The 57,180-nt window shown below is 55.6% G+C and carries 58 protein-coding genes and 2 tRNA genes (2 of these 60 running past the window's edge); 23 read left to right on the forward strand and 37 right to left on the reverse strand.

All coding sequences use genetic code 11. From position 1 onward, the window contains the following. The 4 genes from nusA to ACH518_RS16650 all read right to left on the reverse strand — a co-directional run. A protein-coding gene (gene nusA / locus ACH518_RS16635) for a transcription termination factor NusA (protein ID WP_140912600.1) crosses the window boundary here: on the reverse strand, positions 1-384 show its 5' end (the start). It extends 1,128 nt beyond the left edge of the window; only the first 384 of its 1,512 coding nucleotides appear in the window; it begins with the start codon at positions 382-384; the stop codon falls past the left edge of the window. Next, positions 374-859 carry a ribosome maturation factor RimP gene (gene rimP, locus ACH518_RS16640; protein ID WP_140912599.1) on the reverse strand — a complete coding sequence of 162 codons (486 nt, stop codon included), beginning with the start codon at positions 857-859 and terminating at the stop codon, positions 374-376. Before rimP ends, nusA begins: the two co-directional genes overlap by 11 nt. Before the next feature lie 147 nt (positions 860-1,006). Beyond that, a tRNA-Phe gene (locus ACH518_RS16645) sits at positions 1,007-1,082 on the reverse strand. 22 nt (positions 1,083-1,104) lie between these two features. Continuing rightward, positions 1,105-1,180 (reverse strand) — tRNA-Phe (locus ACH518_RS16650). Positions 1,181-1,388: 208 nt separating this feature from the next. Between ACH518_RS16650 and ACH518_RS16655 the strand changes: the two genes are divergently transcribed. Together ACH518_RS16655 and dhaK are read left to right on the forward strand one after the other, a co-directional pair. Continuing rightward, positions 1,389-2,210, forward strand: coding sequence for an HAD-IIA family hydrolase (locus ACH518_RS16655; protein ID WP_445370895.1), 822 nt, complete (start codon positions 1,389-1,391; stop codon positions 2,208-2,210). 27 nt (positions 2,211-2,237) lie between these two features. Continuing rightward, complete coding sequence (dhaK, locus tag ACH518_RS16660; RefSeq protein WP_140912597.1) at positions 2,238-3,224, forward strand: dihydroxyacetone kinase subunit DhaK; 987 nt, start codon at positions 2,238-2,240, stop codon at positions 3,222-3,224. A gap of 17 nt (positions 3,225-3,241) precedes the next feature. Here dhaK and dhaL read toward each other — a convergent pair whose 3' ends face one another. Continuing rightward, on the reverse strand, positions 3,242-3,880 hold the full coding sequence (dhaL, locus tag ACH518_RS16665; RefSeq protein WP_445370896.1) for a dihydroxyacetone kinase subunit DhaL: 639 nt from the start codon (positions 3,878-3,880) through the stop codon (positions 3,242-3,244). 171 nt (positions 3,881-4,051) lie between these two features. After that, on the reverse strand, positions 4,052-4,579 hold the full coding sequence (locus ACH518_RS16670; RefSeq protein WP_140912595.1) for a hypothetical protein: 528 nt from the start codon (positions 4,577-4,579) through the stop codon (positions 4,052-4,054). 261 nt (positions 4,580-4,840) lie between these two features. Between ACH518_RS16670 and ACH518_RS16675 the strand changes: the two genes are divergently transcribed. The 9 genes from ACH518_RS16675 (at position 4,841) to cpdA (ending at position 13,698) form a co-directional block, all read left to right on the forward strand. Further along, positions 4,841-6,013 carry an acetylornithine transaminase gene (locus ACH518_RS16675; RefSeq protein WP_445370897.1) on the forward strand — a complete coding sequence of 391 codons (1,173 nt, stop codon included), beginning with the start codon at positions 4,841-4,843 and terminating at the stop codon, positions 6,011-6,013. Between the two features lie 6 nt (positions 6,014-6,019). Next, positions 6,020-6,919, forward strand: a complete 900-nt coding sequence (argF, locus tag ACH518_RS16680; RefSeq protein WP_140912593.1) for an ornithine carbamoyltransferase — start codon at positions 6,020-6,022, stop codon at positions 6,917-6,919. Positions 6,920-6,968: 49 nt separating this feature from the next. Beyond that, complete coding sequence (locus ACH518_RS16685) at positions 6,969-7,607, forward strand: TIGR04211 family SH3 domain-containing protein (RefSeq protein ID WP_445370898.1); 639 nt, start codon at positions 6,969-6,971, stop codon at positions 7,605-7,607. A gap of 96 nt (positions 7,608-7,703) precedes the next feature. Beyond that, positions 7,704-9,554 carry a dihydroxy-acid dehydratase gene (gene ilvD, locus ACH518_RS16690; RefSeq protein ID WP_445370899.1) on the forward strand — a complete coding sequence of 617 codons (1,851 nt, stop codon included), beginning with the start codon at positions 7,704-7,706 and terminating at the stop codon, positions 9,552-9,554. Between the two features lie 126 nt (positions 9,555-9,680). After that, on the forward strand, positions 9,681-10,172 hold the full coding sequence (locus tag ACH518_RS16695) for a rod shape-determining protein (RefSeq protein ID WP_445370900.1): 492 nt from the start codon (positions 9,681-9,683) through the stop codon (positions 10,170-10,172). A 31-nt stretch (positions 10,173-10,203) separates the two neighbouring features. Further along, complete coding sequence (locus ACH518_RS16700) at positions 10,204-11,031, forward strand: AlbA family DNA-binding domain-containing protein (RefSeq protein WP_445370901.1); 828 nt, start codon at positions 10,204-10,206, stop codon at positions 11,029-11,031. A gap of 74 nt (positions 11,032-11,105) precedes the next feature. Further along, complete coding sequence (argA, locus tag ACH518_RS16705) at positions 11,106-12,422, forward strand: amino-acid N-acetyltransferase (RefSeq protein WP_445370902.1); 1,317 nt, start codon at positions 11,106-11,108, stop codon at positions 12,420-12,422. 31 nt (positions 12,423-12,453) lie between these two features. Next, positions 12,454-12,906, forward strand: a complete 453-nt coding sequence (locus ACH518_RS16710) for a GDP-mannose mannosyl hydrolase (protein ID WP_445370903.1) — start codon at positions 12,454-12,456, stop codon at positions 12,904-12,906. Positions 12,907-12,909: 3 nt separating this feature from the next. Next, positions 12,910-13,698, forward strand: a complete 789-nt coding sequence (gene cpdA / locus ACH518_RS16715) for a 3',5'-cyclic-AMP phosphodiesterase (protein WP_445370904.1) — start codon at positions 12,910-12,912, stop codon at positions 13,696-13,698. Here cpdA and rppH read toward each other — a convergent pair. Beyond that, positions 13,695-14,222, reverse strand: coding sequence for an RNA pyrophosphohydrolase (rppH, locus tag ACH518_RS16720; RefSeq protein ID WP_140912585.1), 528 nt, complete (start codon positions 14,220-14,222; stop codon positions 13,695-13,697). The genes cpdA and rppH overlap by 4 nt on opposite strands. A 153-nt stretch (positions 14,223-14,375) precedes the next feature. Here rppH and ACH518_RS16725 point away from each other — a divergent pair, with 153 nt between their 5' ends. Continuing rightward, a complete protein-coding gene (locus ACH518_RS16725; protein ID WP_278211576.1) occupies positions 14,376-15,029 on the forward strand; it encodes a histidinol-phosphatase in 654 nt (217 codons plus the stop codon). Between the two features lie 5 nt (positions 15,030-15,034). Here ACH518_RS16725 and ACH518_RS16730 read toward each other — a convergent pair whose 3' ends face one another. After that, on the reverse strand, positions 15,035-15,265 hold the full coding sequence (locus ACH518_RS16730) for a sulfurtransferase TusA family protein (RefSeq protein WP_140912583.1): 231 nt from the start codon (positions 15,263-15,265) through the stop codon (positions 15,035-15,037). Positions 15,266-15,339: 74 nt separating this feature from the next. Here ACH518_RS16730 and cysG point away from each other — a divergent pair, with 74 nt between their 5' ends. Together cysG and ACH518_RS16740 are read left to right on the forward strand one after the other, a co-directional pair. Beyond that, positions 15,340-16,728, forward strand: a complete 1,389-nt coding sequence (cysG, locus tag ACH518_RS16735; protein ID WP_445370905.1) for a siroheme synthase CysG — start codon at positions 15,340-15,342, stop codon at positions 16,726-16,728. 210 nt (positions 16,729-16,938) lie between these two features. Beyond that, positions 16,939-17,274, forward strand: a complete 336-nt coding sequence (locus ACH518_RS16740) for a c-type cytochrome (RefSeq protein ID WP_140912581.1) — start codon at positions 16,939-16,941, stop codon at positions 17,272-17,274. Positions 17,275-17,352: 78 nt separating this feature from the next. On the opposite strand, the gene ACH518_RS16745 is transcribed toward ACH518_RS16740, so the two are convergent. From ACH518_RS16745 to ACH518_RS16830, 18 genes are all read right to left on the reverse strand, one after another. After that, a complete protein-coding gene (locus ACH518_RS16745; RefSeq protein ID WP_445370906.1) occupies positions 17,353-17,970 on the reverse strand; it encodes a hypothetical protein in 618 nt (205 codons plus the stop codon). 128 nt (positions 17,971-18,098) lie between these two features. Then, entirely contained in the window at positions 18,099-19,310 is a 1,212-nt protein-coding gene (locus ACH518_RS16750) for an argininosuccinate synthase (protein ID WP_140912579.1), read from the reverse strand. An 85-nt stretch (positions 19,311-19,395) separates the two neighbouring features. Next, positions 19,396-20,661 (reverse strand): lipid IV(A) 3-deoxy-D-manno-octulosonic acid transferase, encoded by a 1,266-nt coding sequence (gene waaA / locus ACH518_RS16755; protein WP_445370907.1) that lies wholly within the window; start codon positions 20,659-20,661, stop codon positions 19,396-19,398. Positions 20,662-20,931: 270 nt separating this feature from the next. Next, positions 20,932-23,325: a phosphoenolpyruvate synthase gene (gene ppsA, locus ACH518_RS16760; RefSeq protein ID WP_445370908.1), complete on the reverse strand. Its 2,394-nt coding sequence runs from the start codon at positions 23,323-23,325 to the stop codon at positions 20,932-20,934. A 101-nt stretch (positions 23,326-23,426) separates the two neighbouring features. Then, the gene (gene rfaD / locus ACH518_RS16765; RefSeq protein WP_278211570.1) at positions 23,427-24,368 is read right to left on the reverse strand and encodes an ADP-glyceromanno-heptose 6-epimerase; all 942 of its coding nucleotides are present in this window, start codon (positions 24,366-24,368) and stop codon (positions 23,427-23,429) included. Between the two features lie 4 nt (positions 24,369-24,372). Then, on the reverse strand, positions 24,373-24,819 hold the full coding sequence (gene rplI, locus ACH518_RS16770) for a 50S ribosomal protein L9 (RefSeq protein WP_140912575.1): 447 nt from the start codon (positions 24,817-24,819) through the stop codon (positions 24,373-24,375). Positions 24,820-24,865: 46 nt separating this feature from the next. Next, entirely contained in the window at positions 24,866-25,774 is a 909-nt protein-coding gene (locus tag ACH518_RS16775; protein WP_445370909.1) for a hypothetical protein, read from the reverse strand. Between the two features lie 28 nt (positions 25,775-25,802). Further along, positions 25,803-26,033 (reverse strand): 30S ribosomal protein S18, encoded by a 231-nt coding sequence (gene rpsR / locus ACH518_RS16780; RefSeq protein ID WP_054758676.1) that lies wholly within the window; start codon positions 26,031-26,033, stop codon positions 25,803-25,805. Positions 26,034-26,057: 24 nt separating this feature from the next. Next, positions 26,058-26,483 carry a 30S ribosomal protein S6 gene (gene rpsF / locus ACH518_RS16785; protein WP_140912573.1) on the reverse strand — a complete coding sequence of 142 codons (426 nt, stop codon included), beginning with the start codon at positions 26,481-26,483 and terminating at the stop codon, positions 26,058-26,060. Between the two features lie 142 nt (positions 26,484-26,625). Beyond that, positions 26,626-27,990: a flagellar hook-length control protein FliK gene (locus ACH518_RS16790; RefSeq protein WP_445370910.1), complete on the reverse strand. Its 1,365-nt coding sequence runs from the start codon at positions 27,988-27,990 to the stop codon at positions 26,626-26,628. Positions 27,991-28,017: 27 nt separating this feature from the next. Then, on the reverse strand, positions 28,018-28,470 hold the full coding sequence (gene fliJ, locus ACH518_RS16795) for a flagellar export protein FliJ (protein ID WP_445370911.1): 453 nt from the start codon (positions 28,468-28,470) through the stop codon (positions 28,018-28,020). Beyond that, entirely contained in the window at positions 28,470-29,816 is a 1,347-nt protein-coding gene (gene fliI / locus ACH518_RS16800) for a flagellar protein export ATPase FliI (RefSeq protein WP_140912570.1), read from the reverse strand. Before fliI ends, fliJ begins: the two co-directional genes overlap by 1 nt. Further along, positions 29,813-30,520 (reverse strand): flagellar assembly protein FliH, encoded by a 708-nt coding sequence (locus ACH518_RS16805; protein WP_140912569.1) that lies wholly within the window; start codon positions 30,518-30,520, stop codon positions 29,813-29,815. Before ACH518_RS16805 ends, fliI begins: the two co-directional genes overlap by 4 nt. Next, positions 30,507-31,517 carry a flagellar motor switch protein FliG gene (gene fliG / locus ACH518_RS16810; protein WP_140912568.1) on the reverse strand — a complete coding sequence of 337 codons (1,011 nt, stop codon included), beginning with the start codon at positions 31,515-31,517 and terminating at the stop codon, positions 30,507-30,509. The genes ACH518_RS16805 and fliG overlap by 14 nt, the downstream gene beginning before the upstream one ends. Then, positions 31,510-33,252, reverse strand: a complete 1,743-nt coding sequence (fliF, locus tag ACH518_RS16815) for a flagellar basal-body MS-ring/collar protein FliF (RefSeq protein WP_445370912.1) — start codon at positions 33,250-33,252, stop codon at positions 31,510-31,512. Before fliF ends, fliG begins: the two co-directional genes overlap by 8 nt. 17 nt (positions 33,253-33,269) lie before the next feature. Further along, positions 33,270-33,581 (reverse strand): flagellar hook-basal body complex protein FliE, encoded by a 312-nt coding sequence (gene fliE / locus ACH518_RS16820; protein WP_140912566.1) that lies wholly within the window; start codon positions 33,579-33,581, stop codon positions 33,270-33,272. Positions 33,582-33,639: 58 nt separating this feature from the next. Further along, positions 33,640-35,022, reverse strand: a complete 1,383-nt coding sequence (locus ACH518_RS16825; protein WP_278211565.1) for a sigma-54-dependent transcriptional regulator — start codon at positions 35,020-35,022, stop codon at positions 33,640-33,642. Beyond that, entirely contained in the window at positions 35,009-36,211 is a 1,203-nt protein-coding gene (locus ACH518_RS16830; protein WP_445370913.1) for a sensor histidine kinase, read from the reverse strand. The genes ACH518_RS16825 and ACH518_RS16830 overlap by 14 nt, the downstream gene beginning before the upstream one ends. Positions 36,212-36,467: 256 nt before the next feature. On the opposite strand from ACH518_RS16830, the gene prsT reads away from it, so the two are divergent. Both prsT and xdp1 read left to right on the forward strand, forming a co-directional pair. Further along, positions 36,468-39,281 (forward strand): XrtA/PEP-CTERM system TPR-repeat protein PrsT, encoded by a 2,814-nt coding sequence (prsT, locus tag ACH518_RS16835; protein WP_445370914.1) that lies wholly within the window; start codon positions 36,468-36,470, stop codon positions 39,279-39,281. Positions 39,282-39,507: 226 nt separating this feature from the next. Beyond that, positions 39,508-40,251, forward strand: a complete 744-nt coding sequence (gene xdp1 / locus ACH518_RS16840) for an exosortase-dependent surface protein XDP1 (protein ID WP_186289583.1) — start codon at positions 39,508-39,510, stop codon at positions 40,249-40,251. An 84-nt stretch (positions 40,252-40,335) separates the two neighbouring features. Here xdp1 and argC read toward each other — a convergent pair whose 3' ends face one another. Further along, positions 40,336-41,367 carry an N-acetyl-gamma-glutamyl-phosphate reductase gene (argC, locus tag ACH518_RS16845; RefSeq protein WP_445370915.1) on the reverse strand — a complete coding sequence of 344 codons (1,032 nt, stop codon included), beginning with the start codon at positions 41,365-41,367 and terminating at the stop codon, positions 40,336-40,338. 78 nt (positions 41,368-41,445) lie between these two features. On the opposite strand from argC, the gene ACH518_RS16850 reads away from it, so the two are divergent. Beyond that, the gene (locus ACH518_RS16850) at positions 41,446-42,423 is read left to right on the forward strand and encodes an NAD(P)H-quinone oxidoreductase (protein WP_445370916.1); all 978 of its coding nucleotides are present in this window, start codon (positions 41,446-41,448) and stop codon (positions 42,421-42,423) included. Between the two features lie 2 nt (positions 42,424-42,425). Beyond that, entirely contained in the window at positions 42,426-43,271 is an 846-nt protein-coding gene (locus tag ACH518_RS16855; protein ID WP_445370917.1) for a sulfurtransferase, read from the forward strand. Positions 43,272-43,379: 108 nt separating this feature from the next. Here ACH518_RS16855 and ACH518_RS16860 read toward each other — a convergent pair whose 3' ends face one another. The 7 genes from ACH518_RS16860 to ettA all read right to left on the reverse strand — a co-directional run bounded on the left by ACH518_RS16860 (position 43,380) and on the right by ettA (position 51,552). Next, a complete protein-coding gene (locus ACH518_RS16860) occupies positions 43,380-44,675 on the reverse strand; it encodes an adenylosuccinate synthase (RefSeq protein ID WP_140912558.1) in 1,296 nt (431 codons plus the stop codon). Between the two features lie 12 nt (positions 44,676-44,687). Then, on the reverse strand, positions 44,688-45,878 hold the full coding sequence (locus ACH518_RS16865) for an ATP phosphoribosyltransferase regulatory subunit (RefSeq protein ID WP_445370918.1): 1,191 nt from the start codon (positions 45,876-45,878) through the stop codon (positions 44,688-44,690). 73 nt (positions 45,879-45,951) lie between these two features. After that, positions 45,952-46,806, reverse strand: coding sequence for a protease modulator HflC (hflC, locus tag ACH518_RS16870; protein ID WP_278211557.1), 855 nt, complete (start codon positions 46,804-46,806; stop codon positions 45,952-45,954). 1 nt (position 46,807) lies between these two features. Then, complete coding sequence (gene hflK, locus ACH518_RS16875) at positions 46,808-48,004, reverse strand: FtsH protease activity modulator HflK (RefSeq protein WP_278211556.1); 1,197 nt, start codon at positions 48,002-48,004, stop codon at positions 46,808-46,810. Between the two features lie 166 nt (positions 48,005-48,170). Further along, on the reverse strand, positions 48,171-49,436 hold the full coding sequence (hflX, locus tag ACH518_RS16880; protein WP_445370919.1) for a ribosome rescue GTPase HflX: 1,266 nt from the start codon (positions 49,434-49,436) through the stop codon (positions 48,171-48,173). A gap of 11 nt (positions 49,437-49,447) precedes the next feature. After that, positions 49,448-49,690, reverse strand: a complete 243-nt coding sequence (gene hfq, locus ACH518_RS16885; protein ID WP_054758645.1) for an RNA chaperone Hfq — start codon at positions 49,688-49,690, stop codon at positions 49,448-49,450. Positions 49,691-49,887: 197 nt separating this feature from the next. Further along, positions 49,888-51,552 (reverse strand): energy-dependent translational throttle protein EttA, encoded by a 1,665-nt coding sequence (gene ettA, locus ACH518_RS16890; RefSeq protein WP_445370920.1) that lies wholly within the window; start codon positions 51,550-51,552, stop codon positions 49,888-49,890. Positions 51,553-51,702: 150 nt separating this feature from the next. On the opposite strand from ettA, the gene ACH518_RS16895 reads away from it, so the two are divergent. From ACH518_RS16895 to ACH518_RS16915, 5 genes are read left to right on the forward strand one after another with little or no spacing between them, the layout of a single operon-like run. Next, a complete protein-coding gene (locus ACH518_RS16895) occupies positions 51,703-52,392 on the forward strand; it encodes a TatD family hydrolase (RefSeq protein WP_445370921.1) in 690 nt (229 codons plus the stop codon). Beyond that, positions 52,385-53,134, forward strand: a complete 750-nt coding sequence (locus ACH518_RS16900) for a tRNA threonylcarbamoyladenosine dehydratase (protein WP_445370922.1) — start codon at positions 52,385-52,387, stop codon at positions 53,132-53,134. Before ACH518_RS16895 ends, ACH518_RS16900 begins: the two co-directional genes overlap by 8 nt. Further along, positions 53,131-53,535, forward strand: coding sequence for a hypothetical protein (locus tag ACH518_RS16905; protein WP_445370923.1), 405 nt, complete (start codon positions 53,131-53,133; stop codon positions 53,533-53,535). Before ACH518_RS16900 ends, ACH518_RS16905 begins: the two co-directional genes overlap by 4 nt. A gap of 51 nt (positions 53,536-53,586) precedes the next feature. Beyond that, entirely contained in the window at positions 53,587-54,516 is a 930-nt protein-coding gene (locus ACH518_RS16910) for an SAM-dependent methyltransferase (RefSeq protein WP_445370924.1), read from the forward strand. Positions 54,517-54,527: 11 nt separating this feature from the next. Next, complete coding sequence (locus ACH518_RS16915; RefSeq protein WP_140912547.1) at positions 54,528-54,920, forward strand: hypothetical protein; 393 nt, start codon at positions 54,528-54,530, stop codon at positions 54,918-54,920. 25 nt (positions 54,921-54,945) lie between these two features. Here the strand turns inward: ACH518_RS16915 and ACH518_RS16920 are convergent, their stop codons facing one another. The 3 genes in view from ACH518_RS16920 to miaA are tightly spaced (each overlapping or abutting the next) and all read right to left on the reverse strand, a layout consistent with a single transcriptional unit that may run on beyond the window. Next, complete coding sequence (locus ACH518_RS16920; RefSeq protein ID WP_445370925.1) at positions 54,946-56,073, reverse strand: carboxynorspermidine decarboxylase; 1,128 nt, start codon at positions 56,071-56,073, stop codon at positions 54,946-54,948. Beyond that, complete coding sequence (locus ACH518_RS16925) at positions 56,067-56,666, reverse strand: 5-formyltetrahydrofolate cyclo-ligase (RefSeq protein ID WP_445370926.1); 600 nt, start codon at positions 56,664-56,666, stop codon at positions 56,067-56,069. Before ACH518_RS16925 ends, ACH518_RS16920 begins: the two co-directional genes overlap by 7 nt. Continuing rightward, positions 56,659-57,180, reverse strand: the 3' portion of a protein-coding gene (gene miaA, locus ACH518_RS16930) for a tRNA (adenosine(37)-N6)-dimethylallyltransferase MiaA (RefSeq protein ID WP_445370927.1). 417 nt of this gene lie beyond the right edge of the window; only the last 522 of its 939 coding nucleotides appear in the window; the start codon falls outside the window, past its right edge; it ends in the stop codon at positions 56,659-56,661. Before miaA ends, ACH518_RS16925 begins: the two co-directional genes overlap by 8 nt.

Below are 57,180 nucleotides of genomic sequence, written 5' to 3' on the forward strand. Positions count from 1 at the left end.
TTCGCGCACTTTCTGAATGATCACCTGCTTGGCGGTTTGCGCGGCAATCCGGCAAAATGCAACCGACTCGATCTCTTCTTCGACATAGTCGCCGACTTGCACCTCGGGATTATCCAACTGCGCAGCTTCCAACAGAATTTGCCAGCCGGGATGCTCGACATCGCCGTTGATTTCCGGATTGGCGTCGACAACCTGCCAGCGGCGGTAGGTCAGATAGTCCCCGGTATGGCGGTTAACTGCCACCCGAACTTTGACCGGATTTTCGTAACGTTTGACAGTGGCCGCTTCCAAGGCCGATTCGATCGCCTGAAAGATAATTTCCTTATCGATTTCTTTTTCGTTGGCAAAAACATCCGCCACCAACAGAATTTCTTTATTCGCCACTGCGACCTCCTTTATTAAAATCGTAATCCGGCGCCAAGCGCGCCTTGCTCATTGCCTGAAACGGCACGCTAAATAATTTTTCGCCTTCTTGAATCACAACCGTCTCGCCATCGACGCTTTTGATTTCGCCAGTAAGCTTGCGGCGCTTATCGATGGGTTTAAACAAACTGATATTGACTTTGCTGCCGATAAAACGCTGAAACTGGCTCAGCTTGAAAAACGGCCGGTCGGCACCGGGCGAAGACACTTCCAACTGGTATTCGCCGGGAATCGGATCTTCGACGTCGAGCATCCCGCTCAACTGGTGACTGACTTTGGTACAGTCGTCCAACAAAATACCCTGTTCGTTGTCGATATAAACGCGCAGCATGCCATGCGAGGGATGCGGGTTATATTCGATGCCAACGCATTCGTAACCCAGTCCTTCTACGATGGGCTCGATCAAATCCACCAAGTGTTCCGGAGCCTGTTTCATTGCCGTCTTGCCTTTTCAAACCCAAAAAAAAAGAGCCTCAGGCTCTTCCATAAACGTTAAACACTGCCATGGGATTCCAATTTCGAAAGCCCACAAAACAAAAAACCCCATAAAGGGGCTTTCGGTTTCTCAAACCACGCTTAGGAATGGTGCCCAAGGACAGAATCGAACTGTCGACACGAGGATTTTCAGTCCTCTGCTCTACCGACTGAGCTACCTGGGCTACGGCCTATCCAAAAAATCTGTGGTGCCCAAGGACAGAATCGAACTGTCGACACGAGGATTTTCAGTCCTCTGCTCTACCGACTGAGCTACCTGGGCGGCGCTAAGAGCCGTGCATTAAACTAGGTTATCCGGATTTAGTCAAGCAAAAAACACAGATACCGCCACGAACTGGACAGCAAGCGGTTTTTTATGCAATTCTTCGCCGCCTGTTGGCCGGCCACTGAAAGGTCGGGCTTCGCTCGGTTTCAGCCGATTTTACGACAGGCATTTGCCCATTCGCCAACTTCCACCATCAAATCCAGTTATGCAAGAATTCAATGACGTCCGCGGTTTAATCATCGACATGGACGGCGTGCTGTGGCATGGCGACCGCCCGCAGGCCGGGATTGTCGAATTCTTCCAGACCCTGAGAGACAGGCGCCTGCGGTTCGTACTTGCCACCAATAACGCCAGCATGACCGCCGACCAGTACGTCGCCAAACTGGCCGGCATGAGCGTCGAAGTCGAATTGGACGAAATTCTGACCTCCGGCATGGCCACCGCACTTTATCTGGCACAGCGCTACCCGCCGCAGGCGACCCGCGTATTCGTGATCGGCGGCATCGGCGCCCGCCAACCACTATTGGACTTGGGCTTTACCCTAACCGGACTCTACGAAACCGAACCGGAAACGCGCGCTCAATTGGTAGTTTGCGGCATGGACCGCGAGCTGAGCTGGGACAAACTCGCCACCGCGACCTTGAACCTGCGTGCCGGCGCCCACTTCATCGGCACCAACGGCGACATGTCGCTACCCACCGAGCGCGGCGAAACCCACGGCAACGGTGCGATTCTGGCCGCATTGACCGCCACGACCGGCGTCAAACCGATGATCATCGGCAAACCGGAACCGATCATCTATCGCCAGGCGCTTGGCTTGCTGAACACGCCCCCCGAACAGACCATCGCCATCGGCGACCGCCTGGACACCGACATCCTCGGCGCAGTGCGTACCGGCATCCGCAGCCTGATGGTGCTGAGCGGCGTTTCCAGCCAGGCCGATGTCGACGCCTCCGACTTCGGCCCGACCTGGATTGTGCCGGATATTCGCGACATCACCCAAATGTTACTCGACTTGCCGGCCTGACCCTTTTTCCATTCGCGGGGACACTTCATGAAAAAATTCATCGACGATCCGAATAGCTTGCTGGACACCAGTCTGCAAGGGTTTGCAAAAGCTCACGCCGACATCCTGGAATTGAATCCGGAACCGCGCTTTGTCTACCGCAAGCAACGAAAATCCGGCAAAGTGGCGCTAATCTCCGGCGGCGGCTCCGGCCACGAACCGCTGCACAGCGGCTTCGTCGGCTTCGGCATGCTTGACGCCGCTTGCCCGGGCCAAGTCTTCACCTCGCCAACCCCCGACCAAATGATCGCCGCGGCAGAGACCGTCGACGGCGGAGCCGGCATATTGTTTATCGTCAAAAATTACGCCGGCGACGTGATGAACTTCGAAATGGCCGGCGAAATGCTGGCCTTGCCGAATGCCAGCGTGTTGGTCAACGACGATATTTCGCTGCCGAAATCGCATAGCATCGGCCGGCGCGGCGTCGCCGGCACCACCATTATTGAAAAAATCGTCGGTGCCGCGGCCGAAGCCGGTGCTGACCTCGCTACTTGCAAAGCACTGGGCGAGCGCGTCAATCAAACGACCGCATCGCTCGGGGTAGCGCTGACCAGCTGCACCGTGCCCGCACTGGGCCACCCGACTTTCGCGCTCAATGAAGACGAAATGGAATACGGCGTCGGCATCCACGGCGAACGTGGCCGGGAAACCGTCAAACTAGCCAGGGCTAGCGAAATCGTTGCCCAATTGTCCGAACATATCGCAGACGAACTGCCGATCTCACCCGGTCAAAACGCCTTACTGCATGTGAATGGTTTCGGCGCAACGCCGTTGATAGAGCTACATTCGATTTACGAACTGGCTTGGCAGCAATTCAACCGGCGCGGGATACGGATTCAACGCTCACTCGTCGGCAACTTCACCACTTCGCTGGATATGGCCGGCTGTTCGCTAACCCTGACATTGCTTGACGACGAGTTATTGCGCTACTGGGATGCACCGGTGAATACCGCGGCGTTGCGCTGGGGCTGTTAGCGCGGCCGCGACCGGATTTAAGCGACCACAAAATCCAGCACGTCGGCGATCGCAGAGATCATCAGCTGCGCGGTCTTGGCACCAGCGTCGACATGGCCTTTGCTGCGCTCGCCCAAAAACGACGCCCTGCCCTTGGTTGCGACCATATTCCGCGTCGCTTCAGCCCCTTCCGCCGCGACTTGACGCAAACGCGCCAAAATCGTCGGTAGCGCACTGTTCGCCGCCGCCTCTGCCTGCAAAGCCTGAGCGGCCGGCACCAATACGTCGAGCATGGTTTTCTCGCCGACATCCGCCTTGCCGCGCTGTTTGACCGCTTCCACCGCCAGCAACAAAGCTTCAGAGAATCCCCGGAGATCCAGGGATTTACCCTGACTGCTCTTCGCCAAACCAATAAACAAGGTGGCGTACAAAGATCCGGAGGCGCCGCCGACGGCGGACATTACCGTCATACCTATCTTTTGCCAGGCCGCCGGCCAATCCAAGGTCGCAATGTCATCGGCATGTTGCTGTAAAGCCTGCAAACCGCGCTGCAGATTAAAAACATGGTCGCCGTCGCCTATCGCCTGATCCAATTCGGTAACCGCATCGGCATTGGCGTCGATCGCGGCGATCAACGCCCGGATCAGCTCCGGAAATATTACGGGGGTAATCGGCATACCGCCTCCTGCATATTGATAAAGAGGTCGAGCATAGCCAAAGCAGCGCCAGTCTGTCCAGCAGTTGGAAACCGCCCTATCTTGTTCTGCAGTGCGGAGCAATTAGCGAGGAATAACGTCTTGGTTAAGCCCCGAACAGATTCAGGCAGCAACAGCGAACCAGTATTTCAATCAGCTCTCTTCAGATCCCGCCTCGTTATCTACGGAATCTAAGGACAACAGCAACTCGCTTTCCTCCAACGGAACAGTGAATCGGTATTTCTCCTGCAGATAATCATGCAACCAAGCATCGGTATCGGTCCGTTTTTGCGGCAGAGCTTCGTTCATTTGCAATAACCGTTGCCGCACCGCATGCCGCGGCAACAATAACAGTTCGATATCCGCCATCGACACGAATTTTTCCGGCTCGGGATTGCGGCCGTTGAAGATTTTAAACAACTGGTGTTTTTTTAAGCCCAAATGGGTATTCAGTTCGTTTTTAAACTCGATGAACAGCGGCAACAAATCGCTGCCAACACAAGCGTCGTCATGGAGCTTGTGCAAGCGATTCAATAAATGATAAACGGCAAAGCGATACAACTCCGACTCGCGCACCAATAGTCTGGCGGCAGTCGAACGCACTGCAATCCGGTCGGAATTATTCAGCCTTATCGAAACGATGTGTTTTTTATCGTCTATCAGATGCTCGTTCTCGCTCAACGCAAATCCCTTGAAAGTTAACCCCAAGCCGGCCGAAACGGCTGTAAATGGCGGAACTCTACTGCATCAATATTACAAATTTATAACAATGCCGGCCACTTGCCCGGCAAGAGTTTGTTTTAAAACTGCCGGACCCGAATCTGGCCCAAAAAATGCCCAGGCAACCGAAACTATTGTTTGCTTCGACAGCTATTAAAAAATATAATCGCGCGCTTTTTTCAAGCGAACTGCGTTTTTCAAAACACCTTCAGAGCCTTGCTAATGACCAGCCATATCATGCCCACTTACGCCCGCCAGTCGGTCACTTTTTCGCGCGGAGAAGGCGCGTGGCTGTGGGACAGCGAAGGGCGACGCTATCTGGACGCAGTGGCCGGTATCGCCGTTTGCAGCCTGGGCCACGCCCATCCCGCAGTCCACGAAGCCGTATGCCGGCAAAGCAAGACCCTGTTGCATACGTCCAATTTGTACGGCGTGGAATTACAGGCGCAATTGGCCGACCGTTTGATCGCACTGAGCGGTATGGACAATGTGTTTTTCGCCAACTCCGGCGCCGAGGCCAACGAAGCCGCGATCAAGATTGCCCGCAAGTACGGTCATCAACGCGGCATCGACAATCCGGTAGTGATAACCATGGAAAAGAGCTTCCACGGCCGTACCATGGGCACCTTGAGCGCGACCGGCAACAGCAAGATCAAACAAGGTTTTGCACCGTTATTGGCCGGCTTCAGCCATGTACCTTACAACGATATTCCGGCGCTGGAAGCCGCCATCGCAGCGGACAGCAACATCGTGGCGATCATGGCGGAACCGGTACAAGGCGAAGGCGGTGTCAACATCCCGGCCGCCGACTATCTGAACCGGATTCGCGAGCTGTGCGACCGCCATAACTTGCTGATGATATTGGATGAAATCCAGACCGGCGTCGGCCGTACCGGAAAATTTCTGGCTTATCAACACAACGCTATTTTGCCCGACGTCTGCACCATGGCGAAGGCCTTGGGCAACGGCGTGCCGATCGGCGCCTGCCTGGCACGCGGCCAAGCGGCCGAAGTACTGACAGCCGGCAACCACGGCTCGACCTTCGGCGGCAACCCGTTGGCGTGTAGCGCTGCCCTGGCAGTACTAGAAACCTTGACCGGCTCCGGCTTGATCGAACAAGCGGCCGAGAAAGGCGAAAAAATCCAGGCGGCGTTGAAACTGGCCCTGGCCGGCAATCCGCACATCGTCTCGATCCGCAACAAAGGCTTGATGATTGGCGTCGAACTGGACCGGCCCTGCGGTGAACTGGTCGGCATTGCCTTGACCCGCGGCCTGCTGATCAACGTCACGGCCGACAATACCATCCGTTTATTGCCGCCGTTGATTATCGACGACGCCCAAATTACGACGCTGACCGAAACTTTGGCGGCGCTCATTCAGGACTTTAGCAGGTAAATCGCCATGCAACCCAGACACTTCATCAGCCTGCTGGACTTAACCAGCGCCGAGCTCCACGCTTTGATTCTTCGCGCCATGGAGCTGAAACGCCATCGCGATCCCAACTATCAACCACTGAAAGGCAAAGTGCTGGCGATGATTTTCGAAAAGTCCTCGACCCGGACCCGAATCTCGTTCGAAGCCGGTATGGCCCAGTTCGGCGGCACGGCGCTGTTTTTGTCGCCGCGCGACACCCAACTCGGCCGCGGCGAACCGCTGGAAGACAGCGCTAAAGTGATTTCCAGCATGGTGGACTGCATCATGCTGCGCACCCACAAACACGAGACCGTCACTACTTTCGCCCAGCACTCGCGGGTTCCGGTGATCAACGGCCTCACCGATTTGAAACACCCCTGCCAATTGCTGGCGGATATGCAGACCTATTTCGAGTTTCGCGGCGACATCGCCGGCAAGACGGTAGCCTGGATCGGCGACGGCAACAATATGTGCCACTCTTACATCAACGCCGCCCGCCAGTTCGGCTTTAAACTGAATATCGCCTGCCCGGTCGATTACCGCCCGCTGCAAAGCATCGTCGATCCGGCCGGCGAGCGGGTCGCGTTCTTCAATACGCCGGAACAGGCCGCGCATCAGGCCGACTTGGTCGTCACCGACGTCTGGGCCAGTATGGGCCAGGAAGAGGAGCAAAAGAAACGCGAATTCGTGTTCAAAGACTTCCAGGTCAACGCCGCCACCATGGCTGCCGCCAAACCCGACGCACTGTTCATGCATTGCCTGCCGGCGCACCGCGGCGAAGAAGTCACCGCCGACGTGATCGACGGCCCGCAAAGTGTGGTTTTTCCGGAAGCGGAGAACCGTCTGCACGCTCAGAAAGCGTTGCTGGAATTTCTCATCTGTCGATAATTTCGCTAGAATCGACGCTTTATTCAAAAGCCGACCGACGAGTGATATCGTGAAAAAGTCTTTTATTTACTTCTTTGCCTGTCTGTTTTTCACCAATATCGCGGCAGCCAGAACGGCCTATGTCACGGATAAAGTCGAAGTCCCTTTACGTAGCGGCGAAAGCGAGCGCACCAAAATCGTCAAGATGCTGGAAAACGGCGCGCCGGTTACGGTATTGGGCGACAACACCGAAAACGGTTACACCTATATCCAGACTGGTACTGGCGCCGAAGGCTTTATCCTCAGCCGCTATCTGACCGGCGAACCCAGCGCCCGCAACCAACTCGAAGCCGTGAACAAAAAGCTGGAAGCCTTGTCGGAAGAAAACAAGCAACTGAAAGCTTCTCAGGCCGGCAGCCAGGAAATCGGCAAGGAACGCGACAAGCTCAGTGCCGAACTCAGCGAATTGCAGCAAACCGCCGCTAACGCGATCCAATTGAAGCAGCAACGCGACCAGTTGCAGGAACGCGTCATCGCAGTCGAACGCGAACTGCAGCAATTGAAACGGGAAAATCTGGCCTTGACCGACAACACCAACCAGGACTGGTTTCTGTACGGCGGCGGCCTGTCTCTGTTCGGCGTGTTGCTCGGCTTCATCCTGCCCAAATTGAGCTGGCGCCGCCGCTCCAGCGGTTGGGATACCTTCTAGTTTTTTATTACTTAGCCGTGCGATAAACTCGCGGCTGATACACCTTCCCCGGCGGCCGTTTACATTGGCCGCTTTCCGCTTTCAGAAGGAATCACCATGCCTGCATACCGCTCATACACCACTACCCAAGGCCGCAACATGGCAGGCGCCCGCGCATTGTGGCGCGCCACCGGCATGAAAGAAGGCGACTTCAACAAACCGATCATTGCCGTCGCCAACTCCTTCACCCAATTCGTGCCGGGCCACGTACACTTGAAAGACTTGGGACAATTAGTCGCCCGCGAGATCGAACAAGCCGGCGGCGTCGCCAAGGAATTCAACACCATCGCCGTTGACGACGGCATCGCGATGGGCCACGACGGCATGCTCTACAGCCTGCCCAGTCGAGATTTGATCGCCGACAGCGTCGAATACATGGTCAACGCCCATTGCGCCGATGCACTGGTCTGCATTTCCAACTGCGACAAAATCACCCCCGGCATGTTGATGGCGGCGATGCGCCTGAACATTCCGGTAATCTTCGTCTCCGGCGGCCCGATGGAAGCCGGCAAAGTCCGCTTGGCCGAAGGCGCGGACATCAAAAAACTGGATTTGATCGACGCGATGGTAATGGCAGCCGACAGCAAAGTCTCCGACAGCGATTTGGCAGCGGTCGAGCGCTCGGCCTGCCCGACCTGCGGCTCCTGCTCCGGCATGTTCACCGCGAACTCGATGAACTGCCTGACCGAAGCGCTGGGCCTGTCCTTGCCGGGCAATGGCACCGTGGTCGCCACCCATGCCGACCGCGAGCAACTATTCAAACAGGCCGGCCGCCGCATCGTCGAACTGGCTAAGCAATATTACGAACAAAACGACGAATCGGTGCTGCCGCGCGCGGTCGGCTTCAAAGCCTTCGAAAACGCCATCGCATTGGACATTGCAATGGGCGGTTCGACCAACACCATTTTGCACTTACTGGCGATTGCCCTGGAAGCCGGTATCGATTTCACGATGGCCGACATCGACCGTATGTCGCGCGTGGTGCCGCAGCTGTGCAAAGTCGCGCCGAATACCAACAAATACCACATCGAAGACGTCCATCGCGCCGGTGGCATCATGGCGATTCTGGCCGAGCTGAACCGGGCCGGCAAACTGCACACCGACGTACCGACCGTACATGCCAGAACCTTGGGCGAGGCCCTGGCTGAATGGGACGTGATGAACAACCCCAGCGATGCGGTAAAAACCTTTTACATGGCCGGCCCCGGCGGCATCCCAACGCAAGTTGCTTTCAGCCAAAACGCGCGCTGGCCCAGCCTGGACCTGGACCGTGCCGAGGGCTGCATTCGCTCGTTTGAACATGCTTTCAGCCAGGAAGGCGGTCTGGCAGTACTGCACGGCAACATCGCGTTGGACGGCTGCGTGGTCAAAACCGCCGGTGTCGACGACAGCCTGCTGGTATTCGAAGGCAGCGCCCATGTGGTCGAGTCGCAGGACGAAGCCGTGGAAAACATCCTGGCCGATAAAGTCAAAGCCGGCGACGTGGTCGTCGTCCGCTACGAAGGTCCGCGCGGCGGCCCGGGTATGCAGGAAATGTTGTATCCGACCAGCTACATCAAATCCAAGGGCTTGGGTAAAGCCTGCGCACTGCTGACCGACGGCCGTTTCTCCGGCGGCACTTCGGGTCTGTCGATCGGCCATTGTTCGCCGGAGGCAGCGGCCGGGGGCGCGATCGGCTTGCTGAAAAACGGCGACCGGATCAGGATCGATATTCCCAACCGCTCGATCAACGTGTTGCTGTCCGACGAGGAGCTGGCGCAACGCCGGGCCGAACAGGACAAGCTGGGCTGGAAACCGGCAAAGCCGCGCCCGCGCAAAGTATCCGTCGCCTTGAAAGCCTACGCCGCCTTCGCTACCTCGGCCGATAAAGGTGCGGTCAGGGATTTGTCGAAGCTCGCAGCAGATTGAGCTCGCCAGACCGGGCCGGTACTGGCGATGGCCGGGTTTGAGACAGCTTACAGTTTCAAACCCGCGGTCGGCTTTCAGCAGGATTCCAGATAGCGGCACCAGATCAAACCACGTTTGGACGATTCAATGCTCGCCTATTTTCGCAACACGCTTTATATCGCTATAACGCCCGAGTTAATCGAAATCACCCATGCCGAAACCGGACTTAAACTGGCCGAACCGCCGTTACTGGCATTAGAGATCAAGCGGGGCCGAGATACAATTGTTGCAGTGGGATCAATGGCAAAACAGCTAGCCGGTAGGCCCAATGTCCGCATCGAAAACGGCTTCGCTCATCCCCGCACCCTGCTGGCGGATTTCGCCGTCGCCGAACACACCCTGCGTTATTTGATTAAACAAGCCTTACCGAAGCGCTTCTTCGTCGCCAAACCCCTTGTAGTGCTGCATCCCTTAGCCATGCTGGAAGGCGGCTTGACTCAAATCGAAATTCGCGCTTTTGCAGAGTTGGTCAGCGTGGCCGGCGCATCCCAAGCCTACGTGTGGCAGGGGCCAAGGTTGACCACAGAACAATTAGGCAAACGCAGCTTTCCTGAAGATGGCCGGCTATTGTTTCCCTAACATACCCCCCATTCGAAATCGCCATTCCGACGTGAAACGTTTCTTACTGCTACTCCTGAACATCTGGAAACAAAAACTGAAAATCTACTTTCTGGCCGCCTGGATCGGCGCCGGAATGGGGATTTTTCTGCTGGCGCCCAGTTACGATTACATCAGTTCGCGCGAGCGCAACGCCGACCCGATTTCGTCGATAGAATTCGTCATCGGCCAGTTTACCGAGGTGATGACGGGGCAGATCAACCAGAATAATTTGATCCTGTTCTACGCCGAAATCGGCGCGCTCCTGGGTTTGCTGTCGCTCGGCTTTTACCAGATGCTGCATAAACGCCTGGTCGACCTGGATGCCTTGAAAGCCGAGCTGGAAAAAGACCTACCGACCATCATCCGCCAGGGCGAGGGGCCGTTGCTGGAATTCAAATCGACGTTGCGTTGGGATTTGCAGGAGCAGCGCGTCAATCGGGCCCTGGAAGGCGTCGTATTGAAAACGCTGGCCGGATTTTTCAACAGCCACATCGGCGGCACTTTATTGATCGGCGTCGCAGACAATGGCGAAATCGTGGGCCTGGAACCGGACTTTCAGACTTTGAAAAAATGCGATCAGGACGGTTTCGAACAAACCCTGATCACTGCGATCGCCGAGAATTTGGGAGCGGACCTGTGTCGCTTTGTGCATATCTTGTTTCACAAGATCGACCACAAAGACGTGTGCCGGGTCATCGTCTCGCCGGCCTTGCGGCCGGTGTTCCTCAGCATCGGCAACACACCTAAGTTTTTCGTCCGTACCGGCGGTGGCACCCGCGACCTGAACATCCAGGAAGCGCTGGAATATGTCGCCGGCCGCTGGAAATCTCTTAAGTAAAGGGGATTCCGCGCCGGTAGCGGTATCGTCGGCCGCCGGTTAAACTAGCCCAATACGAATCAACACTCTTGCCAATGGAACAACAGCCCTCCTTCGTCACCTGGTTTAGAAATTCGTCGCCTTATATCCATGCCCACCGCAATCGCACCTTTGTGATTTTCTTCGGCGGCAATGCGGTCGGCGAAGCCGATTTCGACAATCTGATTCACGATTTCGCGTTGCTGAAAAGCCTGGGCGTCAGGCTGGTGCTGGTCTACGGTATCAGGGCCCAGATCGACGAACAATTGGCGGAACACGGCGATACGCCGAAATTCCACCACCACTTGCGCATCACCGACGCCACCACCTTGCAGTACGTCAAACAGGCGGCCGGCCTGGTTCGGGTCGAAATCGAAGCCTTGCTGTCGATGGGCGTTTCCGGTTCGCCGATGGCCGGCGCCCAAATCCGGGTCGCCTCCGGCAACTTCGTTACCGCAAAACCGCTCGGCGTGCTGGACGGCATCGACTACTGCTACACCGGCACGGTGCGCAAGATCGACGCCCAGGCCATTCATCAGCAACTGGACCAAAACAATGTGGTGCTGATTTCGCCGGTCGGCTATTCGCCCAGCGGCGAGGTGTTCAATTTATCTGCCGAAGAAGTCGCCACCGAAGTAGCGATTGCGCTGCAGGCGGAGAAACTGATTTTATTGACCGAGCAAACCTGCGTCGACCCGGCTTCCGGCGCTGCACTGTTACAACTGACTACCGACCAGGCCGCGCAATTGCTGAATAAAACTCCGGCACTGCCGGACGCCGTCGCCCGACCGTTAACGGCGGCTATGCAAAGCTGCCGCCGTGGCGTGCAGCGCGCCCATCTGATCAACCGCCATGTCGACGGCGCCTTGCTGCTGGAACTGTTTACCCGCGACGGCGTCGGCACCCTGGTTAGTTCCACCGCCTTCGAAACCATCCGCTCGGCGACGCTGGACGATATCGGCGGCATCATGGAACTGATCAAACCGCTGGAAGCCCAGGGCATTCTGGTCAAACGTTCGCGGGAAAAACTGGAGATGGAAATCGGCGACTATATAGTTATTGAGCGCGACGGCCTGATTATCGGCTGCACCGCATTCCACGTCATGACCGATGCCGGCAGCGCCGAACTGGCCTGTCTGGCGGTGCATGGCGACTATCGCCAGGGTGGGCGTGGCGATAGCTTGCTGAATTACCTGGTCAGTCAGGCTCGAGCCCGCAACATTCGCCGCCTGTTCGTCCGTACCACCCAGACTTTGCATTGGTTCGTCGAACGCGGCTTCGTAGCCTGTGCGATCGAAGATTTGCCGGCGCCGATGCAGAGCGCCTACAACTACCAACGCAACTCCAAGCTGCTATATAAAGACGTAATTTAATTCAATCCGCTCATCTACCGAGGGACTCGCCATGCTCGCCAAACAGGACTTTCTCAACGTGGTCGATTTAACGCCGCTGGTATCGATCGATTTGATCGTCAGCTCCGCCGACGGCAAGATTCTGATGGGTCAACGCCTCAACCAGCCGGCCCAAGGTTATTGGTTCGTGCCGGGCGGTAGAATTTACAAATCGGAAACGCTGGAACAAGCGTTCCGGCGGATCACCGAAACCGAACTGGGCCAAATTTACGAAATTGGCGACGGCCGCTTGCTTGGCGCCTTTACCCATTTATACGACACCAATTTTGCCGACGCACCGGGAATCAGTACCCACTACGTGGTGCTGGGCTACCAACTGAATATGGGGCCCGAGTCTGCGCAGCTGCCGCAGCAGCAACACAGCGCGTATCGCTGGATCGGCGCCGACGACGATTTAAGTCAAGTCCACCCGAACAGCCAGGCTTATCTGCCTTATCTGCGCTAAGCGATGTCGACGCTGAAAATTCTACAGCTGACCGACCTGCACATTCTGCCGCATGCCGGCGCTACTTTGCTGGGCATAGACCCCGAATATTATTTCGCCCAAGTGCTGGATGCGGCTCATACGAGACACGGCAGCTTCGACCTGATCGTATTGACCGGCGACCTGGGCCAAGATCCGGGCCCGGACAGTTACCGGCGTATCGCCGACCGCTTGCAACGCTACGCCAGCCCCTGTCTGTTTCTGCCTGGCAATCACGACGATTGGCCGTTAATGCAAACCGAATTAAATCGGAGCCAACTAAGTTGCGGCAAACACCGGCTATTTCCGCATTGGCAAATTATCGGATTGAACAGCCAAAAGCCCGGTTATCCTGGCGGTTATCTGGCTGACGCCGAATTGCTGTTTTTAAACGCGACCTTGGAAACTTGCAATTTGCCGGCCGTACTGGCGGTGCACCATCATTGCGTTGCCAGCGGCAGTCCGTGGATGGACACCATGATGATCGAGAACGGTGAGGAATTGCTGCAGATTGCGACAAGATTCCCGCAGGTCAAAGCGATCACCTGCGGCCATTTGCACCAGGAAATGGCAAAGCACTATAGAGGTATTCAAATAGTGTCCGCACCGGCAACTTGCGTGCAGTTCAAGCCCGGCGCCACCGAATTCGAATTGGATGTTAAACCACCCGGCTACCGGGTGTTCGAATTGTACGACGACGGGACGCTAAAAACCGTCTGCTATAGAATCGATGCCGAACAGCCCGAGCTCCGGCTGGATTTGAAGAGCTACTAGCCGGCTTCCAATCTGCCAGACAGATAACTTTCGGCATTGACGCCGACATCGTTGGTAATTAGCAAAGCGCCCAACTCGTCCATCGCCTTACGATAAACGCGGCGTTTAAAGTAAACCACGTCCTTCAACGGATACCAGTACTCGACCCATTTCCAGCTATCGAATTCCTGTTTATGGCCGCAATCGAAACGTACCATCGACTCGTCCGTGTTTAAGCGCAAAATGAACCAAATTTGCTTTTGGCCTATACATAGCGGCGTGGAGTTCTTACGGATATAGCGGTCCGGTAACTTATAACGCAACCAGTATCGGGTCCTACCCAACAGTTGCACGTGTTCGGCGCGCAAACCGGTCTCCTCCCACAATTCCCGGTACATCGCGGTTTCCGGGTCCTCGTCGCCATCAATTCCGCCTTGCGGAAACTGCCACGAATTCGCGCCCTTGCGCTTGGCCCAAAACACACGACCCTCGTCATTGCAAAGGATAATCCCGACATTCGGCCGGTATCCTTTCGAGTCTATCATGTAAAAAACCTGTATCATTTGCCGCCCGATTGCTAATGCCGGAATGTTAAAATTAGCAGCGGTACGGCCATTAAAGTTAATGCCGCAATTGTTCCACAAATACTTGGCCGACGCTACCGGCCTTATCTTTTTCTTTACGACGACGGGTTTGCCGTGAGCTTAGCCATTTTCGATTTGGATAACACGCTGATCGCAGACGACAGCGACTTTTTATGGGGCCAGTTTTTGGTCGATCGCGGCATCGTCGACAAAGACCATTACGAACAAGCCAATAAAAAGTTTTACGAGGATTACAAACAAGGCACGCTGGACATCGTCGAATTTCTGCATTTCTCGTTGGCGCCGCTGGCGCAGCACGAGGCCAACCAGCTTTACCGTTGGCGGGAGGAGTTCGTCGATAGCCTGATCAGGCCGATCATGTTGGATGCGGCACGGGAGTTAATCGACCGGCATCGCCAAGCCGGCGACACGCTGCTGGTGATTACCGCGACCAACCGTTTCGTGACCGAACCGATCGTGAAACTCTACGGCATCGACAACTTGCTGGCGACGACGCCCGAATTCAAAGACGGCCGCTACACCGGCAAATTCCAGGGCACGCCCTGCTTTCAACAAGGCAAAGTCGATCTGTTGCGGGATTGGTTGGCCGAATCGGCGGAAACGTTGGAGGGTTCATGCTTTTACAGCGATTCGCATAACGATCTGCCGCTGTTGAACTTGGTAGACCGTCCGGTCGCCGTCGATCCGGACGAAAAACTGAGGCAGGCTGCGGAGTTAGCGAATTGGCCTATCATCAGCCTGCGCTAAGCCCATTATTTTTTTTGGATGTAAAAGATCTGCCGGTCGGCATCCCGTAAATTGTGAACCAATTGGTGTCCTGCCTGATCGATATACACGCCGAAATCCAAATGGGCGGCCGGATCGGTGGCTATGACCTTGACCACCGAGCCGCTGTTGATTTCCATAATGGCTTTTTTCAGGCGCAACAGCGGCAGCGGACACTGTAAACCGCTGGCATCGACTTCCAAATCAAATTCAATCATATCGGTATTCGCTCAATCGCTAATTGACGGCACGTATCATAACATCAACCCCCAGACCCCGAAAATCAAGGACCATGGATTACTTTCCGCTATTTTTAAAACTCAAGGGCCAATCCTGCCTGATTGTTGGTGCCGGCGAAATCGCCAGCCGAAAAATTGAGCTATTGGCAAAAGCCGGAGCCAAAATTAGCGTAGTCGCGCCGGAAGTTAGCGACAGCGTCGCCGACATGGCAAACGCTGGCCTCGTAATGCTGACCCAAAAACCTTTCGCCGATAGCGACCTGGACGGCATGTGCCTAGTGGTTTCGGCCACCGACACCAGAAGCGTCAACGAAGCAGTGGCCCAAGCGGCAAATGCGCGTAACATACCGGTCAATGTAGTCGATAACCCGGACTTATGCAGCTTCATCTTTCCCGCTATCGTCGACCGCTCGCCGTTGACGATCGCGGTCTCTTCCGGCGGCGTATCGCCGGTGTTGGCACGTTTGCTGCGATCCAAGGTGGAAACAGCTATTCCTGGCGCGTTCGGCCTGCTAGGGCAATTTGCCGAGGAGTTCCGGGCATTGGTCAAACAACGCCTACCGGATGCAGCTCGACGCCGAGTATTCTGGGAAGACGCATTACAGGGCAATATTGCCGAGCTGGTGTTCTCCGGGCGCCGCGACCAAGCCGCCGCCGAACTGCAAGCCAAACTGGATGCGGCCGAACAAGCGCAAAGCCGCGGCGAAGTGTATCTGATCGGTGCCGGACCGGGCGATCCTGACTTGCTAACCTTTCGCGCCTTAAGGCTGATGCAGCAGGCGGATGTGGTCGTCTACGACCGGCTGGTATCGAAAGAGATTCTGGAAATGGCCCGCCGCGACGCCGAAAAAATCTACGTCGGCAAGCAACGCAGCAACCACAGCCTGCCACAGGAATCGATCAACGAACTGCTCGCCAATCTGGCCCTATCCGGCAAACGCGTGGCCCGCTTGAAAGGCGGCGACCCGTTTATTTTCGGCCGCGGCGGCGAGGAAATCGAAACGCTAATGCAACAGGGCATTCAGTTTCAAGTGGTACCGGGCATTACCGCCGCGGCCGGCTGTGCCAGCTATGCCGGCATCCCGTTGACCCATCGCGACCACGCCCAATCCTGCACCTTTGTCACCGGCCACTTGAAAGACGGCAATATCAATCTGAACTGGAGCCAACTGGCGGCTCCCAATCAAACCATCGTGATCTATATGGGCTTGGTTGGACTGGAAACGATTTGCCAATCCCTGATCGAACACGGCTGCCCGGCCGACCAACCCATTGCGCTGATTCAGCAAGGTACCACCCGCCACCAACGGGTGATTACCGGGACTTTGAGCGATATGCCGAAAAAAGTGGAGAATGCCGATATCAAGCCGCCGACCTTAATTATTGTCGGTACCGTTGTACGTTTACGCGAACAACTGGAGTGGTTTCTACCCATCTGCTAGGCGATTGCGGGACAATTTCCCGATTTCAGCCAAATTTAAGCTTTGGTTGGAAAAATCAGGCCGCAAGCGGGCTAACGGCAGTGGTGCAACAGAAAATCGATTGAATTTTTTGCCAAAGTTCCCTATCCTTTACCCGCTTAACTTCCCTGTGAGCTGCTTATTCAAAACAACAATACGCAGTTCTTTTTTTAAACACAACGAGAGAAGAAAATGAAAAAATCATTCGGTTTATTAGTAGGCGCAGCTCTTATCGCGATCAGCGGCCAAGTTGCAGCTAACGAAGCGGAAGAAATCGGCGCAAAAATTTACGAGCGTGCTTTCGGCCGTGGTTGCGGCGCTTGCCATGACATCTCTTCTAACCCACAACTGAAAGAACTGATCAAAGCGGGTAAACTGCCGAAAGACCAGTTCGCCAGCGTCCTGAAAAACGGCAAAAACGGCATGCCTAAAGCCACCGCAGCGATCATGGAAGTGGGTCCTGTCAAAAAAGCTGGTTATACCGAAGACCAAGCCATCGACGCAGTCTACGAATATTTGAAAAAATAATCGCAGTTCGACAGGCAAATAAAAAGCCGCTATCCGTAACGGATAGCGGCTTTTTTATTCGCTAAATAAAATAGCGGGCTAATCGCCTCTGCCAAGATAGGCTTGGCGACTTCGCTGATGCGTTAGACGGTAACGACCACGCAGCCAGACCCCGGCAATCGCCGCGATCATCAAACCGCAAGAAACGAAGGTCAGATAAACCAAATCCTTTACATCGTTCAATTCCTTGATCAAGGCCTGATTCACTGCCGCGCCATCGGCTCTGGCCGGCGAATCGATCGAATAGGTCGTCAGGATTTTTACATCCCCTTTCAAATCGCGAATCGTATCCAAGGAATCGGCAACGCTGCCTTTTTTAATATTCTCTTCCAATGTCCGCAATTTGCTTTCGATTGAACCACTCAACAAACCGAATAACTGCCCTTTCAAAGCACTAATTTCTGCAGATAGCGCCGGGTTCTGAGTCGCATAAACCGCAGACAAGGTCTGATGTTTTTGGATCTCGGTCAGCAAATTTTGTCTGGGCAACAACACAAACCCCAACACAAACACAACCGCCATCAACCCCATCACCAACAGCAGCAGCACGCGGTTGGCTTTTACCAATGCCCGATGCTGGTTTGCGGTCCGCAAATAGACAATCTCGCGCGTGTCGCTTATGACTTCATCCGGATTAATCTCAGGCATGTCGCTCATTATTGTTTTAATCTTGCTAATCGGGAAGCGTCTCTGCCCGCCGACGTAGCCAAGTACTACGATCGGCGGACAGTTATCGGCGCATTATACAAGCTTGCGGAAAAATGTCCTGTTTTCTGCTTTCGGGCTTAACGGCCTTTTTTTGCCGCAATCCGCATCCGCAGGGCGTTCAATTTAATAAAGCCTTCGGCGTCTTTTTGGTTATAGGCGCCGCCGTCTTCTTCGAAGGTCGCGATGTTTTCGTCGAACAAACTGTTGGTTTCGGATTGGCGACCGACGACGATCACGTTGCCTTTGTACAACTTAACGCGGACTTTACCGTTCACGTTCACTTGCGACTCGTCGATCATGGTTTGCAGCATTTTGCGTTCCGGACTCCACCAATAACCGTTGTAAATCAGAGAGGCGTAACGCGGCATCAACTCGTCTTTCAAATGCGCCACCTCGCGGTCCAGAGTCAGAGATTCGATCGCGCGATGGGCCTTCAACATCACGGTGCCGGCCGGCGTTTCGTAGCAACCGCGCGATTTCATACCCACGTAACGGTTCTCGACGATATCCAGGCGACCGACACCATTGGCGCCAGCGATTTTGTTCAGTTTTTCCATGACCTGATGCGGCGTATGCGGTTCACCGTCGATGGCGACGATATCGCCTTTTTCATAGGTCAATTCGACATAAGTGGCTTGGTCCGGCGCATTTTCCGGCGACACACTCCAGCGCCACATGTCTTCTTCCGGCTCGGTCCACGGATTTTCCAGAATCCGGCCTTCGTAGGAAATATGCAACGAGTTGGCATCCATTGAGTAGGGCGAGGTTTTACCTTTCTTCATCTCCACCGAGATGCCATGCTGCTCGGCGTAATCCAGCAGTTTTTGCCGTGAATTCAAATCCCATTCCCGCCAGGGCGCAATAACCTTAATGTCCGGCCGCAACGCATAAGCACCCAACTCGAAGCGGACTTGGTCGTTGCCCTTGCCGGTAGCACCGTGGGAAATCGCGTCGGCGCCGGTTTCGTTGGCAATTTCGATCAGACGCTTGGCGATCAGCGGCCGGGCGATGGAGGTACCCAGCAGATATTCGCCCTCGTAAATGGTATTGGCGCGGAACATCGGAAATACGAAATCGCGGGCAAATTCCTCGCGCAAATCGTCGATATAGATTTCCTTGATGCCGGCTGCCTTAGCCTTGGCCCGTGCCGGCTCCAGCTCTTCGCCCTGGCCGATGTCGGCGGTAAATGTTACGACCTCACATTGGTAAACATCTTGCAGCCATTTCAAGATCACTGAAGTATCCAGACCGCCCGAATAGGCCAGCACCACTTTTTTAATATCCGACATAATCCGCTATTAACCTAAAAAATTAAAAACCGACGAATTATAACGGAAAACACCGAGCCCTTTTCGCCAAACCGTCAGGACCGCTTCAAACATCCAAGCTTTCAGCCAATAATGCAGCAGTCCGCTCAGCCGCTCCTTGATTGTCGGCAACAAACTGCCGAGCGTTGCCAACCAGACGATTTTTAAAGTCGATATCTTGATAAAGGCGTAACACCGCAGCTGGCAAGGCCTGAGCCCCGGCACACTGAACGGCCGCTTCGGCGGCGAGCATGCGCTCGGCTATTTCCTGAAAATTAAACATTTCCGGACCGAAGATTACCGGTACGCCGGCAGCCGCCGGTTCCAACACATTGTGGCCGCCAACCGGAACCAAACTCCCGCCGACGAACGCAGCATCGGCCGCGGCATACAGCATTTTCAATTCGCCCATGCTGTCGCCGATATAAACGTCGGTCTGTGCGCTGCAAGCCCGCTGTTCGCTGCGCATCACCACTTGCAACCCACGTTGCTCGCAGAGCGCTCTCACCGTTAGAAAGCGCTCGGGATGCCGCGGCACGATCAGCAATAAAAATTCGGGCAGCGCGGCTTTTAGCTGCGGATAAAGTGCGAGGAACACCTCTTCTTCACCGTGATGACTACTCGCAAGCACCAGAACCCAACGCCCGGCAAATGCCTGGGCCTTTAGAGTTTGTCCTCGCCCCTGCACCTCGGGCGCTACGGTCACGTCGAATTTGATATTGCCGAGCACCCGCACGCGATCGGGTTGAGCTCCGATCTGGATAAACCGAGTCCGGTCATCAACGGTTTGCACTGCAATCGCCGCCACACCGGCCAGTGCCTGCCGCACCAAGGCCGGGATTCTTTGATAAGACTGCGCCGAACGCTCCGACAACCGGGCATTGACGATATACAGCGGTAGAGAAGCCTCGGCGCAGGCGGCAAACAGGTTCGGCCAGATCTCTTTCTCCATGATTACCGCCAGGCGGGGCCGAAAATGCGCGATAAAGCGGCCCACCACCAGTGGCAAATCGTATGGCAAGTACACATGCTCGACCCTATCGGCCAACACTGCCCGCACGCGGGCCGAACCGGTCGGCGTGGTCGTCGTCACCAGCACCGGCAATTCGGGATATTGAGATTGCATCCATTTTATTAGCGGAAACGCCGCTTCGGCCTCGCCGACCGAGACCGCGTGAAACCAGAGCACGCCTTGGCGGGATTGAAATGAGTAAACTCCCAAGCGTTCGCGCCAGCGTCGCCGGTATTCCGGCGCTTTGGCCCCGCGCCAATACAAGCGCAGCAACACCATCGGCAATGCCAAATGGAACAGCAAGGTGTAGACGAATCGCATAAGCCGATTAACCACCGCGCAACGGCGAACAAAATTCAGAACTCGCAGAACGAGGCCGCAAATCTGGCATGAAATTCTCCATGGGAATGAGCGAAAATTGGAACAACACGGTTGGAAAGCATCGGTATTGGAAAAACTTTAAGCCAGCGCTCGACGCGGGCAACTAGCCGAAAGCGATGCTTGACAGACTGACTGATCCGCAAGCCCCGGCAAAAAACCAGCCCATAATAACGGTCCGGCGTCATGATCGCTCAGGACATCTCCGCTTGGCTATCGCCCCAAGCACTGTTCCAATTCCAACACCCGCTGCGTTGTGGGTAACACAGTGTCAGGATTCAAGCTCATCGAATCGATCCCGATTTCCACTAGATATTCGGCCATTTCCGGATAATCCGACGGCGCCTGGCCGCACAAACCGGAATGGCGGCCGTTGCGCCGGGCGCCTTCCACCGCCAGCCGAATCATCGTTTTGACGCCGGGATCGCGCTCGTCGAAGTCGTTGGCAACAATCTCCGAATCGCGATCGACACCCAGCGTCAATTGGGTCAAGTCGTTGGAGCCGATCGAAAAACCGTCGAAAAGTTTGGCAAATTCGTCGATCAGAATCACGTTATTCGGAATCTCGCACATCACGTAGATTTCCAGGCCGTTATCACCACGCTGCAAGCCGTGGCCGGCCATCGCCGCCAACACCCGCTCCGCCTCGTCGATGCGCCGGCAAAACGGGATCATCAATATCAGATTGGTCAAACCCATCGTCTCGCGCACCCGCTTCATAGCCGCGCATTCCAAGGCGAAGCCCTCGGCGTAAGCCGGATGCACGTAGCGCGACGCGCCGCGAAAACCGATCATCGGATTGGCCTCGTCCTGCTCGAACCAGCGCCCGCCCAACAACGTGGCGTATTCGTTGGTCTTGAAGTCCGACATCCGCACCACCACCGGCTTGGGATAAAACGCGGCGGCAATCGTCGCCACGCCTTCGGCCAGCCGCTGGATAAAAAACTCTTCCGGGCTTTCGTAACCCTCGGTCAAACGCTTGAGTTGTTCCAACTCGGCGGCATCCTGAACCCGCTCCGGATGAATCAAGGCCAGCGGATGCGCCTTGATGTATTCGGTAATGATGAATTCCATCCGCGCCAAGCCGACGCCGTCATTCGGCAAAAAGCTGTGCTTGAAGGCCAATTCCGGATTGCCCAGATTCAGCATGATTTTGGTCTTCGGCCGCTGCATTTGGGCCAGATCGGTCCGCAGCACCTCGAATTCGACCTGCCCCTGATAAACCTTGCCGACGTCGCCCTCGGCGCAACTGACCGTAATCTCGCTACCACTGGCGATTGCCGTCGTCGCGTTCTCGCAGCCGATTACCGCGGGCACGCCCAGTTCGCGGGCGATGATCGCCGCATGGCAGGTACGGCCGCCGCGATTGGTGACGATGGCGGCGGCGGTTTTCATCACCGGTTCCCAGTCCGGCGTGGTCATATCGGCGATCAACACTTCGCCGGGCTTAAAACTGGATAACTGCGCCACGCTGGCAATCACCCGCGCCTTGCCGGCGGCTATTTTACTGCCGACCGCGTGACCGCGGGCGATGACCACACCCTGCGCCAACAAGCGGTATTGTTCCAACACGTTGCCGCTACGCTGCGAAGCCACCGTCTCCGGCCGGGCCTGCACGAGGTAAAGTTTGCCGTCCAGCCCGTCCTTGGCCCATTCCATGTCCATTGGCCGGCCATAATGGCGTTCGATTTTGGTCGCATAGTCGGCCAGTTCCAGCACTTCGGCGTCGGCGATGCAAAAGCGGCGCCGTTCGTCGTTGGCAGTGGCGATGTTGCGTACCGGCTCGCGGGTAGTACCGTCGCTATAGACCATCTTGATCTTTTTCGCCCCCAGGTTGCGGCGCAGCACCGCGCGGTAACCTTGGGCAAAGGTAGGCTTGTGCACATAAAACTCGTCCGGATCGACCGCACCCTGCACCACGTTTTCGCCCAGGCCGTAAGCCCCGGTAATGAACACCGCATCCTGGAAGCCGGACTCGGTATCGAGTGAGAACATCACTCCGCTGGCGGCCAAATCGGAGCGTACCATTTTCATTACGCCAATCGACAGCGCCACCTTGAAATGGTCGAAACCCTGGTCGATGCGGTAATGGATGGCGCGGTCGGTGAACAGACTGGCAAAGCAGCGCTTGCAGGCATCCAGCAAGCTGTGACCGCCGCGAATATTCAGATAGGTATCCTGTTGCCCGGCAAAACTGGCGTTGGGCAGATCCTCCGCGGTGGCGGAACTGCGTACCGCGACAGTCAAGTCAGCGCCGTATTCGCGCTGCAACTCGGCAAATGCGGCATGGATCTCGGCCTGCAAATCAGCGGGCAGCGGCGCGGCGTAGACCAAATCGCGGGCTTGCTGGGCGCGACGGGCCAGATCGGCAACGTCGTCGGCATCGACATCGTCCAATAATTCGTGCAAGCGGGGCCAAGCGTCGGCTTGATCCAACAGACAACGATAGGCGTCTGCGGTGATCGCGAAACCGTTCGGCACCCGGATACCCTCTACGGCCAAGGCTTGGTACATTTCGCCCAACGACGCATTCTTACCGCCGACTAAAGGAATATCCTGGATGCTGAGTTGGTTAAACCAACGGATGTATCGGTAGGCTAGGGACATTGGGGGAACTCCTTGGCTGTAATTCTGCTTATCGTTATAAGCATACGCGCTTGAAACGCGGCCGCAACCAGGATTTTCGGCATCAGCGAGCGCGGTTAACGCTAACGGTTAAGCCACTCCATGTAGAGCTGAACACCTTCTTCCACCGACTTAAACCGATGCTGGCAACCGACGGCGCGCAGTTTTTCCAGATTGGCTTCGGTAAAACTCTGATAACAGCCTTTCAGATGCTCCGGAAACGGGATGTATTTGATATAGCCGCGTTGATGATAACGAATCACCGCATTGGCAACGTCGTTAAAGGTCTGGCTGCGGCCGGTACCGCAGTTGAAGATGCCGCTGACTTCGGGATGGTCCAAAAACCACAAATTCACGTCGACAACATCGCCAACGTAAACAAAATCCCGGCGTTGCTCGCCGTCGGCATAACCGTCGCAACCTTCGAATAATTTCAATTCGTCCGATTGCTGAATCTGCTTATGCAAATGAAACGCGACGCTGGCCATGCTGCCCTTGTGCGCCTCGCGCGGGCCGTAGACGTTGAAGTAGCGCAGCCCGACTACTGGCGCCGTCAACTTGGTTTGCCGGCGCAGATACTGGTCGAATTGGAACTTGGAGTAACCGTAAACATTCAGCGGACCTTCGTAGGCCAATTCTTCCTTGAAAGTCAGATCGGCGCCGTAAGTGGCTGCGCTGGATGCGTAAATAAATGGAATTTTGTGGCTTTGGCAATAATGAAACAGGGTTTTGCTGTATTCATAATTGTTGTCCATCATGTAACGGCCGTCCCATTCCGTGGTACTGGAACAGGCGCCCTGATGGAATATCGCGGCTATCGATTCGGCTTGGAATCGGCCTTGTTGCAGGCGTTCGAGAAACGTGGCTCGGTCGAGATAATCGGCAATCCGGCAATCGACCAGATTCCGAAATTTGATACCGTTGCTTAAATGGTCGACCACCAAAATATCATCGTAACCGCGGGCGTTCAGCCCCAACACCAGATTACTGCCGATGAAGCCGGCACCACCGGTTACGATGATCAAGCGCTTACTCCGCTACGACTTTAATCGTCAGCGTCGCGACGACGTCGGTGTGCAGGTTGATGGCGATGTCGTAATCGCCGATATTGCGGATCACGCCGTTCGGCAAACGTACCTCGTGCTTTTCGACTTTGACGCCGGCAGCGCTGATCGCGTCGGCAATGTTCAGCGTACCGACCGAACCGAACAGACGGCCTTCGTCGCCGGTTTTATGAGCGATCGTAATCGCCAGTTTGCTCAGAGCTTCGGCACGGGCGTTGGCAGCCGCCAATTTTTCGGCCGCTTGCTTTTCCAGCTCGGCGCGACGCTCTTCGAATTCCTTGATTTTAGCCGGGGTCGCCTGAACGGCTTTACCTTGCGGGATCAGGTAGTTTCTGCCATAACCCGGTTTGATGGTGACTTTGTCGCCCAGGTTGCCCAGGTTGGCGGTTTTTTCCAGAAGAATGACTTCCATCGTTTATACCTCTTGGTTCGACTCGTATGTCGAAAAATCGGGAGCGTTACGCTCCATTGGGTTTAAATTTGTTTCGCAAATCCAGCCAAGTATCGCTTAGCCCGCAAAGGACGACCACGGCGGTCACGTGCGGCACCAACATCAACGTGATGTACAGAAAAGGCACCATGAACCGACCGCCCTTGCTGGTCGCAAAGGCCGCGTGCAGCACTGCAGTACCGACAAAGACATACAGCACGAACATGACCAGCAAGACGTTCCAGCAGAACTCTGCGATGTCTGCAGGACTCAACCAAGCCACTGCAACCAGCGCCAGTGTCGCCAATGTGAACGGCAAATGCGCCCGCAAAGCCAGAAACTCGCTTCTGAAACCGCCGGGATTGTAGAGCGCGGCCTGCCAAAACCGGGCCAAAAACAGGCCCAGCAACAAGCCGCAAACGCTACCCGCCGCGGCGACACCAGTCATGTAATGCGCCAACGTATCCGCCGATTGGCGAATCTGTTCGACGGCAACATCGGTTTGCCCGCTCAACATCGGCTGAATCATGAACTCCAGGATTTGCCGCCAAAACAATGCCGGCTGCTCCTGGAATACATAAATGCTGAATACCGCAGCCAAACCTAGCAACACGGCGATTTCGATCGCCACGACCAAGTGTCTGCCCTCGCGCAAGACGATCGAGATCAACCAGACCGGCAGCCAGAACGCCAGACCGTACATCAATGCGTACTGATAATTGCCCAGCAACATCAGGCTCAACACCGCGGCCGCCAAGCAGGAACACAGCAGGACGTACATGCCCTCGCCGGCTCCGCGCCGCAAAGTGACCAAGGCTAGCGAGGCCGAACTTACGATACTAATCGGAGGAAACAACAGGGAAAGCAACGCCAAGCTGGATGCAACGGTCATCGCTTGCACCCTCCCCTTCATGATGAAAGCGGCTAGAAATTGCACGCCTGCCTTCCTCCGGATTGCGAATCAGTTACTTATGCGCGTCGCAAAACGGCAACAAAGCCAGAAAACGGGCTTGTTTGATCGCCGCAGTCAACTGTCTTTGGTATTTCGCGCTAGTCCCGGTAATCCGGCTCGGAATGATTTTGCCGGTTTCGGTGATGTATTCGCTGAGCAGATCCAGATCTTTGTAGTCGATCACGATCGCATCTTCGCCGCTGAAACGGCAACCTTTTTTACGTCTGATATTGTTACGTGCCATGAAAATTCTCTACGTTAATTTGGGTTACTCTGAATCGGCAGCTACTTCAGCTTCGTCGCTGGTTTCGACTTCGGCTTCGACTTCTTCTTCGGCGTCACCTTTGGCACGGCTGGCGGATTTTTGGCCGTCGCTGCCGCTGGTTGCAATCACGGAAGGACCGGTGATGGCTTCTTTTTTCGCCAGGGTCTGGCTGCGCAAAATGGCGTCGTTAAAGCGAAAACCGGCTTCCAGTTCTTCCAGAGTGGCTTGGTCGCATTCGATATTCATCAGCACGTAATGCGCTTTGTGAATTTTTTTGATCGGATAGGCCAGATGTCTACGGCCCCAGTCTTCCAGCCGGTGAATTTTGCCTGAGGCTTCTTCAACGGTGGATTTGTAACGTTCAATCATAGCCGGCACCTGAGCACTTTGGTCAGGATGGACTAAGAAGACGATTTCATAATGTCGCATGATTTCTCCTTACGGGTTGAAAGCTTCCCGCCGGCAGGCGGTGAAGCAAGGATTCGGAGCCGGAAGACTCCAAAAAGCTGGGCATTATAGAAACCGGCGTTGTTTTTGCAAAGCAATTTTTGTTACAACGCCGGCTCGGGGACTAGGCGAACAGACTGAGCAAGCCGTTGCTGGCGATAGCACGCCCGGCTTCGATTTCGTCAAGGATATTGGTTGCGGAGGTGTTGTTTGCACCGCCGTCGGTGAAATCAGGGTCTTGATTGCCGCTCCGGCGCTGGTCTCCAGCCATTTGATAGGATTCTCGGCCTTGTTTTTGTTCGGAATGTTGCTGGGACACATTAACGTCCGCCAAATCCAGCTTTTGCTCGCCCAACATTTCCCGCAGCTTCGGTAACGCGGCTTCTATCGCTTCTTTGACTCCCGCATGCTGCGTTGTGAAAGAAACACTGGTCTGGTCTTGGTTGACGTCGATCTTAATCGAAATAGGCCCCATGTGTTCGGGGTTCAACCGAATTTCGGCCGACGGAATATCCTGTTTGTGCATCCAAAGCAATTTTTCGCCAAGCTCCACGTTCCAGCCCGGCTGAGCCAAATGCTTGGATATTTCAGCCGTTGCCGGACTATGGCCGGCAGAGTTGACCGACTTCGACAATTGGGCAATATCGGCCGCCATCGCCGCAAAATGTTTGCCATTGTCAACCGAACCCGTTTGGTTTTTTGCGGCAATCGCGTCCGCCTCGTTGCCGAAAGCGTTAGCGGAATCTTCCGGGCTATCTTGCCGCAGATCGGCTTGGTCCTGGCCGGACAGCGCCTTCGCCAAGCCGGCATCGGCCGGCTGACCCGGCGACTCGCTTTTTGCCGAGACTGACGCCGCCTCCAGTTTGGTCTTCACACCGGTTTCGGCCGAGTTGTTGCCGACTATCGCCAGTGCCTGACCTACCGGATCGGCACTGCTTAACAGATCGCTCGCTCCGGAAACTTGCGTGGCCGAGGTGTCGCTGGCGCTCGCAGAATTGGCCTGTATCTGCGCCAGCGCCGCCGCGGCCTGCGCTGCCGCCAGAACGGCATCGGCTTCTTCCGAATTCTGATCGTCTTGAACGGCGCCAGCTATTGCCGGAGTGGGAGGCGGGGTTGCCGGCACGCTGTCCAGGCTCTGTAAATACTGTAGCACGTCGGCTAACGCCGCCATCGTATCGTCCAGATCGATATCCTGGTCAAGTTTGGCCGCCGTCGGCACGCTATTGCCGAACATAGCGGCAACTTTTTGCAGGTCGCGGCCGGTCAAATTCTCGGCATTTATACCGCTGAATTGCTGCAAATTCGCCAATTCTCCGCCGCTGCCGCCCGCACTATTCGCCAGACTAGTCTGCAACTGGGCCAATTGTTCCAGGAATGTCGCGGAAAACAGCCCCGGGTTGACGCCGTCGCCCAGCATTCCAGCACCAAGGCCGGCCGTCGGGTCGGCGCCAGACAACAAAGACAGCGGATTCGAGCTTTGTATATTCATAACCATTCTCCTGTCAGTTTGTTACGGTTAAGCAGTTCCCGTGCCATTACCGTTTACCGTGCGTGCAGCCCGATCGTCTTGCTCGGCCTGTTCGCGCTTTTGTTCGTTTTTTATCTCTTCCGCCAAGGCCAATTCACTGACTTTCCGCAGGCTTTTGGTCCGCTGCCGGGAATCCTCCCAGTGTTTGCGCGCGCGCTGGACTTCACGTTCTTGCTGCGCAACCGCTTGCCTTTGGCTATCGATTGCACTGTCCAATTTTTCCGAAAAGGCTCTGAATTCCATGAGTTGGCTGACCGGTATTCCACTTTGTTGACGGACGGCGAAATTGTGCAAATACTCCACCCGATAATTTAGCAGGCTGTCCAGCTGGGCTTGCTGCTCGCGCAAACGTTGCTGAACACCCCCCAATGCCGCCAACGCATCCTGCTCCTGACGGGCGTGCAATTCGATCACCACATTCAAGCGCTGCGACTTTTTCATCAGCTTGCCAACAATTGCGCCAGCTCGCTGATGCTGCGGCTGAGGTCGACCGATTCGTCCATGCTTTGTTGCAGAAAATCCATGATCGCCGCGTTCTTCGCCACCGCCTGATCGATCCGCGGATCGGAACCGGAACGGTAAGCGCCGACGCTGATCAAATCCTTGTTCTGCTGATATATGGAATACAGGCGTCGCAAATCCCGCGCCATCTGCATATGTTCTGCCTCGACGATGTCCGGCATTACCCGGCTGATCGATGCTTCGATATCGATGGCCGGATAATGGCCGGATTCCGCCAGACTACGCGACAACACAACGTGGCCGTCCAGAACGCCGCGCGCGGCGTCGGATATCGGGTCGTTGGTATCGTCGCCCTCGGCCAGTACCGTGTAAAAGGCGGTAATAGAGCCGCCGCCCACGTCACCGTTACCGGCCCGTTCCACCAATTGCGGTAATTTGGCAAATACCGACGGCGGATAACCCTTGGTGGCCGGCGGCTCGTTGATTGCCAATGCGATTTCCCGATACGCTTGAGCGTACCGGGTCAGAGAATCCATCAACAGCAAGACGTCCAGACCCTGGTCGCGAAAATACTCCGCAATACTGGTGGCCAGCATCGCGCCGTGCATCCGCATCAATGGCGAATCGTCGGCCGGCGACGCCACCACCACAGCCCGGCGCAGACCTTCCTCGCCCAGAATTTTCAGAACGAATTCGTTGACCTCGCGACCGCGTTCACCGATCAGGCCGACCACAACGACATCGGCGTTGGTAAACTTGGTCATCATCCCCAACAACACGCTCTTACCGACCCCGGTACCGGCGAACAAGCCCATGCGCTGGCCTCGGCCAACGCTGAGAACGGCATTGATGGCTCTGACGCCGACATCCAATGCTTCGCGAATCGGTTTTCGGGTTAACGGATTAATCGGCGTACCGGCTAACGACACCTTGGCGTCGGTATCCAACGCGCCTTTGCTGTCGAGCGGATTTCCGGCCCCGTCCAATACCCGCCCCAGCAAACCGAAGCCAACCCGCGCCAGACTATTTTTGCCCATTGGGATTACCCGGCAACCGGGCTCGAGGCCATGCGTATCGCCGGTCGGCATCAGGTAAATATGCGCGCCGCTGAAACCGACCACCTCGGCAGCGATGATTTTGCCGGACTTGGTGACGACTTGACACAACGAGCCTATCGCCGCACGGCAACCCTCCGCCTCCAGGGTCAAACCCACCATGCGCGACAATTTACCCTCGACCACCATTTCCAGCGGCTCATGCAGACGTTGCCGGTAAGGCCGCAGCCGGGCCAACCACAGTTCGGCACGGTCGGCGCTGACTATCATTTCTCGGCGTCCTCGCGCCGGTCCCCGCCCAGCACATTCGCAATAACGGCCGCCATCCGGCTCTCGACGCTGGCATCGACCCTGGAGACTTCGGTTTCGACGACACAGCCACCCCGACTCAGCAACGGATCTTCCTGCAACCGCCAGGGCGGCATGCTTTCGTCGAGTTTCAAGGCGCTACGGACCAAAGCCGCGTCCTCCGGGTGCAAATTGACGGTGACCTTCTGCGAAGCCAAGGGCAAGACCTTAATTGCCTCCCTGACCACGGCAACGATTTCGCCCGGCTCTGACTTCAACTCACGGCGGATCAGCTGGCTGGCAATCGCAATCGCCAGTCTGACCAACTCTTGCTCTATCGCCTCGTCGAGCTGTTTGAACGGTTCGCTCAAGGCATCCAGCAATCCGGCCAATTCGGCTGCCTGTTTTTGCAGCAAGTGCAAACTTTCTTCATAACCTTGCTTACGGCCGATCTCCAGGCCTTCGGCCCTGCCCTCGGCAAAACCTTGCTGCCGGCCTTGCTCGAAGGCTTCATCGTAGGCCTGCTTCTGAATCTCCTCGATCTGTTCCACCGTCAGGATTTCGGTCGCCTGCTCCAGTTCCACCGGTTCCGAATGAGGCGGCGCCTTAAAATCCTGCAGCCCGGTCCAGGGATTCAAGGCCTGCAGTTCGTCTTCGGAAAACCGCGGCGTCTTAGACGAATTCATCACCGCCGCCACCGCCGCCCAGACTCAATTCGCCGGCATCCGACAGACGTTTGGCGATAGCCAAAATATCTTTTTGGGCGGCTTCGACTTCGCTGAGCCGAGCCGGCGGCGCAGCTTCCAAATCGTCGCGCAACATTTCCGCCGCGCGCCGCGACATGTTGGCGAAAACTTTGTCGCGCAGTGCGGCGTCGACACCGCGCAAGGCCAACAACAGTTGATCGGTGGATACTTCGCGCAACAAGGTTTGTATACCGCGGTCGTCGACGTTGATCAGATCGCCGAACACGAACATCTTGTCTTGGATGCGTTGCCCCAAGTCGGCATTGACTTCGTTGATGTTCTGCATCATCGGATCGCTGATAGCGCTTTCGATGAAGTTGAGGATATTGGCCGCAGCGTCGATACCGCCGATTTGCGATGACTTGACGCCGTCGCTGCCGGTCAATTGTTTTTCCATGATATCGTCCAACTCGCGCAAGGCGGCCGGCTGCACGCCTTCCAGCGTGGCGATCCGCATCAGCAGGTCGGAACGCATGTTCTCCGGCAGCAGCGTCAACACGTCGGCGGCCTGGTCGGGGTCCAATAAGGACAGGATGATGGAAATGATCTGCGGATGCTCCAGCCGGATCAAATCGGCGATCGCCCGGGTGTCCATCCACTTCAACTGCTCGATACCCTTGCTGTTGGCGCCGAGCAGGATACGATCGATGATACTGCCGGCCTTGTCCGCGCCCAAAGCATTGGTCAGCATATTGCGAATGTACTCGTCCGAGTCCAAGCCCAAACCGGTTTCGTTCTTGATTTCGATAATGAATTCTTCCAGCACTTGATCGATCACGCCGGAGGTAATAGAACCCAGTTGCGCCATGGTCGAGCCGACCAGCTGCACTTCCTTCGGCCCCATGTGGCGCAATACCGCCGCCGCCCGGTCCTGGCCGACTGCCAGTAGCAGCAACGAAGCGCGTTGCGCCTTGCTATATCTGTCGTCCTCAGCCATCGTCTTTCAACCAGGTTTTGATGACCTGCGCGACCAGTTTCGGGTCTTCGTCGATCATTTTTTGTACATACTCCAGACGTTTTTCGTAGCTTTGCGGCGCTTCCAGCAGCAGCAAATCTTCCATCGCACTCGGCAAGGCGTGAATTTCGCCGGTTTCCCGATCGACTTCCACCGGAACCGCTACCGGCCGCCCTTCTTCATCAAAGCGCACGACGCCACCGGTCGCTTCGGCAATCGCCCGCGCCTCTTCCAAGGCCAGCAACTGTTCTTCCTTGGTGATCAAACCTTTGAATACCGGCCGCAACACGCCCATGATCAACAGTAACACCACCAACACCGCCCCCAATTGTTTCATCGCGCTGGCGAACCACGGCTGATCCCAAATCGGCTCCGAAGGTAGTTCTTCCAATGCGTCCGGCAATTTAAAGGCCACGTTCGTCACGGTGACTTGGTCGCCGCGGCTGTTGTCGTAGCCCACCGCCTGCTTGACCAAATCGCGGAGCTGATTCAAATCTTCCTGCGAATAGGGTTGTTGCGTGACCTTGCCGTCGGTTTGTACCAATTTTTTGTCGTCGACCACCACCGCGACCGACAGCCGGCGTAGCGCGCCGGTCGCCAAACGGGTATGGGTAATGGTTTTATCCAGCTCGTAATTCCGTGTAGCCGACTTGCTGGCCGCACCGGATTCGCCGGCTGCGGTTTTTTCCTGGCCGCTCGCCACCTCCGGAGCCACGCCGGTCGGCGGCGGCTGGTTGGAAAGCGCGCCGGGCACACCTTGAACTTTAGACGAAGAATTGGTTTCTTCCTGAGTTTGTTCGCTGCGCAAGGCCGGCAGATCGGGGTTGAACATTTCCTGGGTTTTTTCGGTGACGGTAAAATCCACGTCGGCCGAGATTTGCGCACGCATGCCGTCTCCGCCCACCAAAGGCGTCAGGATGTTTTCGATGCGTTCGCGCAAGTGTTCTTCGATATTTTTCTTGTACTCGAATTGCTTACCGGACAGCGTGATATCTTCCCCGGCCTCTTTGCTGTTCAGCAGGCGACCCTTCTGATCCACCACCGTGACTTGACTGGCTTCCATCAGCGGCACGCTGGACGCGACCAAGTGGATGATTGATTCGATCTGTTCTTTTTCCAGCGTCCGGCCTTGGTAAAGTTCCACGACCACCGATGCGCTGGGTTTTTTCCGCTCGCGGACAAACACCGATTGCACGGGGATTGCCAATAACACTTTAGCGGCCTTGACGTTTTGAATGGTTTGAATGGTCAGGGCAATCTCGCCTTCCAAGGCGCGTTGAAAGCGCATTTGTTCGACGCTTTTGCTGGCACCGAAACCGTTGTCCTTGTCCAGCAGTTCGTAACCCAGGCTGGCGCTGCGCGGCAGGCCTTGCGCCGCCAGTTTCAATTTCATTTCCCTGACTTTGTCGGCCGGCACCATGATGGCTCCGGAACCGGTCTCGACTTTGTAGTCGACGCCCATCTTCGTCAGCGTATCGAGTATTTCCGCCGAGTCCTTCTCCGCAACGCTGGCGAACAGCAAATCGAAAGCCGGCGCTTGCGACCACAGCACCACCGCAACGCCGATGGCCACGCTCAGAGCCAATCCCAGCATCAAACCGACTTGGCGCGATACCGGCAACTTGCTCAGGCCGGTCAGCGCCTGTTGCATTTTACTGGTCTCGGCGGTCTCTTGAGACCGCGAATCCATCGGTAGATTTCTGTCCAACTCGCTCATGGCCGACTTCCGTTAACCTAAATCGACATGCCCATGACGTCTTTATAAGCGTCGACCAGCTTATTGCGGACTTGCAACATGGCTTGAAATGAGACGCTGGCTTTTTGGGATGCAATCATCACCTCGGCCAAGCTGACATCGCTCTGGCCCATTTCGAACGACTTCGCCAAATTATTGGCGGTCTGCTGGGTCTGGCTTACCGAATCGATGGATTGTTTCAACATCGCGGCGAAATCGCCGCTGGTATCGGCCGGTTGCGCTTTGCCGCCGGCCTCGATAGACATGGCCCGCATTTGGGCCAGGACTTGGTTGACGTTGATGTCTGACATGATATTGACTCTTTATAAGTTGCCTACCGGTTGGCAAGCATTTTTCAGGCCAACATGACTAACCAGGCACTGCTACCCCGGCTTCTTTCATTCGCGCAATTTTGTAACGTAAGGTGCGCGGACTGATACCGAGCTTGGCCGCCGTGGCCTTCCGGCTGCCGCTGACATCCCGCAACATTTGTAAAATAATCTTTTCTTCGGCGGAGCGGACGCCATCGTTCAGACTGCCGGCTTCGTTGATATCGATAGCCGCATCGTAGGGCCAGGATTCTATGGCAATAGTTTGCCCGGCGGCAGGCTGGGCCGGCAAAACTGCAGCCTCGTCATCCAAAATTAGCTCATCGGCGCCGATGACACCGTTATTTTGCAAAATCAAGGCACGTTGCACGACGTTTTCCAACTCGCGCACGTTGCCGGGCCAAGCGTATCGGCATAACTTGTCCAGCGCGGCCTCGTCGAAACGACACAGCGGCCGCCCCGGTGCGGTATGTTTTTGGACCAATTGCTGCGCCAACGGCACGATATCTTGCCTGCGCTCGCGCAGCGCGGGAATCTTCAACGGAAACACGCTGAGACGGAAATACAAATCCTCGCGAAACCGGCCCTCCCGCACGTATTCCTTCAATTTGCGGTTGGTCGTCGCCAAAATTCTGACGTTCAGCGCAATCTTGCGTTGGCCGCCCAGACGTTCCACTTCTTTCTCCTGCAACACCCGCAATAACTTGGCCTGCAGAGCGATGTCCATTTCGGAAATCTCGTCCAGTAACAGCGTACCGCCCTGCGCCTGTTCGAACTTTCCAGGCGCGGATTGGATCGCGCCGGTGAAAGCCCCCTTCTCGTAGCCGAACAGCATTGCTTCCAGCATGTTTTCCGGAATCGCCGCACAGTTGATCGCGTCGAAAGGCCCGGCATGGTAGTGGGAATTCTTATGGATGTAGCGCGCCAAAACCTCTTTACCGACACCACTCTCGCCTTCCAACAGCATGGTCACATTGGTTTTCGCCACCTTGCCGGCCAGCGCGTACAGCTTTTTCATCGCATCGTCGGCGACCACACGCTCGATCGGCACTTGCGGCATCGGCGCAACCAAGGCGGCAACCTTGTCGACCAAGGTCGTGGCCTCGAACGGTTTGATCAAATAATCGGCCGCACCGGCTTGCATGGCTTCGACCGCTTTAGGGATGGTGCCATAAGCCGTCATCAACAAGACCGGGGTTTCAGCGAATTTTTGCTGAATATTCTGCAGCAACTGAATACCGTCCATGACCGGCATCTGCACGTCGCTAACCACCAAACGCACGGCATGTTTAGCCAATTGGCTGAGCGCTTCAGTGCCGTTTTTGGCGGAAACCACGCGGTAACCTTCTATTTCCAGAGTGTCGCACAAGGCTTCGCAGAGCGCGACGTCGTCTTCTACGACCAGAACATCATACTGCTTCATGGTTGATCTCCATATTATTGGCGTCCGCTGAAAGGCTTAACTCATAGTGGTTGTGACACGGCAAGGTCAACGTAAAACAGGTGCCGTTTCCATGCTCGGAACGGCAACACACGCTTCCGCCGTGGGCCCTGGCAACACTATCCACGACCGCCAGGCCCAGGCCGGTGCCGTTGGATTTGGTGGTAAAAAAAGGCTCGAATAATTTGGCCCGCTGGTCGGGAGGAATACCGGGGCCGTCATCGCTGACACTGATGTCGATGCCGCCGACACCGGCCATCGCCCGCAGCCGGATTTTTTGAGCGCCCGCCTCCGCAGCGTTGTTGATCAAATTCAACAGCGCGCCGCGCAAGGCATCCTGATTTCCCAACAACTCCAGGTCGCCGGCCATGTTAGCGATCTCCAATTGGCCGGCATAGCCATCGCCCGCTTCGCTCAAATGCGCCAACAACGTGGTTAACGAGAAACCCTGCATCGCCATCCGCCCCTGTTTGGCGAAAATCAACATGTCGTTGACCTGCCGCTCCAGATAGTGCAAACGTTCCAGGATCTTTGCCGAAAATTGCCGACGTTTGTCCTCGGCGATTTCAGGCCGGCTCATTTGCGAGGCATACAAGATCGCGGTCGCCAACGGGGTACGGACCTGATGCGCCAGACCGGCCACCATTTCCCCCATCGCACTGAGATGCTTCTGCTGAACCAAGGTCTCCTGCAACGAGCGGATTTCGCTGACGTCGGACAATAGGATGACTTGCTCGGCGTGGTTCCCCAGCACGTTGTGGGTGATATTGACTTTACGGCCGTCGCGCAATTGCCGCTCGTGTGGCGATTCGAAGACCGGCTGCAAACTTCTGCCGACCACCTCGGACCAGAATTGGCCTATCACCGGTTCACCGAGAAAATCGATTGCATGATTGTTGCAGTCGATCACCATGCCCTGGGCGTTCAACACGACCACCGCGGCCGGCAATGCCGCCAGAATTTGCTGCAAGCGGCTAGCCAACTTCTCTTTCTCGACCAAGGTATGCAGCCGCTCGTTGCGGGCGGCGGCCAACTCCCGGTTCAACTGGGCGATCTGCTCTTCCAGCCCCTGGTAAGAATGGGTCAAATTCGCGGAAAGTTCGTTGAATAGCCGAAAAGCGTCGGTCAAACGCTCGGCTTTTTGTTGTTGCTGAAAGCTTAAAGTGTCCATTGCAATTCCGCCAGATTACTCTAACGGCCAAAAAGCAAAAACCAGACCACAATAAAAATTAATTTAAAAACAAAGCGCTACAGACACAAGCCAAGATTTTGACGGCCCCACCACAAGTAAGCGCCCAGCGCCCGCCGGTTTGGTCATCCCCAGTCCCAAAGCCTGCAGGCAATCGAATCGACAATCCGGCGCAACTGGAGACAAATCCGCTTTGCGGCTATTCTATGCGGACTCAATGAACGGAAACGGTCTTCTCATGCGCAAATCCCAATTACCTTACCGTCTTACCCTGGGCACATGGCTGCTGGTTGCAGGATTGACCCCGGAAAAAGTTGCCCTGGCCGACGACATTCTGGCCGGACAGTATTACGAGCAGGCCTTACAGGCCTACAGGGAACACAAAAACGACGAAGCGGTAATCCATTTGAAGAACGCCTTGCAGCAAAACGACCGCTACGTCGCGGCCCATATATTGCTCGGCGATATCTATTTGCAGCAGAAATCCTTATCGGCTGCGGAAGTGCAACTGAATCTCGCCAAACAACACGGCGTCGACCCGGCGTTAATCGTCGAAAATCTGGCAAAACTCTACACCTATCAAATCCGCTACAACGATTTAATTAAGGAGATCGATCCGGTACGCTTTAGCACCGAGTTGCGTCCCGCATTACATGTATTCCGCGGAAACGCTTATTTGCAGCTCAATCAGATCAGCGAAGCCTTGAACGAATTCGACAGTGCGGCGCAAATCGATGCGAACTACGTGGCGGCGACGGTCGGCCGTGCCAATGCGCTATTGAAACGCGGCGACCGGAAAGGTGCCGAAGCGGCGGCGGATAAAGCCATGCAAATCCAGGCAAACGACCACGGAGCCTGGTTCGCGAAGGGTTCGATCAAACACGCCAATATGGAGTTGGAGGAGGCGCTCAAGTTTTACGACAAAGCGGTCGAACTCAATCCGGACCATATCGACACGCGCCTGGCCCGCGCCGGCCTGCTAATGGATTTAAAACGCGACGAACCAGCCAAGCAGGATTTGCAGTATGTCCGCGAAAAGTACCCGTTCGAACCCAAAGCCGCCTACCTGAACGCGGTAATATTGGATCGGAACAACCAAAAAGACGCAGCCGCTAAGGAGTTGGTCATCGCGGCCGACACCCTTTCATCGATCAAACCGGAATACCTGTCGGCGCATAGCTCGACCTTGATGCTGTCCGGCTTGGTGAACTACAGCCTGCAGCGCTTCGACCTTGCTGCGGAATACCTTCGACTCTACGTGAAGCAATTCCCCGAGCAATCCGGCCCGTATAAATTGCTGGCGAACGTTCTGCTGAAAAAAAACGAGCCTGAACAAGCTATTGAATTGCTCCGCCCCATCCAAATGCGCAACCCGCAAGACCAGCGACTCGCATACTTGTTGGGGAACGCCTTCATGCAGGCCGGCAAGCACGACATGGCTAACATCATGTTCGGCAAAGCCACCGCGATGAGCGACGGTAACGGCGACTTGCAAACCGAAATCGGCCTTAACCGGCTGGCAATGGGCCACGAGCAAGCGGCAATCCAAGATTTGGAGACGGCGTATAAGCACAATCCCGACTCCTTGGACGCCGGCATTCCGCTGGTGGCACTGAAAATGAGCCAAGGGGACGCTGAAAGCGCCTTACAAATCGCACAGACACTCTACAAACGAGCGTCAACAAATTTAACACTGCTGAACTTGCTAGGCACCACCCAAGTCGCCAACGGCCAATACAAGCAGGCCAGACAGAGCTTCGAAAAGGCCATCGATTCGGAGCCGAATTTTCTCGCCGCTCAAATTAACTTGAGCAAACTCGACGTTGGCGAACGTAAATTCGATCAAGCCAGACAACGTCTGCAAGCCTTGAGTCAAAAAGACCCGAATAATCTGGACATTTTAGTGGAACTGGCCAAAGTCGAGCAAAGCGCCGGACGTCTCGATGCTGCCAACGATTGGCTGGAACGCGCCAAAAAGCTCGATTCAAAATCGCTCCCCGTGCTGCTGGCATCGGTCGATTTGTTTTTGAAGATGGGCAAAACATCTGAAGCCAGTGCCGCGGCTCAAGCAGCCGAAGTGATCGATAAGAATAATCTGCAGGTGATCGATGCGCTGGCGCGCAGTTACTTGGCCAACAATAATCGAGAAAAGGCCTTGGGCGTTTTTATCCGCATGGCCGACCAAGCCCGCTTCAACGTCAAACAGCTTTACAAAGCGGCTCGTTACCAAATCGATGCCGGCGACTATTTCGAAGCCATCAAGACCTTAAAAAAAGCGGTATTGGTCGATGAAGATCATATTCCATCGCAGATTGCCCTGGTCGAAATGGAACTCAACCACGGCAAGCCGGTATTTGCCGCAAGCCGGGCCGAGAGCCTACTGAAACGCTACCCCAAACGGGCCTTTCCACACCAATTATTGGGCGACATTGCAGTCCACGACAGCAATTTCAGCGTGGCCAACAGCCACTATCAAACGGCGTTCGAACTGGAACCCGATACCACGTCGTTGATGCAGCTTTTCGAAAGCATGCAGAAAACCAACCAGCCGGATAAAGCCTTCAATTTATTGGAACAATGGGTGAAAAAGCATCCCCAAGACTACCCACCGATGGCAGCCTTGGCCAGCGAATTATTAAAAAACGGGAATTTCAAAGAAGCCGAAAAATATTACGATCTGTTGCTCAAGCAGTTCCCGAGCGAACCGCAATTCTTAAACAACCTCGCCTATGTTTATTTGAATGTCGGCAACAACAAAGCACTTTCTTTAGCCGAGCAAGCCCATAAACTGGCTCCCGACCAGGCGGCGACCAACGATACTTTGGGTTGGATTCTAGTCAACGCAGGCCAAGCCGAACAAGGCTTGCACTACCTGCGCAACGCACATTCGCTGCAATCGCACGACCCCGAGATCCGTTATCACATCGCTGTCGCATTAAATCAAATGCAGCGCCGGGAAGAAGCCAGACAAGAACTGGAAGAAGCACTGAAAACCAATACGGCGTTCAACGGGCACGAGCAAGCCAAGGCTTTATTGGACAAGCTGCGCTGAAATTCGGACGGGTAAGGTCTGTCGTGTTTTTTTACAATACCTATACCCACTCAGCGAGCCTTAACCGTAACAATATGAATTTAAACAAAATTAAATAATGGCCCAATAAATGCTTATCAAATTTCGACAAAAGCGTTTTGCTCTATGGCCGATAGTACAATTGTTATTTCCAGACCGGCACAGACAATAACGGAAGAAAATGAATTCAAAAAATTGCGAGGACTCTATGATCCGGAAATATTTGGCTATCACAACACTGCTGTTAACACCGTTTGCGGCAAACGCCACAACATGGACCCTCGGGGGGGCGACACCCGCAGGTATTACAAGCATCAACGCGTATTCAGTAGGAACCAGTGCGACTTCGACTTTTGCTTCCGCGACCGTGGGAAAATATTCCGGTGGACTAGGTGTAACAACCAGCGGCGAAAGCACAACCTCGCCTGAGCACGCAACCGACAACGTAGGCAATATCGAAGCGCTGCTTTTTCGGTTCGACTCCGACACAATTTTAGATAAATTAACGATAGGCTGGCCATCGGTGACTTCCGGCTACGATTCAGACATCTCGGTCCTGAGATACACTGGAACGCTGACAAACAATGCACTGCCAACCGATAGAGACATTAGCAACGAAAAAATTTCAGATTTGCTCGCTCGCGGCTGGGAATTTGTCGGTAGCTACAATACGGCTCAAAATGTTGTGGAAGACATCAACCCTAACAACCTGTCATCCAGTTTCTGGTTGATTAGCGCTTATAGCAGCACTTGGGGTACCGGCAAAGGCGATCCATCGACCGAGCTCACCAATAGCAACGACTATTTCAAATTAGCGTCTTTGGTCGGCACTACTGCCAGCACCTCCCCAGGCCCTGGCGCCAGCGTTCCGGAACCTACCAGCTTGTTACTGTTGGCAAGCGGCATATTTGGCTGGCGGATCAACAGCAAAAAGCGAACCCTCACCGCTTAAGCAGCTGCAGGCTCTCAATTAAAAACAAACCGCCTGTCCGGATTGTCCGGCAGGCGGTTTTTTATTGCTCAACTTTATCTAAACTCAAGGATAAAGCGCAACCGTTTCAAGACCAGCTGCTTCAGCCAAACCAAACATTAGATTCATGTTTTGCACCGCTTGACCTGAAGCGCCTTTAACCAAATTGTCGATCACCGACAAAACCACCACCGTATCGCCGCCCTGCGGCTGATGTACTGCAATCTGACAGCGGTTGCTGCCGCGGACATTACGGGTGTCGGCATGACTACCGGCGGGTAACACATCGACGAAGCGCTCTTCCCGAAAACGTGATTCGAACAGCCCCTGTAAATCGGCACTGCGACCATGCAAACGCGCATAAAGCGTGGCGTGAATCCCGCGGATCATCGGCGTCAAATGCGGCACGAAGGTCAATCCCACCGCATTGCCTGCGACACGCGCCAATCCTTGCCTGATTTCCGGCAAATGGCGATGGCCGGCAACCGCATAGGCTTTGAAACTTTCGCCGGCTTCGCTCATTAACGACGATATTTCCGCCTTGCGCCCGGCACCGCTGACGCCGGATTTGACATCCGCCACCAATCCGTTCGCATCTACAATCCCAGCTTCCAGCAAAGGCAAAAAACCCAATTGCACAGCAGTCGGGTAACAGCCGGGACAGGCAATCAAGCGCGCCTGCTTGATCTGCTCCCGGTTTACCTCCGGCAAACCGTACACGGCCTCATCGATCAAACTCGGACTGGCGTGTTGCATGCCGTACCATTTCTCCCATTCGGCTGGGTCTTTAATCCGGAAATCGGCGGACAGATCGATGACTTTGATCCCCCGCTCCAGCAACGCTGCCGCCATCAACATGGCCGTGCCGTTCGGGGTCGCGAAGAATACCACATCGCATTCCTGCAAATACTTCAGTTCCGGCGGACTGAATTGCAAATCGCAATACCCTCGCAAACTGGGATACAACTGGTCCACTCTCGACCCGGCATCGGCGCGGGAGGTGACGACTGTGACATCCACCTGCGGATGCAACACCAAAATTCTTAATAACTCGACGCCGGTGTATCCCGTACCGCCGACAATACCTGCTCGTACCATGGGTTCTCTCGTGGAAACTATACTTCTGCTAAATTGGGCCGCATATAATACGACACTCCTCCAGCAATCCTTAACATCATGCGCGCCGTTCAGCTTCAAACCAACGCCGATACCACAGAACTCGTCGTCAAGGACTGGCCGCAACCGTCTCCGCGCGAGAATCAAATTCTGATCCACACCAAAGCCGCCGGCATCAACCGGCCGGACCTGGTGCAGCGCCAGGGCCTATATCCGCCGCCGCCGGACGCCTCCCCCATCCTGGGTCTGGAAGTTGCCGGCACTGTAGCCGAAATCGGCAGCGCGGTAACCGGGTTTAGTGTCGGCGATCCAGTCTGCGCTCTGGTCACCGGCGGCGGTTATGCCGAATATTGCCTGGCCAGTGCCTGCTGTAGCCTGCCGATACCGCGCGAATTCAGCTTCATCGAGGCCGCCGCACTGCCGGAAACGTTTTTCACGGTTTGGAGCAACGTTTTCGACCGGGCCGGATTGCGAGCCGGCGAATCGCTATTGGTACATGGCGGCAGCAGCGGCATCGGCACCACGGCGATCCAGCTGGCAAAAGCCTTCGGTAGCCGCGTCGTCACGACGGCGGGCAGCGACGAAAAATGCCGGCGCTGCCTGGAATTGGGTGCCGACCTTGCCGTGAATTACCGGCAACAGGATTTCGTCGAAGCCGTGCTGGATTTCACCGGCGGTAAAGGCGTCGACGTGATTCTGGACATGGTGGGCGGCGATTATCTGCCGCGTAATTTGAAGAGCTTGGCGATTGACGGCCGCTTGTTGCAAATCGGGATTCAGCGCGGCGGCAAGGCTGAAATCAATTTGGCCGCGCTGTTGATGAAACGTCTGACGCTGGCCGGTTCGACCTTACGCTCCCGTAGCGACGAGTTCAAAGCCAACATTGCCGGGCAATTGCGCGATAAAGTCTGGCCATTACTGGAATCCGGCCAAATCAAACCCGTGATAGATTCAGTCTTTCCGCTAGCCGAGGCCGACCGCGCCCACCGGCTGATGGAAAGCAGCCAACACATCGGAAAAATCATTTTGGAGCTATGAGCATGACTTACACCACGCTGGTTTCCGCCGCCACTTTGGCGGCCAATCTCGACAATCCGAATTGGCGGATATTCGACTGCCGTTTCTCGCTGGCCGATAGCGCCGCCGGCTTTAAATCCTACCGGTCAGATCATATTCCCGGCGCAGTCTACGCCGACTTGAACAAGGACTTGTCGTCCCCGGTGCGAGCTTACACCGGCCGCCACCCGCTACCGAACTTCGATTCGCTCGCCGAAAAACTGGGCAAATGGGGAGTTAACAACCGCAGCCAAGTCGTGGTCTACGACGATGCCGGCGGCGCCTTTGCCGGCCGCATGTGGTGGCTGCTGCGCAGCATGGGCCATACTCAGGTCGCTGTGCTCGACGGTGGCTACGGCCACTGGCGCAAACAAGGTCTGCCAACGGCGACAGCGCTGCCGAAAATCAGCGCCAGCGCGTTCCGCGCCTATCTCGATAACCGGCAATGGCTTAGCGCAAGCCAGGTCGAAACCGGCCTGGCGAGCCGCAGCATAATCTTGGTCGACGCCAGAACTCCGGAGCGCTTCCTCGGCAAAGTCGAACCGATCGACCCGGTAGCCGGCCACGTGCCGGGAGCGATTAACCGGCCGTTGCAATCCAATCTGGATCGAAACGGACTGTTTCTGGCCCCTGACCAATTGCGCCGACAAATTAACCATTTGATTTCGCCTTTTCCGGCAGAGCGAGTGGTGCATATGTGCGGCTCCGGCGTAACCGCCTGCCATAACCTGTTGGCGATGGAAATCGCCGGACTCGGCGGATCGAAATTGTACGCCGGCTCCTGGAGCGAATGGATCCGTAACCGGAATCGGAGAGTTAGCAGCCGTTAAGCAGTGGCCGGGCCAGCGCTAACGCGTTAGTTCGTATTGAGAAATGCGCCGGTGGGCTTCGCAGCAGCCCAGCCGGCGACTTTCGGAGCAGGGTCGTATCCGCCAGGATCAAGCGGCGAACGGATTTTCCAGGACGATGGTTTCATTGCGATCAGGACCGGTGGACAATATCGTGACTTTGACGCCGACCAATTGTTCGATCCGGGCGATGTAAGCCTTGGCATTTTCCGGTAATTGCGCGAAATCGGTAATCCCGGCGGTACTACCGCTCCAACCCGGCATTTCCTCAATCACCGCCTCGCAAACGGCGTATTGGTCGGCGCCCAACGGCGCCGTTTCGGTGATTTGGCCGTCAATTTTATAGGCGGTACAAATCCCGATTTTGTCCAGACCGTCCAACACGTCCAGCTTGGTCAAACAGATGCCGGTCAAGCTGTTCAATTGGGCTGATTTACGCATCGAGACCGCATCGAACCAGCCGCAACGGCGTTTACGCCCGGTGGTGGCGCCGAATTCGTGACCCTTCACGCCCAAATGTTCGCCATAACTGTCCATCAATTCGGTCGGAAACGGGCCGTTGCCGACCCGAGTCGAATAGGCTTTGGTAATGCCCAGAACGTAATCCAACGCTAACGGCCCAACGCCGCTGCCGGTCGCCGCGCCACCCGCGGTAGTATTGGAAGAGGTTACGTACGGATAAGTGCCGTGGTCAATATCCAATAGCGCACCCTGCGCGCCTTCGAATAATACGTTGTTTCCTTGCTGTTGGTGGCTATACAGCGCCTCGCCGACATCGGTCAGCATCGGCTTGATGATTTCTCCCAAACGTAAGGTGTTATCCAGAATTTCTGCATAGTTGACCGGTTCGGCCTGGTAATAATTGACCAACATGAAATTATGGTATTCGACCAGCTCCTTCAGCCGGGCGGAAAATTCCTCGCGATTGCGCAAATCGCCGGCACGCAAGCCGCGACGGGCCACTTTGTCTTCGTAGGCCGGACCGATGCCGCGGCCGGTCGTACCGATCGCTTTGCTGCCGCGCGCCTTTTCCCGGGCCTGATCGACAGCCACATGGACCGGCAGAATCAAGGCACAGGCTTCGCTAACTTGTAACCGGTTCCTGACCGGTACGCCCGATTTTTCCAGAATCTCGATTTCCTTGAGCAAGGCTTCCGGACAAAGCACAACACCGTTGCCGATCATGCATTGCACTCCGTCGCGCAAAACGCCGGACGGAATCAGGTGCAACACGGTTTTTTCGCCGTTAATCACCAAGGTGTGGCCGGCGTTATGGCCGCCCTGAAAGCGCACGACGGCCGCTGCCTGCTCGGTTAAAAGATCGACCAGCTTGCCCTTACCTTCATCGCCCCATTGCGTGCCGATAACAACTACATTTTTTCCCATACTTTTCCAACCTTAAACTAATGGTTTAACGACCCAGCGTTGATTCTGATTTTGTAAAACTGCGTTGCAGCCCAGTTGAGCGGCCGCATCGGTTTGCCCCGGCAATTGCTGTATGACGACCTCGCCCTGAGCACGTAAATCTCTGATGGTTTGCAGCAGATCGACATCCTCGCCGAACGGCGCATAAACCACTTGTCTGGCACTATCGATATCCTGGAACATGGCTGCCAATACCTTAAGATCGGCACTAAACCCGGTAGCGGCCCGAGCCCGGCCGAAACGTGCCCCGATATTGTCGTAGCGGCCGCCGCGGGCGATCTCCTTACCCAAAGCCGGCACGAAGGCGGCGAACACCATACCGGTGTGGTAATGGTAACCGCGCAATTCCGCCAGATCGAAACTGACGCTCAAGCTGGGAAAATCGCGCCGCAGTTTGTCGGCTATGCCGCGCAAGTCGGTCAAGGCATCTCCAATGATTCCGCTACAGGGCAAGCCGGCGAACAAACCGTCGGCCTTGTCCAATACTTCTCTACCGCCGTTCAATTTAGGCAACGCATTGAAAATGGCCAGGAAGCGTTCGTCGAGCGCAAAGTCGGCCAACAATTCCACCAATTCCGTTCTGGCTTTACGCTGCAACACGTCGAACAATTTCGACTCCTGTTGCTGGTTCAAACCGGCGTGCTCGGCCAGCGCCCGATAGATCGCGACGTGGCCCAAATCCAAATGTACGTTTTGCAGCCCGCTGATCGCCAACATTTCCAGCATCAAGCGGATCACTTCGTAATCGCTTTCCAGTCCGGCGTGGCCGTATAGTTCGGCGCCGATTTGCATCGGGCTGCGGCTTTTTTCCAACGGGTCGCCTACGGCGTGCAACACGGTTCCGGCATAACACAAGCGGGTAGGACCGTCGTGCTGTAGATGGTGAGCGTCGATGCGGGCAACCTGCGGCGTCATATCGGCGCGTACGCCGAGCATTTCACCGCTAAGCTGGTCGGTCAGCTTGAAAGTCTGCAGATCCAAATCGTGGCCGGAACCGGTCAGCAGCGAGTCCAGGAAATCCACGAAGGGCGGTATCACCAGCTGATAACCCCAACAGGCAAAAGTATCGAGCAGAGTTCTGCGCAATTTCTCCAAATGCGCGGCTTGCTCCGGCAGTACCTCGCCGATGCCTTCGGGCAACAGCCAGTTGTCTTTTCTTTGCATTTTTTGTCTATCCCAATCACAGCAAACGCCCCGCAGAGCGGGGCGTCTGATCATGCAGCTTCAGATTGATGGTTTATTTCTGATTTTTGAAATATTTGAAGAAGTCCGAGTTCGGCTCCAACACCATGATGTTGCCGGACTTGCCGAGGGTTTCCTTGTAAGCGATCAGGCTACGGTAAAAGGCGAAAAACTCGCTGTCTTCGCCGTAGGCCTTGGCAAAAATATCTGCCGCTTTGGCGTCGCCTTCGCCTCGCAATACTTCAGAGTCCCGGTAAGCGTTGGCCAGAATGATTTCGCGTTGTTTATCGGCGTCAGCACGAATCCGCTCTGCAGCCTCGGAGCCTTGAGAACGAAACTCCCGAGCCACCCGCGCCCGCTCGGCTTCCATCCGTTGATAAACCGAGGTACTGACCTCGTTCGGCAAATCGATGCGCTTGACCTGCACGTCGATAATATTGATACCCAAGCGGGAAGCATGCGGCGATACGTTGGTGATCAGCGAATCGCGGATCGCGCTACGGTCGGTCGAAACCAGCTGCCTGATTTCGCGTTTGCTGAATTCGCTACGCGCCGCGTCCTTGATGATTTGATCCAAGCGGATGTTGGCTTGGCCTACGTCGCCACCGACTGTGGTGTAGAAAGTTTTGACATCGCCGATTCGCCATTTGACGAAGGAGTCGACGATGACGTTTTTCTTTTCCGCGGTCAGGAAACGCTCCGGCGTCGCATCCATGGTCAGGATCCGGGCGTCGAATTTCTTGACGTTATTGATAAACGGTATCTTCAGGTGCATGCCGGGCTGAAAATCCGCCCCGACGATTTCACCCAATTGGAATTTGATGACTCTCTCGGTTTCGCCGACGGTAAACACCGACATCGACAAAATGACAGCCAGCGCGGCGACGGCTACTAATATCTTGTTTCCCATGTTAGCGTCCTCTCACATCGCGTTCGCGGCTCGATGCGCGTATATCGTTTCTGATCTCTTTAGCCTGAGGCGCAGGAGCCGCAACCGGTTCGTGCGTCGCAACCGGCGCCGAAACCGCGTCATCGGCGGCCTTGTTCACCAATTTTTCCAATGGCAGATACATGATGTTGCTGCCGGACTTGACATCCACCACCACATTGCTGGATTTGCCCAGCACCTGTTCCATGGTTTCGATGTACATACGCTGTTTGGTCACACCCGGCGCTTTTTTATACTCGGTTAATAACTGCGAAAAGCGGCTGACGTCACCATCAGCTTGGGCGATGGATTTTTCTTTATAGGCTTCGGCTTCCTGCACGATACGCGATGCAGCACCGCGTGCTTTAGGCACCACGTCGTTGGAATAGGCCTCGGCTTCGTTGATCAGGCGCTGCTTGTCTTCGCGCGCCTTGATGGCGTCTTCAAAGGAACCTTGCACCTGCTCCGGCGGCTGTGCATCCTGCAAGTTGACGCTGGTGATCAATATGCCGGTCTTATAGGCATCCATTACCGATTGAATTTCAGTTTTGATTGCGGCAACGATTTCGCTACGACCTTCGGTCAGCACAAAATCCATATCGCTACGGCCGATCACGCCGCGTTGCACGCTTTCGGTAACTTGCTTCAAGGTCGAAGCCGGATCTAGAACGTTAAAGGCATAATCCTTGGCGTCTTTGACTTGGTATTGCACAGCCAAACGCACATCGACAATGTTCTCGTCTTTGGTCAGCATCATCGCCTCTTTCGGCACTGAGCCCATGGCCTGCCCACCGCCGGAACGGTAACCGACCTCGATGAAGCGTTGCTGTTCGACGTTGATAACTTGCACTTGCTCGATCGGTGACGGGATATGCCAGTTCAAACCGGGCTGAGTGGTAGCAACGTAAGCACCGAAACGGGTGACGATACCGCGGGTACCCTCATCGACGGTATAAAGCCCGCTCAAACCCCATAATGCCAGCGCGCCGGCAGCCAAGAAACCGATGCTTTGCATCGACGGGCCATTTGAAGAACTGTCGCCACGTTTGCCGCCGCCGAAAATACCGCCCAGTTTGTCCTGCAGGGACCGGATTACTTCGTCCAGATCGGGAGGATTATCCTTTTCGTTACGACCACTCCAGGGGTCTTTTTTATCACCGCCGGGCTCATTCCAAGACATACCAAACGCTCCAAAATTGGATTTGCAAACTCAAAATTCGGCTCACCGAGTAACGCAAAGCCGGAATTATGTTTCGAGAACGGTGCACCGCTTCCGAAAGCGGGCCATTCTATCTCAAATTACCATTAACCGAGAAAATAACTAGGTATCGAAAACGGTTTCCGGATCAGGCTAGCGCTTCGACCCGGATATGTTTCAACAGGCCCAAATGCTTTTTATCGATTTCTATTGTCAACTCGCAGTCGCCGTGGTCGTCGGTGACATCGTTTATTATTCTGACAAACGCAAACAGCTTGGCTTTTAAGCCGGCCTGCCCTGCCGGCAGATAGCATTTGCGGATCACTTTGCTGCTGGCGAACAGTTCACTCAATGCCTGTTGCAGCAAATCGCTGCCGACACCGCTCTGCGCCGATATCCAGACGCTGACCGGCCGACCGTCGGCGTCGTAATCGATATGCGGTTCGAGATCGTCGAGTAAATCGATCTTATTGAACACCTTCAGCTGCGGTATCTTGCCGGCACCGATATCCTCCAACACCTGGTTGACCTGGATAATGGTGTCGTCGCGATCTTCCGCCGCCGCATCGATCACGTGTAGCAATAAATCGGCCTCGGCCGCCTCCTGCAACGTGGAACGGAACGCCGCAACCAATTCGTGGGGCAAATGGCGGATGAAACCTACCGTATCGGCCAGGATGATCTCGCTACCGTTTTCCAACGGCAACTGCCGCAGAGTCGGATCCAAGGTCGCGAACAACTGGTCGGCCGCATAAATCCCGGCTCCGGTCAATGTGTTGAACAAGGTCGATTTGCCCGCGTTGGTATAACCAACCAACGACACAGTGGGAATTTCCGCCTTTTTCCGCTTACTGCGGCTTTGATGGCGCTGCTTTTCGACTTTCTCCAGACGCTGCTGGATTTGCTTGATCCTGACCGCCAGCAAACGCCGGTCGGTTTCCAACTGGGTTTCGCCGGGACCGCGCAAGCCGATACCGCCTTTTTGCCGCTCCAGGTGGGTCCAACCGCGAATCAATCGAGTAGACAGATGCTTCAACTGCGCCAGCTCGACTTGCAACTTGCCTTCGAAGGTCTGCGCGCGTTGCGCAAAAATATCCAGAATCAAGCCGTTACGGTCGACCACCCGCACTTCCAGTGCCTTTTCCAGATTGCGCTCCTGGCTGGGCGACAAAGGATGATTGACGATGATAATGTCGGCCTGGAGTTCGGCTACGGCGACCTTGATTTCGTCGAGCTTGCCGATGCCGACGAAATATTTGGGGTCCGGCCGGTGGCGGCTGCCCGTGACCACATGAATCGGTTGCGCACCGGCGGATTTGGTGAGTTCTTTCAGCTCGTCGAGATCTTCTTGTCCGACTTGCAAATTCAGGTGAACGAGTATCGCCCGCTCGCCCGCATCGGGACGTTCAAACAAAAATAAACCTCTTAGCTCTCGTCGCTAGGCTCGGCATCACGGTGCATATTGACGTTCTTGCCGGGGACGATGGTGGAAATGGCGTGCTTGTAAACCATTTGGTTGACGGTGTTTTTCAGCATCACCACATACTGATCGAAAGAATCGACGCGACCTTGCAGCTTGATGCCATTCACCAAGAAAATCGACACTGGGGTATGCTCTTTTCTCAGGGCGTTCAAAAAATTGTCCTGCAAGTTTTGTGCTTTCGACATCCTATTTCTCCTTATTATTGTTCGGTGCGCTATTAATACATTAACCGCTACAACCACCGATTTCAACCGGACGGCAGCGGCTTAAGAAAAAACTAAAATCAAGTTTGGGACAAACCAGCGCTATTTCAAGTTCAAGGCCCACATTAATTGGCTATCGGGTCCGCCGCCATTGTCGGCAACGAACCCTTAACCCCGACTTAGCCGATTTTTTTGTATTTGATCCGGCGCGGATTATCGGCGTCGGTTCCCAACCGGCGATGGCGGTCGGCTTCGTAATCGGCGTAATTGCCTTCGAACCAGACCACCTCGCTGTCGCCTTCGAACGCCAGCATATGGGTGGCAATCCGATCCAGGAACCAGCGATCGTGCGAGATCACCACAGCGCAACCCGGAAAGCCCAGCAACGCCTCTTCCAGTGCTCGCAAAGTTTCGACGTCCAAATCGTTGGTCGGCTCGTCGAGCAGCAAGACGTTACCGCCACTTTTCAACAGCTTGGCCAGATGTACGCGGTTGCGTTCGCCGCCGGACAAGTCGCCGATGCGTTTTTGCTGATCCGCCCCCTTAAAGTTGAAGCGCCCGCAGTAAGCGCGCGACGGCGTTTCGTACTTGCCGACCGTAATCATGTCCAGACCGTCGGAAATCTCTTCCCAAACAGTTTTGTTGTTATCCATATCGTCGCGGAACTGCTCGACGTAGGACAACTGCACGGTTTGGCCGAAATTAAACGCACCTGAATCCGGCTGCTCCATGCCGGCCATCATTTTAAACAGCGTGGTTTTACCGGCGCCGTTCGGGCCGATAATCCCGACGATGCCGCCCGGCGGCAATTTGAAGCTCAAGTTGTTGATCAACAAGCGATCGCCGAAGCCTTTGCTGATATTGTCTGCCTCAATCACCACGTCGCCCAGGCGCGGTCCGGGCGGAATATAAATTTCCTGAGTTTCGTTGCGCTGTTGCACTTCCACCGACGACAACTCTTCAAAGCGGGCCAGACGCGCCTTGCTTTTGGCGTGACGGCCTTTCGGATTCTGCCTTACCCATTCCAATTCGGCCTTCATAGCTTTCTGGCGAGACGATTCCTGCTTCTCCTCCAGCTCCAGACGTTTCTCCTTCTGTTCCAGCCAGGACGAATAATTGCCTTCCCAAGGAATACCCATGCCACGGTCCAGTTCCAGAATCCAGCCGGCGACGTTATCCAGAAAGTAACGGTCGTGGGTTACCGCAACGACGGTACCGGTGTAATCGTGCAGGAAGCGCTCCAGCCAGGCAACCGATTCGGCGTCCAAGTGGTTGGTCGGCTCGTCCAGCAACAGCATATCGGGTTTGGACAGCAACAAGCGGCACAACGCGACGCGACGCTTTTCGCCACCGGACAGCTTGTTGATGTCGGCATCCCAATCCGGCAATCGCAGCGCATCGGCGGCAATTTCCAGTTGCCGATCCAGGTTATGGCCGTCACAAGCGTTGATGATGTCTTCCAATTTGGCCTGTTCGGCGGCCAATTTATCGAAATCGGCATCAGGATCGGCATAGGCCGCGTAAACCGCATCCAGTTTTGCCAGCGCATCCTTGATGTGCTGCACGGATTCTTCGATGATGCCGCGCACGTTTTTGGTCGGATCCAGCTGCGGCTCTTGCGGCAAATAGCCGATGTTGATGCCCTTCAGCGGAATCGCTTCGCCTTCGATTTCCTTGTCAACGCCGGCCATGATCCGCAGCAGCGTCGATTTACCGGAGCCGTTCAAACCCAACACACCGATCTTCGCCCCCGGAAAAAACGACAGCGAGATGTCCTTCAGGATGTATTTTTTAGGCGGCACCACCTTGCCGACCCGGTTCATGGAGAAAATATATTGCGCCATTGTTTCTCTGTTGCGAAAAATAAACAGCTATTATACCTCGCTGCATGGAATTTCAAGCCGGCCATTTCAACTCCGGGAACTTGAGGTTCCGCAATCGAAACCGCCGCCATAGTTGATGGCGCCGAGCTTTACCGAATCGCTGCCTGTCTCATGCCAGTATCTGCACCATTCATTGATATCCATAGCCACGGCAATCGGCAGGACGCGGCTTGGCAGATTCTCAGCCTGGACATATCGGAAATTGTCGAACTGCCACCCCTACTCTCGGCCAGCAACCACCAGTATTTCAGTATCGGCACCCACCCTTGGCATATCGACCGACAAGACCAGCAACGCAACAGGCAAATCCAGCATCGCCTTTGCAATGACCCGCGCGTGCTTGCCGTCGGCGAATCCGGCCTGGATAAATGCATCGATATTCCTTTGGAACGTCAAACTGCTGCATTCCAAGGCCAGATCGAATTGGCCGAACAAATCGGCAAACCGTTAATCGTTCATTGCGTGCGTGCTTACAACGAACTAATTTCGTTAAAGAAATCGGCGAGGCCGAACCAAGCATGGCTCGTGCACGGCTTTACCGGCAAACCGGCTTTGGCCGAGCAACTGCTGAGACACGACTGCCACCTGTCGTTCGGAAAATACCTGCTCACACCCGGGCATCCCTCGCGAAAAGCGCTGTTGATCACGCCGCCGGAGCGCTTATTCCTGGAAACCGACGCCGCGACGCAGCTTTCGATTAGCGAAATCTATAACGAAGCGGCTAAAATCCTCGGTTTGGACATCCAAACCCTGCAACGCCGAATCGTTGCCAATTTTCAAAGAGTATTCCTGCATGACTGATTTAAGCTGGCTGTCCCGCACCGAATTGCTGATCGGCAAACCAAAGCTGGATAAGCTCCAGCAATCCCATGTATTGGTAGTGGGCATGGGCGGCGTCGGCTCATTTGCCGCCGAATTCATCTGCCGGGCCGGGGTTGGCGAGATGACGATCGTCGACGGCGACGTGGTTGATCCCAGCAACCGCAACCGCCAGCTGCCGGCACTGGCGACGACCCACGGCCAATCCAAGGCCGACATCATGGGCGAGCGTTTATTGGCGATCAATCCGGATTTGAAACTGCACATCCGCCACGAATTCATCACCCCGGACACCGCCGCCGAACTGTTGAACACCCATTACGATTACATTGTCGACGCCATCGACAGCCTGACGCCGAAGATCCATTTAATCCGCGCCGCCAAAAGCCGCAAGATGAAAATCGTCAGCTCCATGGGCGCCGGCGGCAAGATGGACCCGACCCATCTCAAGGTGGTGGATATTTCCAAGACCTATAACTGTCCGTTCGCCCAGTTCATCCGCGTCCGCTTGCGCAAACACGGCATCAGTCGCGGTGTGAAAGTGGTATTTTCGCCGGAAGTGGTGAATAAAGATTCGTTGATGTTCACCGACGGCAGTAATTACAAAAAGTCGGCCTACGGCACGATTTCCTATTTGCCGGCGGCGTTCGGCGGGGTGTGTGCTTCGGTGGTGATCCGCAACCTGATCCACGATCCGGCCCACAGCCATAAAAATCAAATATGAACGACCATAAACCCAGCGGCAGCGGCATGACGGTCGGCTTTGCCCAAAGCAGCCGACTGCGGCAAATGCGCGAAAAAGCGTTAGGCGCCACAGCGCCCTCGCCTGCTCCCCAAACATCAAAGCCCGAAACCAGCCCCAACGACGCCAAGCTCAGCCCGGAATTACTGCTGGCCCGGCGCTTGATCGATCAACGCTTGGCCGAGTTGCTGGCGACCTTGCCGGCCGGTAAACAAAACAGTTTGTTCCGCATCCGTTTCGGCCTGGAACTCAGCCAAATCAAAGTGTTGCCGATTCGGCAGGTGTTCGGCAAGCTGAAAATTACCGATCCGCAATTGCCGCCGCAGTCCCCGGCCATGAAGCGCATCGGCGATCTGAATTATAATGGCCAATCTTGCGGCTAATACCGCGCCGCCCTTTTGCTTTTAGCTTGTTCCCACGCCGTCCAGCCATTCATGTCAGCCACGATTTATACCCTAGAACCGAACCAGGATTACCGCGACCAAAGCCTGCGCCACGGCGCCGAGCTGTCCACCGACGAACTGCAAGCCGACGCGGCCAAGCATTACGACGACTGCTATCACGATTATCTGTTCGCCTGGTGCAACCGCGACAACCTGGCCTTGCACTACGGCTATTGGGACGACGCCAAACCTTACGACCAGCACCAGGCCCTGCTCAATAAAAACCAGGTGCTGTACAACAAAGCCGGGATACAGCCGGGCGACCACTTGTTGGACGCCGGCTGCGGCATCGGCGGCAGTACGATCTGGATGGCCAAACAGCACGGCAACCGGGTCACCGGCATCACCATCAGCGCCAAACAGGCCGACTATGCCCGCGACCACGCCAAGCGCCACGGTGTAGCCGAGTTGGTGGATTTTCAAGTGGCGGATTTTTGCGCGACGCCGTTCGCCGATGCCTCGTTCGATGTGGTGTGGGCCTTGGAAAGCTCCTGCCACGCGTTGAATAAAGGCGATTTTTTAGAGGAAGCCTGGCGGGTATTGAAACCGGGCGGCCGCATTGTGGTCTGCGACGGCTTTGTGTTGCAACGCCAGTTCAGCCCCGAGCAATGGCAAGCCGTCGTAACCTGCCTCAACGGCTGGGCCGTACCCAATTTGTGCAGCCGCGACGAATTTACCGGCCTATTGCAACAACAAGGTTTCGCCGACATCGTCTGCCACGACATCACCGCGCAAACCCAGGCTTCGGTCGAGCATATGTACAAGGTAGCCAAACGCCTGAAACCGGTCCAAACTATCAGCCAATGGTTGGGGCTGCGTTCCAAGGCCCAAACCGCCAATTATTTGGTCGGCTTAGCACAGTACCAATTGTTTACTGAAAAACTGACCGAATACTGCATTTTTACCGCGTACAAAAACTAAAAGAGCCGTTCATGTTGTTACCGCGTTTGAATTGGATACCGTTGCTGGTGTGCCTGGCCGGCTGCGCCAGTGCGCCGACCAACAGCGGGATGGACAGTTTCGCCGACTATGCCGAGTCGGTGTTCCGCCATCAAAACGCCATCATCAGCCGGTTGATGATGCTGAGCGATTCCGATCTACTTCCGGATAGCGATAATTTCGAAGATACCGAACAGGCCATGCACGACGCCTGCCATCTATTGAACGAATACGCGGAACACGAGGCGGACGGCGAGAGCATGGGCTTAAGATTCAAAGCCAAAGTTCGATCCAGTATCGAGGGCTGCGACGCCAGCGTACAGAAAATGGAAGGACTATTGTCCAATATCGACCCATCGCCAGTCCCGCCGCACGGCCAACGCTAAGCGCCACGCTTGATCCAAAACCGGCTTACCACTGCCGGCGATAATCGGCATAATCATAACGTTTCTGTAATGTTAACCCGGACCGGTTCCAGGTATAAACATCCGGCAAATTGTAGCCGTTGAACCGGTTGGCCTTGATCAGGGTATAAGCACCGACATCGGCAAACACCAGTTTTTCGCCGACTTCCGGAACGCGATCGAAACGGTATTCGCCGAACACGTCGCCGGCCAGACAAGTCGAACCGGCCAAAATCGCGGACTGACCACCCTCGATAACTTCGTCCAACAAACGCGGCCTGATTTGGTACTCGAACACCTCCGGATGGTGGTTGATCGAAGTATCCAGCACCAACACCTGCTTGCCGTCGCTGACAAAGCGGTCCAGCACCGTCGCCACCAAATAACCGGCGTTGCCGACGATGGCCTTACCCGGCTCCAAATACACCTCAATGGCAAACTCCGAACGCAGCCCGGCGATCAGCTCGGCCAGCGACTCAAGATCGGCGATATCGTGGTACAGATAACCGCCGCCCAGATTCAGCCAGCGCAGTTGCCGATTGCGTTCCAGAATGGGCCGCAAGGCTTGCACGGTCGTTTGCAGCGGTGCCAAATCGCGACAAGAAAACACGGTATGGAACTGCAAACCCGCGACGCCGCCCGGCACGCCATCCCGCAACAACTCGATATCAACCCCGAGCTTGGAATGCGGCCGGCACGGATCGAACCGGCGATCCGCCGCAAACGGCAATTTGGGATTGACCCGCAAGCCCGGCGAATAATGAGCGATCAGACCGGATAATCGCTGGTGCTGCGACAAGGAATTGAAACAGATATGGCTGCACAGCTCAGCCATTTCAGCGAATTCGTCCGGACGCAGACCGGGCGTGGTCAAATGAATGCTTCCCTGATCAGCCAAAATTTCGTGCGCCAGCTTGGCTTCGAACAAGGAGCTGACCGAGAAGCCGTCGACTTGCGGTTTGATCAATCCCAACAGATGCGCCAAAGGCAATGCCTTGATCGCATACAAAACCTTGCAGCCGCTCGCCGCGCGCAATGCCGATAACGGTTGTAAATTGGCCAATACCTGCGCTTCATCCAACACAAAAGCCGGAGAGCTGGAGATGTGCCGTTTCAGTTCGGCAGCATTCAACATCCGGCTCTGCCCCGGCCCGAATAAACCGCCTGCTCGGTGACAACAAAGTCCATGTAAACATCGTGCCAGTCCATCGCAACCGCGGGTAACAATTGCGCCTCGTAGCAGACCGCCGCCAACACCGCGTCGGGCCGCACACAAGCCAATAACCGGTCGTAATAACCGGCACCGTTACCCAAACGTCCGCCCTGCCGATCAAAGGCGACGCCGGGCACGATGACGGCATCCAGTTCCTCGGCGCGAACCTGCTTTGCCGGCTCCTGCCAGCGGTCGCGCGGCGGTTCGAGAATATTCCACATACCCGGCCGCAACTCGTCGAGCGCTTGCAAATGCCACAGTCCCAGTTGCCTGTGACCAGCGGCATCGACCGTGCAATAGGGCACGACGATACGCTTGCCGCCGGCCAGTTCGGCGGCAACGGTCGGCAAAGTCCGCACTTCCGAGCGGCAATGCAGATACCACATCACGGTATCGGCGGCCTGACACCAGGACTGCGCGATAACCCGGTTGCAGATTTCAATGCTCAGCATTTCCTTATCAGGCTGGGCATTGCGGGCGGCGTAAGCGATTTGGCGTTGGTTAGCTTTATCCACGTTCGCGGCAGTGATGTAACGCTTGTTGTAGCAGATCGGTGGAGCCGCTGATCAAATGGCAGGCATCCTGCTCCTTGCGTAGCCAAGTAAATTGACGTTTGGCCAGTTGCCGGGTAGCAATGATGGCTTTGTCGCGCATTGTCGCCTGATCGTATTCGCCGTTCAAATAAGACCAGGCTTGGCGATAACCGACACAGCGGATCGACGGCATGCTTTCGTCCAGATCGCTGCGTTGCCATAATGCCCGGACTTCTTCGAGAAAGCCCAGCTCCAGCATTGAATCGAAACGCTCGGCGATCTTATCGTGCAAGGTTTTGCGTTGCTCCGGCGCGACGATCAGTTTGATAAAGCGGTACGGATGCTCATCTTGTTGCTCGGCACCGAAAAAACTGGATAACGGCCGGCCGCTGATTTCATAGACTTCCAGCGCGCGTTGCACGCGCTGCGGATCGTTGACGTGAATGCGCCCCGCCGCTTGCGGGTCGACTTGCGCCAAGCGGGCATGCAGCACTTC

This window comes from Methylomonas sp. HW2-6 (assembly GCF_052474525.1).

Coding starts and splice junctions, on each gene's coding strand:
- ACH518_RS16710 (WP_445370903.1), top strand. CDS start 12,454: ATGCTCGCCAAACAGGACTTTCTCAACGTGGTCGATTTAACGCCGCTG.
- ACH518_RS16900 (WP_445370922.1), top strand. CDS start 52,385: ATGACTGATTTAAGCTGGCTGTCCCGCACCGAATTGCTGATCGGCAAA.
- ACH518_RS16790 (WP_445370910.1), bottom strand. CDS start 27,990: ATGAATATACAAAGCTCGAATCCGCTGTCTTTGTTGTCTGGCGCCGAC.
- ACH518_RS16830 (WP_445370913.1), bottom strand. CDS start 36,211: ATGGACACTTTAAGCTTTCAGCAACAACAAAAAGCCGAGCGTTTGACC.
- rimP (WP_140912599.1), bottom strand. CDS start 859: ATGAAACAGGCTCCGGAACACTTGGTGGATTTGATCGAGCCCATCGTA.
- xdp1 (WP_186289583.1), top strand. CDS start 39,508: ATGATCCGGAAATATTTGGCTATCACAACACTGCTGTTAACACCGTTT.
- ppsA (WP_445370908.1), bottom strand. CDS start 23,325: ATGTCCCTAGCCTACCGATACATCCGTTGGTTTAACCAACTCAGCATC.
- ACH518_RS16695 (WP_445370900.1), top strand. CDS start 9,681: ATGCTCGCCTATTTTCGCAACACGCTTTATATCGCTATAACGCCCGAG.
- ACH518_RS16655 (WP_445370895.1), top strand. CDS start 1,389: ATGCAAGAATTCAATGACGTCCGCGGTTTAATCATCGACATGGACGGC.
- fliG (WP_140912568.1), bottom strand. CDS start 31,517: ATGGCTGAGGACGACAGATATAGCAAGGCGCAACGCGCTTCGTTGCTG.
- ACH518_RS16750 (WP_140912579.1), bottom strand. CDS start 19,310: ATGTCGGATATTAAAAAAGTGGTGCTGGCCTATTCGGGCGGTCTGGAT.
- dhaK (WP_140912597.1), top strand. CDS start 2,238: ATGAAAAAATTCATCGACGATCCGAATAGCTTGCTGGACACCAGTCTG.
- ACH518_RS16745 (WP_445370906.1), bottom strand. CDS start 17,970: ATGAGCGACATGCCTGAGATTAATCCGGATGAAGTCATAAGCGACACG.
- rppH (WP_140912585.1), bottom strand. CDS start 14,222: ATGATAGACTCGAAAGGATACCGGCCGAATGTCGGGATTATCCTTTGC.
- ACH518_RS16915 (WP_140912547.1), top strand. CDS start 54,528: ATGTTGTTACCGCGTTTGAATTGGATACCGTTGCTGGTGTGCCTGGCC.
- ACH518_RS16825 (WP_278211565.1), bottom strand. CDS start 35,022: ATGAAGCAGTATGATGTTCTGGTCGTAGAAGACGACGTCGCGCTCTGC.
- ACH518_RS16905 (WP_445370923.1), top strand. CDS start 53,131: ATGAACGACCATAAACCCAGCGGCAGCGGCATGACGGTCGGCTTTGCC.
- prsT (WP_445370914.1), top strand. CDS start 36,468: ATGCGCAAATCCCAATTACCTTACCGTCTTACCCTGGGCACATGGCTG.
- hflK (WP_278211556.1), bottom strand. CDS start 48,004: ATGTCTTGGAATGAGCCCGGCGGTGATAAAAAAGACCCCTGGAGTGGT.
- ACH518_RS16865 (WP_445370918.1), bottom strand. CDS start 45,878: ATGCAAAGAAAAGACAACTGGCTGTTGCCCGAAGGCATCGGCGAGGTA.
- rpsF (WP_140912573.1), bottom strand. CDS start 26,483: ATGCGACATTATGAAATCGTCTTCTTAGTCCATCCTGACCAAAGTGCT.
- fliE (WP_140912566.1), bottom strand. CDS start 33,581: ATGTCAGACATCAACGTCAACCAAGTCCTGGCCCAAATGCGGGCCATG.
- ACH518_RS16675 (WP_445370897.1), top strand. CDS start 4,841: ATGACCAGCCATATCATGCCCACTTACGCCCGCCAGTCGGTCACTTTT.
- ilvD (WP_445370899.1), top strand. CDS start 7,704: ATGCCTGCATACCGCTCATACACCACTACCCAAGGCCGCAACATGGCA.
- ACH518_RS16860 (WP_140912558.1), bottom strand. CDS start 44,675: ATGGGAAAAAATGTAGTTGTTATCGGCACGCAATGGGGCGATGAAGGT.
- cysG (WP_445370905.1), top strand. CDS start 15,340: ATGGATTACTTTCCGCTATTTTTAAAACTCAAGGGCCAATCCTGCCTG.
- ACH518_RS16895 (WP_445370921.1), top strand. CDS start 51,703: ATGCCAGTATCTGCACCATTCATTGATATCCATAGCCACGGCAATCGG.
- fliI (WP_140912570.1), bottom strand. CDS start 29,816: ATGATAGTCAGCGCCGACCGTGCCGAACTGTGGTTGGCCCGGCTGCGG.
- argF (WP_140912593.1), top strand. CDS start 6,020: ATGCAACCCAGACACTTCATCAGCCTGCTGGACTTAACCAGCGCCGAG.
- ACH518_RS16850 (WP_445370916.1), top strand. CDS start 41,446: ATGCGCGCCGTTCAGCTTCAAACCAACGCCGATACCACAGAACTCGTC.
- ACH518_RS16805 (WP_140912569.1), bottom strand. CDS start 30,520: ATGAATTCGTCTAAGACGCCGCGGTTTTCCGAAGACGAACTGCAGGCC.
- fliF (WP_445370912.1), bottom strand. CDS start 33,252: ATGAGCGAGTTGGACAGAAATCTACCGATGGATTCGCGGTCTCAAGAG.
- ACH518_RS16740 (WP_140912581.1), top strand. CDS start 16,939: ATGAAAAAATCATTCGGTTTATTAGTAGGCGCAGCTCTTATCGCGATC.
- argA (WP_445370902.1), top strand. CDS start 11,106: ATGGAACAACAGCCCTCCTTCGTCACCTGGTTTAGAAATTCGTCGCCT.
- ACH518_RS16910 (WP_445370924.1), top strand. CDS start 53,587: ATGTCAGCCACGATTTATACCCTAGAACCGAACCAGGATTACCGCGAC.
- ACH518_RS16855 (WP_445370917.1), top strand. CDS start 42,426: ATGACTTACACCACGCTGGTTTCCGCCGCCACTTTGGCGGCCAATCTC.
- ettA (WP_445370920.1), bottom strand. CDS start 51,552: ATGGCGCAATATATTTTCTCCATGAACCGGGTCGGCAAGGTGGTGCCG.
- fliJ (WP_445370911.1), bottom strand. CDS start 28,470: ATGAAAAAGTCGCAGCGCTTGAATGTGGTGATCGAATTGCACGCCCGT.
- dhaL (WP_445370896.1), bottom strand. CDS start 3,880: ATGCCGATTACCCCCGTAATATTTCCGGAGCTGATCCGGGCGTTGATC.
- rpsR (WP_054758676.1), bottom strand. CDS start 26,033: ATGGCACGTAACAATATCAGACGTAAAAAAGGTTGCCGTTTCAGCGGC.
- argC (WP_445370915.1), bottom strand. CDS start 41,367: ATGGTACGAGCAGGTATTGTCGGCGGTACGGGATACACCGGCGTCGAG.
- ACH518_RS16730 (WP_140912583.1), bottom strand. CDS start 15,265: ATGATTGAATTTGATTTGGAAGTCGATGCCAGCGGTTTACAGTGTCCG.
- hflC (WP_278211557.1), bottom strand. CDS start 46,806: ATGGGAAACAAGATATTAGTAGCCGTCGCCGCGCTGGCTGTCATTTTG.
- cpdA (WP_445370904.1), top strand. CDS start 12,910: ATGTCGACGCTGAAAATTCTACAGCTGACCGACCTGCACATTCTGCCG.
- hfq (WP_054758645.1), bottom strand. CDS start 49,690: ATGTCGAAAGCACAAAACTTGCAGGACAATTTTTTGAACGCCCTGAGA.
- waaA (WP_445370907.1), bottom strand. CDS start 20,661: ATGCGATTCGTCTACACCTTGCTGTTCCATTTGGCATTGCCGATGGTG.
- ACH518_RS16920 (WP_445370925.1), bottom strand. CDS start 56,073: ATGTTGAATGCTGCCGAACTGAAACGGCACATCTCCAGCTCTCCGGCT.
- rplI (WP_140912575.1), bottom strand. CDS start 24,819: ATGGAAGTCATTCTTCTGGAAAAAACCGCCAACCTGGGCAACCTGGGC.